This window comes from Haliea sp. E17, assembly GCF_048323675.1.
In the GTDB taxonomy this organism is placed as follows: domain Bacteria; phylum Pseudomonadota; class Gammaproteobacteria; order Pseudomonadales; family Halieaceae; genus Mangrovimicrobium.
Map to the genome: position 1 here is coordinate 1 of NZ_JBLWFK010000008.1, position 56,543 is coordinate 56,543.

The 56,543-nt window shown below is 64.1% G+C and carries 50 protein-coding genes and 1 riboswitch (1 of these 51 running past the window's edge); of the genes, 19 read left to right on the forward strand and 31 right to left on the reverse strand.

The annotated features are described in order from the left end of the window. Nucleotides 1-139: 139 nt before the first annotated feature. The 5 genes from ACNKU3_RS18655 to ACNKU3_RS18675 form a co-directional block, all read right to left on the reverse strand. Complete coding sequence (locus ACNKU3_RS18655) at nt 140-943, reverse strand: sulfite exporter TauE/SafE family protein (protein ID WP_418261075.1); 804 nt, start codon at nt 941-943, stop codon at nt 140-142. 61 nt (nt 944-1,004) lie between these two features. Further along, entirely contained in the window at nt 1,005-1,469 is a 465-nt protein-coding gene (locus ACNKU3_RS18660; RefSeq protein WP_418261076.1) for a Rid family hydrolase, read from the reverse strand. Nucleotides 1,470-1,485: 16 nt separating this feature from the next. Beyond that, on the reverse strand, nt 1,486-2,145 hold the full coding sequence (locus ACNKU3_RS18665) for a c-type cytochrome (protein WP_418261077.1): 660 nt from the start codon (nt 2,143-2,145) through the stop codon (nt 1,486-1,488). Then, complete coding sequence (locus ACNKU3_RS18670; protein ID WP_418261078.1) at nt 2,142-3,719, reverse strand: flavin monoamine oxidase family protein; 1,578 nt, start codon at nt 3,717-3,719, stop codon at nt 2,142-2,144. The genes ACNKU3_RS18665 and ACNKU3_RS18670 overlap by 4 nt, the downstream gene beginning before the upstream one ends. Before the next feature lie 106 nt (nt 3,720-3,825). Next, nucleotides 3,826-6,453 (reverse strand): TonB-dependent receptor plug domain-containing protein, encoded by a 2,628-nt coding sequence (locus ACNKU3_RS18675; RefSeq protein ID WP_418261079.1) that lies wholly within the window; start codon nt 6,451-6,453, stop codon nt 3,826-3,828. 407 nt (nt 6,454-6,860) lie between these two features. On the opposite strand from ACNKU3_RS18675, the gene ACNKU3_RS18680 reads away from it, so the two are divergent. Then, entirely contained in the window at nt 6,861-8,906 is a 2,046-nt protein-coding gene (locus tag ACNKU3_RS18680; protein WP_418261080.1) for a winged helix-turn-helix domain-containing protein, read from the forward strand. Here the strand turns inward: ACNKU3_RS18680 and ACNKU3_RS18685 are convergent. Next, entirely contained in the window at nt 8,903-10,510 is a 1,608-nt protein-coding gene (locus ACNKU3_RS18685) for an AMP-binding protein (protein WP_418261081.1), read from the reverse strand. The genes ACNKU3_RS18680 and ACNKU3_RS18685 overlap by 4 nt on opposite strands. Before the next feature lie 118 nt (nt 10,511-10,628). Here ACNKU3_RS18685 and ACNKU3_RS18690 point away from each other — a divergent pair, with 118 nt between their 5' ends. From ACNKU3_RS18690 to ACNKU3_RS18710, 5 genes are all read left to right on the forward strand, one after another. After that, complete coding sequence (locus ACNKU3_RS18690) at nt 10,629-11,387, forward strand: SDR family NAD(P)-dependent oxidoreductase (RefSeq protein WP_418261082.1); 759 nt, start codon at nt 10,629-10,631, stop codon at nt 11,385-11,387. Between the two features lie 46 nt (nt 11,388-11,433). Continuing rightward, nucleotides 11,434-12,645 (forward strand): cytochrome P450, encoded by a 1,212-nt coding sequence (locus ACNKU3_RS18695; protein WP_418261083.1) that lies wholly within the window; start codon nt 11,434-11,436, stop codon nt 12,643-12,645. Between the two features lie 69 nt (nt 12,646-12,714). Continuing rightward, on the forward strand, nt 12,715-13,557 hold the full coding sequence (locus ACNKU3_RS18700; protein WP_418261084.1) for an SDR family NAD(P)-dependent oxidoreductase: 843 nt from the start codon (nt 12,715-12,717) through the stop codon (nt 13,555-13,557). Nucleotides 13,558-13,607: 50 nt separating this feature from the next. Next, the gene (locus ACNKU3_RS18705; protein ID WP_418261085.1) at nt 13,608-14,774 is read left to right on the forward strand and encodes an FAS1-like dehydratase domain-containing protein; all 1,167 of its coding nucleotides are present in this window, start codon (nt 13,608-13,610) and stop codon (nt 14,772-14,774) included. Nucleotides 14,775-14,789: 15 nt separating this feature from the next. Beyond that, a complete protein-coding gene (locus tag ACNKU3_RS18710) occupies nt 14,790-15,704 on the forward strand; it encodes an SDR family NAD(P)-dependent oxidoreductase (RefSeq protein ID WP_418261086.1) in 915 nt (304 codons plus the stop codon). 91 nt (nt 15,705-15,795) lie between these two features. On the opposite strand, the gene atzF is transcribed toward ACNKU3_RS18710, so the two are convergent. The 8 genes from atzF to ACNKU3_RS18750 all read right to left on the reverse strand — a co-directional run bounded on the left by atzF (nt 15,796) and on the right by ACNKU3_RS18750 (nt 27,610). Then, nucleotides 15,796-17,592, reverse strand: coding sequence for an allophanate hydrolase (gene atzF / locus ACNKU3_RS18715; protein WP_418261087.1), 1,797 nt, complete (start codon nt 17,590-17,592; stop codon nt 15,796-15,798). Then, nucleotides 17,592-21,212, reverse strand: coding sequence for an urea carboxylase (gene uca, locus ACNKU3_RS18720; protein WP_418261088.1), 3,621 nt, complete (start codon nt 21,210-21,212; stop codon nt 17,592-17,594). Before uca ends, atzF begins: the two co-directional genes overlap by 1 nt. An 86-nt stretch (nt 21,213-21,298) precedes the next feature. After that, complete coding sequence (locus ACNKU3_RS18725; protein ID WP_418261089.1) at nt 21,299-21,940, reverse strand: urea amidolyase associated protein UAAP2; 642 nt, start codon at nt 21,938-21,940, stop codon at nt 21,299-21,301. After that, nucleotides 21,937-22,680: an urea amidolyase associated protein UAAP1 gene (locus ACNKU3_RS18730; RefSeq protein WP_418261090.1), complete on the reverse strand. Its 744-nt coding sequence runs from the start codon at nt 22,678-22,680 to the stop codon at nt 21,937-21,939. The genes ACNKU3_RS18725 and ACNKU3_RS18730 overlap by 4 nt, the downstream gene beginning before the upstream one ends. Further along, on the reverse strand, nt 22,677-23,528 hold the full coding sequence (locus ACNKU3_RS18735; protein WP_418261091.1) for an ABC transporter ATP-binding protein: 852 nt from the start codon (nt 23,526-23,528) through the stop codon (nt 22,677-22,679). The genes ACNKU3_RS18730 and ACNKU3_RS18735 overlap by 4 nt, the downstream gene beginning before the upstream one ends. Next, nucleotides 23,525-24,346 carry an ABC transporter permease gene (locus ACNKU3_RS18740; protein ID WP_418261092.1) on the reverse strand — a complete coding sequence of 274 codons (822 nt, stop codon included), beginning with the start codon at nt 24,344-24,346 and terminating at the stop codon, nt 23,525-23,527. Before ACNKU3_RS18740 ends, ACNKU3_RS18735 begins: the two co-directional genes overlap by 4 nt. Next, nucleotides 24,346-25,401 (reverse strand): putative urea ABC transporter substrate-binding protein, encoded by a 1,056-nt coding sequence (locus ACNKU3_RS18745; protein ID WP_418261093.1) that lies wholly within the window; start codon nt 25,399-25,401, stop codon nt 24,346-24,348. Before ACNKU3_RS18745 ends, ACNKU3_RS18740 begins: the two co-directional genes overlap by 1 nt. A 114-nt stretch (nt 25,402-25,515) precedes the next feature. Next, a riboswitch (guanidine-I (ykkC/yxkD leader) is annotated at nt 25,516-25,660 on the reverse strand. A 267-nt stretch (nt 25,661-25,927) separates the two neighbouring features. After that, entirely contained in the window at nt 25,928-27,610 is a 1,683-nt protein-coding gene (locus ACNKU3_RS18750) for an IPTL-CTERM sorting domain-containing protein (protein ID WP_418261094.1), read from the reverse strand. A gap of 211 nt (nt 27,611-27,821) precedes the next feature. On the opposite strand from ACNKU3_RS18750, the gene ACNKU3_RS18755 reads away from it, so the two are divergent. Continuing rightward, on the forward strand, nt 27,822-28,880 hold the full coding sequence (locus tag ACNKU3_RS18755) for a helix-turn-helix transcriptional regulator (protein WP_418261095.1): 1,059 nt from the start codon (nt 27,822-27,824) through the stop codon (nt 28,878-28,880). A 110-nt stretch (nt 28,881-28,990) separates the two neighbouring features. On the opposite strand, the gene ACNKU3_RS18760 is transcribed toward ACNKU3_RS18755, so the two are convergent. Next, nucleotides 28,991-29,431 (reverse strand): VOC family protein, encoded by a 441-nt coding sequence (locus tag ACNKU3_RS18760; protein ID WP_418261096.1) that lies wholly within the window; start codon nt 29,429-29,431, stop codon nt 28,991-28,993. A gap of 174 nt (nt 29,432-29,605) precedes the next feature. On the opposite strand from ACNKU3_RS18760, the gene ACNKU3_RS18765 reads away from it, so the two are divergent. The 5 genes from ACNKU3_RS18765 (at nt 29,606) to rsgA (ending at nt 35,826) form a co-directional block, all read left to right on the forward strand. Beyond that, entirely contained in the window at nt 29,606-30,013 is a 408-nt protein-coding gene (locus tag ACNKU3_RS18765; RefSeq protein ID WP_418261097.1) for a MerR family transcriptional regulator, read from the forward strand. A gap of 61 nt (nt 30,014-30,074) precedes the next feature. After that, nucleotides 30,075-31,682 carry a carboxyl transferase domain-containing protein gene (locus ACNKU3_RS18770; protein ID WP_418261098.1) on the forward strand — a complete coding sequence of 536 codons (1,608 nt, stop codon included), beginning with the start codon at nt 30,075-30,077 and terminating at the stop codon, nt 31,680-31,682. A gap of 16 nt (nt 31,683-31,698) precedes the next feature. Continuing rightward, nucleotides 31,699-32,496, forward strand: coding sequence for an enoyl-CoA hydratase/isomerase family protein (locus tag ACNKU3_RS18775; protein WP_418261099.1), 798 nt, complete (start codon nt 31,699-31,701; stop codon nt 32,494-32,496). A 12-nt stretch (nt 32,497-32,508) separates the two neighbouring features. After that, complete coding sequence (locus tag ACNKU3_RS18780; RefSeq protein ID WP_418261100.1) at nt 32,509-34,512, forward strand: acetyl/propionyl/methylcrotonyl-CoA carboxylase subunit alpha; 2,004 nt, start codon at nt 32,509-32,511, stop codon at nt 34,510-34,512. A gap of 282 nt (nt 34,513-34,794) precedes the next feature. Beyond that, complete coding sequence (rsgA, locus tag ACNKU3_RS18785) at nt 34,795-35,826, forward strand: ribosome small subunit-dependent GTPase A (protein WP_418261101.1); 1,032 nt, start codon at nt 34,795-34,797, stop codon at nt 35,824-35,826. Between the two features lie 76 nt (nt 35,827-35,902). Here the strand turns inward: rsgA and ACNKU3_RS18790 are convergent, their stop codons facing one another. Then, on the reverse strand, nt 35,903-36,421 hold the full coding sequence (locus tag ACNKU3_RS18790) for a nuclear transport factor 2 family protein (RefSeq protein ID WP_418261102.1): 519 nt from the start codon (nt 36,419-36,421) through the stop codon (nt 35,903-35,905). A gap of 367 nt (nt 36,422-36,788) precedes the next feature. Here ACNKU3_RS18790 and ACNKU3_RS18795 point away from each other — a divergent pair, with 367 nt between their 5' ends. Beyond that, nucleotides 36,789-37,847 carry an LLM class flavin-dependent oxidoreductase gene (locus ACNKU3_RS18795; protein WP_418261103.1) on the forward strand — a complete coding sequence of 353 codons (1,059 nt, stop codon included), beginning with the start codon at nt 36,789-36,791 and terminating at the stop codon, nt 37,845-37,847. A 42-nt stretch (nt 37,848-37,889) separates the two neighbouring features. Here ACNKU3_RS18795 and ACNKU3_RS18800 read toward each other — a convergent pair whose 3' ends face one another. The 6 genes from ACNKU3_RS18800 to ACNKU3_RS18825 form a co-directional block, all read right to left on the reverse strand. Next, a complete protein-coding gene (locus ACNKU3_RS18800; RefSeq protein WP_418261104.1) occupies nt 37,890-39,134 on the reverse strand; it encodes a hypothetical protein in 1,245 nt (414 codons plus the stop codon). A gap of 157 nt (nt 39,135-39,291) precedes the next feature. Then, nucleotides 39,292-39,753 carry an MOSC domain-containing protein gene (locus ACNKU3_RS18805; protein WP_418261105.1) on the reverse strand — a complete coding sequence of 154 codons (462 nt, stop codon included), beginning with the start codon at nt 39,751-39,753 and terminating at the stop codon, nt 39,292-39,294. A 1-nt stretch (nt 39,754) separates the two neighbouring features. Beyond that, a complete protein-coding gene (locus tag ACNKU3_RS18810; RefSeq protein WP_418261106.1) occupies nt 39,755-40,138 on the reverse strand; it encodes a GFA family protein in 384 nt (127 codons plus the stop codon). Nucleotides 40,139-40,158: 20 nt separating this feature from the next. Beyond that, nucleotides 40,159-41,064, reverse strand: coding sequence for a sulfotransferase domain-containing protein (locus ACNKU3_RS18815; protein WP_418261107.1), 906 nt, complete (start codon nt 41,062-41,064; stop codon nt 40,159-40,161). A 148-nt stretch (nt 41,065-41,212) separates the two neighbouring features. Beyond that, nucleotides 41,213-41,581: a cupin domain-containing protein gene (locus tag ACNKU3_RS18820; RefSeq protein WP_418261108.1), complete on the reverse strand. Its 369-nt coding sequence runs from the start codon at nt 41,579-41,581 to the stop codon at nt 41,213-41,215. 266 nt (nt 41,582-41,847) lie between these two features. Then, entirely contained in the window at nt 41,848-42,279 is a 432-nt protein-coding gene (locus tag ACNKU3_RS18825; RefSeq protein WP_418261109.1) for a pyridoxamine 5'-phosphate oxidase family protein, read from the reverse strand. 227 nt (nt 42,280-42,506) lie between these two features. Between ACNKU3_RS18825 and ACNKU3_RS18830 the strand changes: the two genes are divergently transcribed. Then, the gene (locus ACNKU3_RS18830; RefSeq protein WP_418261110.1) at nt 42,507-43,316 is read left to right on the forward strand and encodes an SDR family NAD(P)-dependent oxidoreductase; all 810 of its coding nucleotides are present in this window, start codon (nt 42,507-42,509) and stop codon (nt 43,314-43,316) included. Between the two features lie 128 nt (nt 43,317-43,444). Here ACNKU3_RS18830 and ACNKU3_RS18835 read toward each other — a convergent pair whose 3' ends face one another. After that, entirely contained in the window at nt 43,445-43,834 is a 390-nt protein-coding gene (locus tag ACNKU3_RS18835) for a hypothetical protein (protein ID WP_418261111.1), read from the reverse strand. A gap of 1,329 nt (nt 43,835-45,163) precedes the next feature. Here ACNKU3_RS18835 and ACNKU3_RS18840 point away from each other — a divergent pair. Beyond that, nucleotides 45,164-45,991, forward strand: coding sequence for an MBL fold metallo-hydrolase (locus ACNKU3_RS18840; RefSeq protein ID WP_418261112.1), 828 nt, complete (start codon nt 45,164-45,166; stop codon nt 45,989-45,991). A gap of 14 nt (nt 45,992-46,005) precedes the next feature. On the opposite strand, the gene ACNKU3_RS18845 is transcribed toward ACNKU3_RS18840, so the two are convergent. Continuing rightward, on the reverse strand, nt 46,006-46,797 hold the full coding sequence (locus tag ACNKU3_RS18845; protein ID WP_418261113.1) for an IclR family transcriptional regulator: 792 nt from the start codon (nt 46,795-46,797) through the stop codon (nt 46,006-46,008). Between the two features lie 246 nt (nt 46,798-47,043). Between ACNKU3_RS18845 and ACNKU3_RS18850 the strand changes: the two genes are divergently transcribed. The 3 genes from ACNKU3_RS18850 (at nt 47,044) to ACNKU3_RS18860 (ending at nt 51,160) form a co-directional block, all read left to right on the forward strand. Then, a complete protein-coding gene (locus tag ACNKU3_RS18850) occupies nt 47,044-48,612 on the forward strand; it encodes an acyl-CoA synthetase (protein WP_418261114.1) in 1,569 nt (522 codons plus the stop codon). Between the two features lie 24 nt (nt 48,613-48,636). Continuing rightward, nucleotides 48,637-49,767: an FAS1-like dehydratase domain-containing protein gene (locus ACNKU3_RS18855; protein WP_418261115.1), complete on the forward strand. Its 1,131-nt coding sequence runs from the start codon at nt 48,637-48,639 to the stop codon at nt 49,765-49,767. A gap of 184 nt (nt 49,768-49,951) precedes the next feature. Next, entirely contained in the window at nt 49,952-51,160 is a 1,209-nt protein-coding gene (locus tag ACNKU3_RS18860; protein ID WP_418261116.1) for a CaiB/BaiF CoA transferase family protein, read from the forward strand. 24 nt (nt 51,161-51,184) lie between these two features. Here the strand turns inward: ACNKU3_RS18860 and ACNKU3_RS18865 are convergent, their stop codons facing one another. From ACNKU3_RS18865 to ACNKU3_RS18880, 4 genes are read right to left on the reverse strand one after another with little or no spacing between them, the layout of a single operon-like run. Next, nucleotides 51,185-51,349: a hypothetical protein gene (locus tag ACNKU3_RS18865; protein ID WP_418261117.1), complete on the reverse strand. Its 165-nt coding sequence runs from the start codon at nt 51,347-51,349 to the stop codon at nt 51,185-51,187. 3 nt (nt 51,350-51,352) lie between these two features. Next, a complete protein-coding gene (arsB, locus tag ACNKU3_RS18870) occupies nt 51,353-52,378 on the reverse strand; it encodes an ACR3 family arsenite efflux transporter (protein ID WP_418261118.1) in 1,026 nt (341 codons plus the stop codon). 4 nt (nt 52,379-52,382) lie between these two features. Next, nucleotides 52,383-52,856, reverse strand: coding sequence for an arsenate reductase ArsC (locus tag ACNKU3_RS18875; RefSeq protein WP_418261119.1), 474 nt, complete (start codon nt 52,854-52,856; stop codon nt 52,383-52,385). A gap of 22 nt (nt 52,857-52,878) precedes the next feature. Then, nucleotides 52,879-53,214, reverse strand: a complete 336-nt coding sequence (locus ACNKU3_RS18880; RefSeq protein ID WP_418261120.1) for a metalloregulator ArsR/SmtB family transcription factor — start codon at nt 53,212-53,214, stop codon at nt 52,879-52,881. Nucleotides 53,215-53,474: 260 nt separating this feature from the next. Here ACNKU3_RS18880 and ACNKU3_RS18885 point away from each other — a divergent pair, with 260 nt between their 5' ends. Then, on the forward strand, nt 53,475-55,022 hold the full coding sequence (locus ACNKU3_RS18885; protein ID WP_418261121.1) for an arylsulfatase: 1,548 nt from the start codon (nt 53,475-53,477) through the stop codon (nt 55,020-55,022). A 122-nt stretch (nt 55,023-55,144) separates the two neighbouring features. Here the strand turns inward: ACNKU3_RS18885 and ACNKU3_RS18890 are convergent, their stop codons facing one another. The 3 genes from ACNKU3_RS18890 to ACNKU3_RS18900 all read right to left on the reverse strand — a co-directional run. Continuing rightward, the gene (locus ACNKU3_RS18890; RefSeq protein ID WP_418261122.1) at nt 55,145-55,516 is read right to left on the reverse strand and encodes a hypothetical protein; all 372 of its coding nucleotides are present in this window, start codon (nt 55,514-55,516) and stop codon (nt 55,145-55,147) included. A gap of 199 nt (nt 55,517-55,715) precedes the next feature. After that, a complete protein-coding gene (locus ACNKU3_RS18895) occupies nt 55,716-56,387 on the reverse strand; it encodes a glutathione S-transferase family protein (protein WP_418261123.1) in 672 nt (223 codons plus the stop codon). Further along, nucleotides 56,387-56,543 carry the 3' end of a cupin domain-containing protein gene (locus ACNKU3_RS18900; RefSeq protein ID WP_418261124.1) on the reverse strand. The gene runs 293 nt beyond the window's last position, so only the last 157 of its 450 coding nucleotides appear in the window; the start codon falls outside the window, past its right edge — the gene reads right to left on this strand; it ends in the stop codon at nt 56,387-56,389. The genes ACNKU3_RS18895 and ACNKU3_RS18900 overlap by 1 nt, the downstream gene beginning before the upstream one ends.

A 56,543-nucleotide genomic window follows, 5' to 3' on the forward strand; every position in this document is an offset into this window, starting at 1 on the left:
ACCAGGGTGGAGGCGCCCGCGGCGTGCGCCAGGCGGCCGCTGCTGGCCGCCAGGCCGGCGGCGCCGGCGACGGCGCCAAGGAACAATCTGCGATTCATCGAAAGTGACATGGAATTCTCCTCTTGTCGTAGTGTCAGTGTCAGGCCTTGGCGTACATGGCCAGCGATACCAGAATCAGGTAGACCCCGAAGGCACGCTTGAGCTGGGTTTCATCGAGACTGTGCGCGAGGCGCGCACCCAGCGGCGCCGTCATTACCGAGAACACGGCAACGGCGAGCAGCGCGGGGATGTTGATATAGCCGATGGAGCCCTGGGGCAGGTTTTCCGCCCCCAGGCCCAGCAGCATGAAGCCGATGGCGCCGGGAATGGCGATCAGCACGCCGACGCCGGAAGCGGTGGCGACTGCCTGGTGCACCGGCCGGTCGCAGAGGACCATGGTCAGCACGGTGATGGTGCCGCCGCCGATACCGAGCAGCGAGGAAAAGCCACCCAGTACGCTGGCGAGGACCGCCCGCTTGGGACCGACCGGCATGCTGAAGCGGCCCTTGAAGCGCGCGAACCACTCCGGGAACAGGAAGAACACGGAGTACAGCAGGACGCCGATGGCGAACACCATGATCAGGCGGTTGCCATCGACGAAGGAGGCCACCAGCAGGCCGCCGCCGACCCCGATCAGCAACCACACCGACCAGTCCTTGAGCAGTTCAAAGTCCACTGCCCCGCGCTTGGCGTGGGCGAACAGCGAGCGTGCCGAGGACACAATGATGGTGGCCAGCGAAGTACCCACGGCCACCAGCATCAGGTTGTCGGTGTTATCGGTCAGGAAGGGAAACACCGCAAGCAGCGCGGGGACGACCACAAAGCCGCCGCCGACGCCGAACAGGCCCGCGGTCAGGCCGGCCACCAGTCCGGCGATGGCCAACAGGGCAATAAAAGTCAGCATATCAGGCTCCATACCTCACTCCTGAAGCAAGATGGTTTACCGCCGGGGGCGGTCATCGGTTTCATTTCGGCATTCTCGCCGCGCGAATTTCGATCTCCACCAGCCAGCCATCGACCACGAGGTCGGCTACCTGGACGAAGGAGCGCACCGGCTTCTGCGGGTTTTCCTCGGTGCCGAAGAACTGCATGTAACCCTTGTTGAAACCGGCGAAATCGAGGCTGCCGTCCGGGCTGGCGGTGGCGAAGACCCGCACCTGGACGATGTCCGACATCGACCAGCCCAGGCCCTCCAGCTTTTCCTTGAAAGCGTTGAAGGTGTCGATGGTCTGGGCTTCCATATCGCCCCAGGTACCGTCCTCGGCGGGCTTGGCGCCGGCGCCGCTGAGGTACAGGGTTTCTGCACCGGCGGGAATGCTGATCGCGGTGTAGAACAGCTTGCCTTCGCTGTGGCGTTCAATTTCCTGGGCTACAGCGGCACCACTTCCCAGCAGCGCGGTTACCAGGCAGGCATTGAGCAGTTTTTTCATGGTTCAGTCCTTGTCTTCAGTCGTTGAGTTGGGCCGTGCTGTTCGCCGGTCCCTTCAGTTGTGCGATATAGGCGACGACATCACGCATCGCCTGTTCGTCCGGCAACGCGCTTACCGCGGCGCGCATGGTGGCGCCCTCGCTGTCGTCCGGGTGTTGCCCGCGGTAGCCGCGGGAGAAGTTTTTCAGCTGGGTCAGCAGGTACCAGTCGCTCTGGCCGGCCAGGGCCGGGGCGCCGAGCATGCGGTTGCCTTCGCCGGCGGCGCCGTGACAGGCGGCGCAGCTGGCATACAGGCCAGAGCCGGCTTTTACATTGCCGGCGACGGAGGCAGGCGCCTCGGTCGCGGGCCAGCCGGCAATCCAATCCAGCAACTGCTGGATACTGCTGTCGCTCAGCTTCACCGCCATCGCCCGCATCTCCACCCCGGTCTCGTCACCTGCGTGCACGCCGCGCTGGCCGGCGCGAAACTTTTCCAGCTGGCGCTGCAGGTACCAGGGTTCCATGCCGGCGAGTTTCGGCGCCTGGACGCCGAAGCTGCCAATCCCCTGCGCCCCGTGACAGGTTTCGCAGTAGAAGTCGTTGTAGGCCTCGCGTTCGGCGCCACTGGCGGTAATCGCACTCAAGCCCAGGGCGAGGGCCAGCAGCGGACGCACAGCACGGCGTATCAGGCGCTTCATGCGGCTTCCTCCTGCAGGCGGTTGGCAAAGTCATCCAGCGCGCGGTGAGTGGCGAGAATCGCGCTCTCCTGCCAGGCCACGTGGCGCGCCACCTGGTCGCCGATGAGGTAGTGGCGGCCATTGGCGGGACGGATCAGGGTCTCCATCAGCTGGCTTTCTTCGCTGGTCATTTCGCGGTAGCTGTCGGTCCAGCGCGCGGCGCAGCCGAGCATGTGGTTCATCCGGTGCCAGGCGATGGTGACGCCCTTTTCTACCTGCTGGCGGTAGTTCGGGTGCACTTTTTCACCCTGGGCGAGCATGGCCTCGACCCGCTGGGCCTGGTCCATGTGGGTGAAGTCGATGCCGTGGGCGAAATCGTAGGCGCCCAGGATCACGCCCTTTTCCTTGTGGATGCCGTGGGCGGGGTACCAGATCTGGCGGATGGGTGCGTTGACCCAGGTAATGCCGCCGTAGATATCCTCTTTTTCCCAGAAGCGGGATTTCGCCTGGAAGGCGCCCTTGAAGGCCTCGCCGCGCCGGATGTGGCGCAGGGCGCGGGTGTATTCCGCCGGGAAGTTGTTCGCCAGCCCGGTGACCAGGTGGCTGGGTATGCAGTTGAAGACGTAGTCGGCGGACAGCTGTTGCGGCTTGCCACCCAGGGTGTAGGCGATGTCGACGCCTTCGTCCCGGAGCTGGATCGACTGCACCTGGGCGTTGTACAGCACCCGCTTGCCCACCTTGTTGAGGAAGCCGTGGATAATGCGGTCCATACCGCCCACCGGCTGCATCAGCATGGGTCCGGTCTCGCCCTCGTTGGCTTCCAGCGCGGAACCCGCGAAGCGGGCCTGCAGCAGGTCGCGCAGGGCGATGGCCTCGCGCTGCTCACCGTGCTTGAGGAAGCCGCCGCTGGCATAGCCGGCGCGCAGGCTGCCGCGGTACAGCAGGTCCTCGTTGAGGTCGCCGAAGTTGCGGATGACCGCGCGCAGGGTTTCCAGTTCCTCGGCGGAAAAGCCGGCGTCCAGTTCCGCCGGGTTCAGCGACTTGGCGAACAGCTCTGCCATGAAGCCGCGCAGGTTGGTGGTGTATTCGCCATTGCGCACCGGGCGGCCGCCGAGCATGGCGTCGTCCTGCACCCAGGCCATCTTGTTCTCGTTGATGAACATTTCCAGCTCGACACCGAGTTCCGCACAGTAGTTAAGGACGGTGCGGTGGGTGCTGGGGATACGCGCCGCACCGGCGTTGAAGTACATGTGCGGTGCGTCGTCGAACTCGCAGTACTGGCGGTTGCCGATCTCGTCGATCAGGTCGCCATGGCGGATGGTGAACACCCGGCCGCCGGCCCGGTGTGAAGCTTCGAGTACGGTGACCTCGTGGCCGGCGCGCTGCAATTCGTAGGCCGCGGTCAGTCCGGAGATGCCGCCACCCAGGATGGCGATGCGGCGCTTGTGCTTGCCCAGTCGCGCGGTATCGATAGTGCTGGCCTGCGCGGAGGCGGGCAGCATGCCCAGCGCGCCGCCGGCGGCGAGCAGGGCCCCGGTGCCCAGGGTCGCTCCGAGCGCCTGCAACAGGTCTCTTCGGGAAACGGAACGGTTCATTGAATCCTCGCGTGTAGCTTGTCTTGCGTGTTTTTTTGTGTTTTTAGGAACCCCATTCCGGGCGCTCACCATGGAGGAATGCGCGCCCGGAACGGGGGTTGAGCACTTAGAAGTCCATGTTCAGGCGAGCGTAGTAGTAGCTGCCCTGCCAGCTGACGGTGGCGTTGGACTGGTACAGCGCGCCACAGCACATATCGCCGATTTCATCCTTGTCGGGATACTCGTCGAACACGTTGCGGCCACCGATGGCCAGGGAGAACATATCGTTGAAACGATAGGCACCTTCCAGGTCGAACAGCACCAGCGGGTCATATTTCTGGGTTACCTGGGATTCGCCATTGCCGTTGGCGTTCTCGTAGGAACCGTAGAGGTTGGCCCGCGCCATCAGCGAGAACTGGCCGACTTCGTGACGGGCGGTCAGGACACCGCGCCAGCTCGGGTCGATGTTCTCGAAATCGAACTGGTCTTCGTCGTTGAGGTACTCGCTCGGGTCGCTGTCGAACTCGGAGGTGTTGAGGTTCACCGAACCGGTCAGTGTGGTCATGCCGGCGTTACCCCAGTCCAGCGGGTAGGTGGCAACGATATCCACACCTTCGGTCACGGTGTCGAAGGCATTGGCGAAGTAGAAAACACCGCCAATGGTCTCGGCGCCAGCTACCCCCGCGCCGACCAGCGCCAGGTAGTTGTCGTAGGCCGCTCCGCTGTTCGGGTCGGTGGAAACATCCTTGGTGGACACCGCGTAGGTGCGGTCCTGGACGTAGATGCGGTAGTAATCCATCGTCAGGTCCAGTTCACCAATGGAGTAGGTCAGGCCAAAGGTGTAGTTGGTGGAGGTTTCCGGTTTCAGCGGCTCGGCGCCCAGGGCGCCGGCTACAGTACCGCCAGCGGGGAACAGGCCGGTGGCGACCGGGAAGCCGTTGGGCAGGCGGGTGGACACGTTGGTGGTGCCCTGCTGGCCCGGGGTCGGCGCACGGAAGCCGGTGCCTATGGAGGCACGCAGGTTGAGGTTGTCGGTCACGCGGTACATACCGGCGATTTTGCCCACGACCTCGGAGTCGAAGTCGGAGTAGTCCTCGTAGCGCACCGCGCCCTGCAGGAACAGTCTGTCGGTCACGTCGGCGCTGACATCCACGTAGGCGGCATAGGAGTCGCGGTCGTAGACGCCGGAGAACTCGGGCGAGTAGCCGGGGAAGCCGTTGGAGCCCACACCCACCACCTGGAAGACCGGGTCGCTGGGGTTGGCGCAGTCGAGGCTGGAGCCACCGGCGATGGCGCTGAGGCCGGCGCTGCTGGCGGTGCCGTCGGAATTACACAGGCCCCAGGGGTCCTGCACGGCGTAGGGGCCGGCAATATAGGATTCCTCATTGCCGCCTTTCAGCTCGTAGGACTCATCCATATAGCTCAGGCCGAAGGCCACCAGCACCGGACCTACCGCGTCGGTGTCGATCTCGTAGGAGAAGTCAGCCTGGATCTGGGTTTCCTCGTTGGTCAGGTCGCCTGGACGGAATGAGGTCGGGGAATCCGGCCCCATGGAGGGGTTGATGGTGTTGTTGAGGGTGTACTCGATGGTGCTGTTGCCATAGCGGGCGCTGAAGTCGTAAGTGAGGCCGTTGCTCCACTCACCGCGCCAGCCACCCAGGGCGGAGTAGTCGAAGACCTCGCCGACGAAGCGCGGGGTGAAGCCACCGGGGAATTTCTCCAGCGGGCTATAGATGGAGCCATCCGCTTCGCGCAGGTCCATGATGGTGCCGTTCTGGGGATAGCGGTAATAGAAGCTGCCGTCTGCCTCGCTCTGGGAGTAGTTACCAAAGGCGTAGAGCTCGGAAGTATCGCTGAGATCGAAGCCGGCGTTGAAGAAAAGCCGGGTGGCCTCGGAATTCGGCTGGCCCCAGGGCTGTACATTGTTACCCTGGCCGATATTGGCCTTCTTCACGCCCTCCATAAAGGCCGGGTCATTGGTGTAGGCGGTGTACCAGGCGGTGGGATCGTAGACCGGGTTATTCGGGTTGAGGCAGAACCAGGATTGACAGTACTGCTCGCTGCGGTCGGTGGCGTCCGCTTCGGTCCACTCGGCGGACAGGCTGAGGAAGCCGGTCTCGCCCAGCGGCAGGCCGATGTTGCCCTGCACGGTGGTCTGGGAGCCGTCGCCCTCGGAGAACTCGCCGGTCTCGATATTCAGGCTGGCGCCCTCGGCATCGTCCTTGAGGATGAAGTTGATCACCCCGGCGATGGCGTCGGAACCGTACTGGGCGGCAGCGCCGTCACGCAGCACCTCGACACTCTTCAGTGCGGAGGTGGGGATGGTGGCAATATCCGGCCCCTGGGTGCCCGATCCGCCAATGCTCACCAGTGCCGCGCGGTGGCGGCGCTTGGAGTTGACCAGGACCAGGGTCTTGTCGGTGGGCATGCCGCGCAGCTGGGCGGGGCGCACGAAGGTGCCGCCGTCGCTGATCGGTTGTCGCGAGACGTTATAGGAAGGCACCAGTGTCTTCAGAACGTCGTTGGTGTCGGTGTAGGCGACCTCGCGAATGGTGTCGCTGGTGAACACGTCCACCGGTACCGGTGAATCGGCGATGGTGCGCGGCTTGCCCCGCGCACCGGTGATGATGACTTCTTCCAGCGCCGTCGCCTCCTCACCCTGGGCAAAGCCCTGGATGGGAAGAGCGAGGGCGGAACCTACCGCAGCCGCGAGCAGGCTGAGTTTGAACCCGTTGCTTGCTGAACAATTTTTCACAGTGGCTTCCCCCTGTTGTGAGACAAAATGCTGATGCTGATGCGGGAGCCCCAAAATTGGGCCAGGGTCTCCCCGTACCGCTCTGGCGGATGTGCAGCTGTCCGTACAGGCCCGACTGCGACAGGCGGCGGTCTTCAGGTTCAGTTTTAGGGGTTAAGGGACGTGAAAGTCCTCCTGAGGGCGTGTTTTCTTGATTCTTTTTCCTCCCGCAAACCTCCCGGACCTACTTTTGGCACCACTTTTGCACACAACTTATGTTACATATCCCTTACAATCGCTACATTCCCACCCCATTGCGGGGTCTTGGGTACACACCAGGGATGCCAAGCACTACGACACGCGTCTTAATAGTGCGCAGCAAGAGAGTGTGCACCCGGTTGGTGCGAAAGAGGTGGAAGTAAAAGACAATGAGCAGTTTTTACCTGGGTCCCTACGAGGTTTGCCCGGAGCAGTGCCTGCTGAACAGCGACGGCCTGCAAACCAAGCTGACCCCGCGCAACATGGATGTGCTCGCCTACCTGGCCGAGCACGCCAACCGCGTGGTCACCAGCGATGAGTTACTGGAGAAATTCTGGAGCCCCGTGGCCTCGGACCACGCGGTGCACAAGGCCATTTCCGAGCTGCGCGGCGCGCTCGGCGACAGCGTGCGCAACCAGCACTTCATCAAGACCCTGCCGCGGCGCGGCTACATGCTGCTGGTGGCACCCTCCGCGACCCAGCGCAAACCCGGCAAACTGGACGCTTTTCGCGAGCTGGTGTGGGGCCTGTTCGCCGGCATCAACTACCGCCACCTGGCCACCGGACTCGGGGCTGTCGCCCTGCTGGGTGTAATGCTGGTACTGGCAACCGTGCGCCAGCCAACGGTTGCAACGGGCTTCTCCGGCCGGGTGACCGTGGGTCTCGAACCCTTTACCTACCGGGGCGACCAGACTGAATCGTCGGAATTTCTCCGCGAGGGACTGCAAACCAGCCTGCTCAACCAGTTATCCCGGCTGAAGGAAGTGCGGGTCGTGTCCCTGGATGCGACCAGCACGGATGGCGGCAACCCGGAACAGGTCGACCATATTCTGCAGGGCACCTTCTTCGAGGCGGATGGCGAGCAGCGGGTCATGGTCCACCTGATTCGCAGCAGCGATGGGGTCCACGAGTACTCCGAGCGTTTTGACCTCGACGAGAGCGGGCTGTTCAGCGTGCAGGATTTCATTGTCTCCAACATCGTCACCGCCCTCAGCATCCACCTGGATGACCAGCAGCGGGGGATGATGTACGACTGGGGCACCACCGACGCGATCGCCTACGAGCGCTTCAAGCGCGGCGACTTCTATTACAACCAGTTCAACCCGGCGGACTTCGAGCGCGCTATCAAGCTGTACCAGGAAGCCACCCGCCTCGACCCGAATTTCGTCAATGCGTATGTCGGTCTCGCCAATGCCGCGAATAACCTGTCGGTATTCTCAGGGGTAAGCCGGCAGCGCGAACTGCTGGACCTGGTGTCCGGGGTACACCGGGAAGTGGCCTCGCGCGCCCTCGGCGAGGCCGCACTGGAATCCATCCGGGCCGTGGAAATGCGCATGGCCGGCAACGAATACCGCCGCCAGGAGCAACAGCTTCGAGAGCAGATACTCTCCGGCAATCCCCCGAGCTACGCCCTCTCCCACTACGCGTTACTGCTGATCGGCGCGCGACTCTACGACGAGGCCAGCCGCTTCCTCGACCTGGCCGAAGACCAGCGGCCCTTCGAACTGACACCTGACGAGTCCTGGGATTACCGGGTAACCATTGCGAAGCCGGCCGAAGCCATCCGCCGGCGCAAGGACCAGCTGATGCTGCGGCCCAAGCACATCGGCGCCCTCGGCCCGCTGGCCCGCGCCCTCTACCAGGAGGGCCGCGAGGCCGAGGCCCAGTGGTACCTGGACCGGCAACGGGATGAGGATATCGATGGCATCACCTCGGACTACACCCGCCTGGTGATCGCAGTACTCTCCGGTAAGCTGCAGCCGGGAAGCGCGGAACTGGACGCCCTGTACGCCCGCGGTGAGGATTTCAACTACAACAATGGCGCGCTGGCCTTCATGCTCGGGGACCTGGACCGGGGTATCAATTTCTGGTCCCAGCTCAACCCGCTACAGATGCGCCGGCTGCTCAACGTCAACCATGACAGCGAGCGCTATTTCCCCGCCAGCGTGCTGGAAAACCCGCGTTACGCCGAACTGCTGGAATCCCTGGACGTGGGCAAGTCCTGGCAGCGCACCCTGATGGAAGGCGTGATCGCCATGCGCGAGGTGACCGGCGTCGACCTCAGCGTCGCCGCGCGCAAGGCCTACACCAACGAAACCCTGGTACTCAACAACACCCTGTGGGCGGCGCAGCCCGGCCACTCCATCGCCGTCGGCGAAGGCCTCAGCGCGCGCTACCGCCGCGGCCCGGCCCGGGAATACACCGCGGCCCGCTAACCGGCGGACAGCTCGGCCTGCAGCTTGTGCTTCAGTACCTTGCCCGCGTCGTTCTTGGGCAGGCTGTCGCGCAGGGCCACCTGCTCCGGAATCTTGAACTTGGCAACCCCGGCGTCGATCAGGAAAGCCGCCAGCGCCGCGACATCCGGCTGCGCAGCGCCGCGCGGTACGATCACCGCGCAGGCCCGCTCGCCGGTTTTCGGGTCCGGCAGCCCGACAATGGCCACCTCGGCAATGGCGGGATGGCCGACCAGCAGGTCCTCCACCTCTTTCGGTGCGATGTTCTCGCCATTGCGGATGATGATGTCCTTGATCCGCCCGGCGATCACCAGGTAGTCCTCGTCCACCCAGCGACCGATGTCCCCGGTGCGGTAGAAACCCCGCGCATCGAAGACCTTCGCCTCGTCGCCGGCATGCACATAGCCCACCAGCATCTGCGGCCCGCGGGCCAGCACTTCGCCGGCCTCTGACAACTCGACCTCGGCAATTCCGGGGCGGCCGTCGGTCTCGGCGGCGTGGTCGATGTCGGCGGCATCGGTGACACCCACGGTGGTAACCGGCACTTCCGTGGAGCCATAGACCCGGGTGACCACCGCCTTCTCGAAATAGTCCGCGGCCTCGCGAATCAGCGAGGGCGGCACCGAGGCGCCGCCGCAGATAAACACCTTGAGGTCCGGCAGGCGGGTGCCCGCTTCCCGCGCGGCGGCGAGCAGCGCCACCAGGAAGGGGGTGGCGCCGGCAAAGTGGGTGCAGCGTTCCTGCACCAGGTGCTGCACGCCCTCCACCGGGTCCCAGCGCTCCATCAGTACCGCGGTGGCGCCCAGCAGCAGCGGGATTTCAAACGCGTAGATGGAGCCGCCGATGTGGCTGATCGGCGAAGCCACCAGGAAGGCGTCGCCCGGCGCTACCAGCCAGTGCTCGCCGAGCTGGCGGATCAGGGCGTGGATCGAGTTGTGGCTGTGCATCACCCCCTTGGGACTGCCGGTGGTGCCGGAGGTATACATGATCATGCGCACCGCGTCCGGCTCGGGGGGCTGCAGTGCGCAGGCGATATCGCTATCCAGCAGGGCGGCATAGGACTCGTGGGGGCCCGCGTTGCCGCGCAGGGCCACCACGTCCGGCGGCTCGGGCAACTCGCCCACCACCGTGTGCAGCATGTCCACGTAACTGTAGCCGCGGAATTCGGCGGGGATGAAGATCATCCGGCAACCGACGTCCTGCAGCATGAAGCGCAGGTCGTGCTCGCGCAGGGAGGGCAGCACCGGGTGGGCGATCATCCCGGCGAGGGTGGCGGCCATATAGATGACGGCCGCCTCGCTCCAGTTGGGCAGCATGAAGGACACCACACTGCCGGTCGGGTGGCGGCTGGCCATCACCCGGGCCAGCACGTCAGCCTGGCGATACAGTTCGCCGGCGGTAAGGCGGGTCTCGCCCTCCACCACCAGCACCCGCGCGGGGTTGTCGCGGGCTTCCCGCACCAGTACCTCGGCAAGCGTTTCGCGTACCCACAGGCCCCTGTCGTAGGCGGCCTGTGCACGGGCTTCGTCCCAGCGCACGGAACGTCCGGCGATCTCGCGGCGCGCCGGGTTTACTGCTGTCTGCATAGCGGAGTCTTCATCGTAGCCAATAGTCAACACAGGTGATTATAATGTGCTTCATTTTAATGGGCCGGCGCGCTAAAGTACACGCGGCTCGCAAGTATACAAATAGAAAGGCTAATCCATGGAAGTTGCAATCATCACCGGTGCCGGCAGTGGCATCGGCCTCGCTACCGCCAAAGAAATGCACAGCCGCGGCATGGCCGTGGTCGGTGTCGGTCGCGACCAGGGCAAGCTGGACAAGCTGGCTGAGGAAATCGGCGAGACCGACCGCCTGCTGACCCTGTCCGTCGACATCACCGCCGACGACGCCCCGCAGACCATCGTCAACGCCACCCTCGAGCGCTTCGGCGAGATCACCTACCTGGTCAACAACGCCGGTATCGGCAGCCCCAAGCCGCTGCACGAGACCGACGACGCCACCCTCGACCACTTTCTCGGCATCATGCTGCGCGCGCCCTTCCGGCTGGCCCGGGACGTCATCGTCCACATGAAACCGGGCTCGGCGATCATCAACGTCACCTCCACCTTCGCGGTGGTCGGCGGCCGCCGCGGCGGCGCGTACTCGGCAGCCAAGGGCGGCCTGACCTCGCTGACCCAGCACATGGCCTGCGAGTACGGCGCCCAGGGCATCCGTTCCAACTGTGTCGCCCCGGGCGTGACCATGACCGACATGGTGCGCGAGCGCCTCAACGACCCTGCCTTCCGCCGCATGCAGGTGGACATGACGCCCTACCCGCGGCTCGGCGAGGCGGAAGACATCGCCAGCACTATCGCCTTCCTCTGCTCCAAGGGCGGCGAGTTCATCAACGGCCAGACCATCGTGGTCGATGGCGGCTGGTCATCCACCAAATACGTCGCCCCCGAGGCGCTGGAAGGCTAGCCGGTATCGCCCTCCCCGATGCATCCACAGATGCAGGAGCATGGCCATGCAGAGCATTGACGAACTGGACCTCGCGGAACTGCCGGTACTGGAACCGGACTTCCCCCTGGACCCCCTGCCGGCCTTCAGGTCGGCGCGGGAGCAACACCCGTGGCTGGCGAAGAGCGCGGTCGGCTACCTGGTGCATGAATACGAGGCCATCAAGGATCTCTACTTCATGGACGACAAGCTGCACTTCGCCACCGAGAACATCGTCGAGTTCATGGGCGCCCGCGGCACTCCATGGGGAAATTTCACCGAGGGCCTGATGATCGTCAAGCAGGGCGCGGAACACGCCCGGGTGCGCAGCAACGTCGCGCCGGTTTTCACCCCGCGCAACGTCAACCGCTTCCGCGGCCTGATGCGGGAAACCGTATCCCGCCTGCTCGACGAATGGGCGCCGAAGGGCGAGTTCGATTTCGCCGAGTTCGCCGCCAATTTCCCGGTGCGGGTGATGTGCAGCATCATCGGCGCGTCCCCGGACGTAGTGCCCACCCTGCGCGAGTCGCTGGAAACCCAGGGCATGAGCTTCAGCATGGACCCCACGATGATGCCCGCCGCCAACAAGGCCATAACTGCCCTGATGGACTTCGCGGCGCAACTGATCGCCGAGCGCCAGCAGAATGGCAACCCCGGCGAGCCGGACCTGCTGGACGAATTGCTGGCGGCCAACGAAGGCGGCAACCTGAGCGACTACGAGATGCAGAACCTGCTGGTGTTCGTGTTCGCCGCGGGCTACGACACCTCGAAGAACATGCTCACCTTCACCATGTACGAAATGCTGGAACGACCGGAGGCCTGGCAGCGCTGCGCCGAGGATCTGGCCTACTGCACGAAGGTGATGGAGGAGACCCTGCGCTACCACAGCGTGTCCAACGTGCCGCGCACCGTGGTGGAAGAGTTCAGCTACCGGGATGTGGTTTTCCCGGTGGGCACCAACCTGCAGTTCATCCTCACCCTCGCCGGCCGCGACCCAGGGGCCTTCGATCACCCCGATGATTTCGAGCCGGAGCGCCCGCAGCGCAACCGGCACCTCGCCTTCGGCCGCGGGGAACATATCTGCCTCGGCCAGTTCCTGGCGCGGGCGCAGATCGAGGAGGGACTGCACCTGATGGCCCAGCGCCTGCGCAACCCGCAACTGAACGGCGCCGTCAGCTGGCGGCCCTTTGTCGGCGTGTGGGGCCTGCGCTCCCTGCCCATCCGCTTCGAGCCGGCCTGAGGCCAGCGAGCGAAAACATGAATTTCAGCGGCGACCAGTACAGGCGCCGCACACAGTCTGGAGAAGCACATGCTTGAAAACAGCCTGAAAATGGACGGCCGCGTGGTCGTTGTCGCCGGCGCCACCGGCGGCGGGCTCGGCACCACGGTGTCCAGGCTGGCCGCCGAACAGGGCGCCACCGTGATTGCCGCCGGCCGTTCGCAGGAGAAGATCGACGCGGATCTCGCGCCGCTGGTTGCCGAGGGCCTGGCGATAATCCCCGTGGTGGCCGATGTGGAGACCGCCGAGGGTATCGAGCGCATCATGGCGGCCGCCCGCGCCGCGGACGGGGAACTCTACGGCCTGGTCTGCATGGTCGGCGGCGGCCCGCCGCACACCTGGGCGCCGGCGACCAGAATGCCGCGCAGCGCCTGGAGCGAGATGTTCTCCAGGAACCTGGAGTCCATGTTCTTCATGGCCCAGGCCTTCGCCGCGGAACTGCAGGCCCAGGGCCGGCGGGGCTCCATCGTCGCCGTGTCCTCGATCAGCGGCCTCGGGGCCGGCCCCTACCACATCGCCTACGCCACCGCGAAAGCGGCAATTCCGCCGGTGGTGCGCACCATGGCGCTGGAACTGGCGAAGGACGATATCCGGGTCAATGCCGTGGCCCCGGCGGCGATGATCGGCCCCAAGTCCCTGCTGCCGCCCAACCCGGAACTGGAGGGACGCGCCATTCCCATGGGCCGCCAGGGCCAGCATGCCGAGGTGGCCAACAGCATCATGTTCCTGCTCACCGACATGGGCAGCTACGTTACCGGCCAGACCCTCACCGTGGACGGGGGCATCACCCTCAAGCACGCGCACATCGATGAGGACAACACACCGGTGATGATCACCAACGAGGCCTTCCTCAGGGCCATGAAAGGCGAATAGCGCAATACACCGGCGCCGCCGACGAATTTAATGACCGCAAGGAGAAAACCATGACCGACAAGACACTGGATTGTTCCGATCTGGATAAATACATGGGCAAGCCGATTGATCCGGCGCGCATGAAGGAGCCGCTGCACAACAACGACTTCCGCCGCTGGGTGCAGGCCATGCACTACCCCAACCTGCTGCACTACGACACAGACTTTGCTGCCGAAGGCCGCTACGGCAAGCTGGTCGCCCCGCAATCCTTTGCGGTTTCCTGCGACGACGGCCACGGTGCCGGCCCCGCCTGTGTCGGCTTCATCAAGGATTCGCACCTGCTGTTCGGCGGCGACGAGTGGTGGTTCTACGGGCCGAAAATCTATGCCGGCGACGAGATCACCAACGAAAAAATTCCCTTTGATTACGTGGTCAAGGAAACCGGTTTTGCCGGGCCGACCTGCTTCCAGCGCGGCGACAATTTCTACCGCAACCAGAACGGCGAACTGATCGCCAAGCAGCGTTCGACCGCCATTCGCTACCGCCAGGACCTGGCGGCGGAAAAAGCTGACAACAGCGACCAGTATGACGACCCGGAGTGGACCGACGCGCAAATCGAAGAGCTGGAAACGAAAAAATACGATTACATCAAGATGATGCACGAGCTCGGCCACGGCAAGCGCTACTGGGACGATGTCAGCGTCGGCGACAAACTGGTCACCCGCATTTTTGGCCCGCACACCATCGCCAGCTTCACCACCGAGTGGCGCGCTTACCTGTTCACCATCTGGGGCGGCACCCACCGTCCAGGCATCGACCTGGAGGCGATGGGCTACACCAAGGACATGGTCGGCCACGAGAACGACCCGGTGATGGAACGCGACAACCCCGAGTGGACCGACGGCGCCTATTTCGGCCCCTCCCGCGGCCACCTGTTCCCGCGCTGGGCGCGCTATATCGGCATGCCGCGCGCCTACGGCTACGGCGCCTCCATGGGCGCGTGGATCCTCGACTACCTGAACGGCTGGGCCGGTGAATGGGGCCAGGTCGTCCACTGCAACTCCTCCTACCGCGGCCCTGCGCTGACCGGCGACATCACCATCATGGATGCGGAAGTCGTCGACAAGATGGTCGACGAGGAGGGCCGCAACGTGGTGCAGGTGAAGGTCGCGATGACCACCCAGACCGGCACCGTCATGGCGACCGCGAAAGCGGAAATCGAGCTGCCCACAAAATAAGACGGAGACCGGCACATGTCTGAGGAACTGAATTTCGAGGGCCGCGTCGCGGTCATTACCGGCGCCGGCCGCGGCCTGGGCCGGGCCCACGCCCTGCTGCTCGCCGCCAACGGCGCCAAAGTCGTGGTCAACGATGTCGGCAGCAGCCTGCAGGGGGACGGCCCGGACGCCGGCCCCGCCCAGGAGGTTGTCGACGAGATCCGCGCCGCCGGCGGCGAGGCCGTGGCCAACACCGATTCGGTGTCCACCGCCGAGGGCGGCGAGGCGATCATCCAGGCCGCCTACGACGCCTTCGGCCGGCTGGACATCCTGATCCACAACGCCGGCAACGTACGCCGCGGCTCGCTCAAGGACATGAGCCACGAGGACTTCCACGCGGTCGTCGACGTGCACCTCATGGGTGCCTGGAACGTGGTGCGCCCCGCCTTCCCGCGCATGTGCGAGGCGGGCTACGGCCGCATCGTGCTGACCTCGTCCATCGGCGGCCTCTACGGCAACCGGGGCGTGGTCAACTATGCCGTCTCCAAGGCCGGCATGATCGGCCTGGCCAGCACCGCCGCGATCGAAGGCGAAGCCGAGGGTGTGAAGTGCAACCTCATCATTCCCGCGGCTGTCACCCGCATGGCCGAAGGCCTCGACATCTCCGCCTATCCGCCCATGGACCCGGAACTGGTCGCCCCCACTGTGGGCTGGCTGGCCCACGAGTCCTGCTCGGTGAACGGCGAGATGCTGGTGTCCATCGCCGGGCGCGTTGCCCGGGCCTATGTCGCGGAAACTCCCGGCGTGTACCAGCCGGCCTGGACCATGCGCGAAGTGGGCGAGCGGATGGAGGAGATCCGCGACACCTCCGAGCCCCTGATCTTCCCGGTGGTTACCGGGCATGCGGATCACATACGCTACAGCTTCGGGCGGGCGAACGCAGGGAAGTAGGGGCTACCCCCGAGCGGGGTCAGCAAAAAAGGGGCAGAGTCTTGACTCTCTACCGAACGGGGTCAGAGTCGCGACTCTGACCCCTTTTTCCCTACCGCGAAGCCAGCCAGTTTTTCCAGCCGCCAAACGCCGTAATCTCGGTGGCTCCTTCGATACCATAAGGTTCACAGATAAACCCGCTCGCTTCGGAGCCATCGGCAAGGCGCGTCCTGCCGATTCCCAGCGGCGCCGGAATACCCGCCACGAAGCTGCCAAACTCCGCCGCCGGCACCGACCAGACCTCCACCGCGATCGCCGCTCCGGCGCTCTCGTCCAGCACCAGCCCCGGGCGCAGCGGCGGCCCGCCGGCCAGCGCGTAGAGGCGGTAGACCGGCGCGGTCTGCGTCGCCTCTTTAAACGTCGCGCCGCGTTCGCGCAGCTGCCAGTTCAGGGGCTGTCCGTGGAGGTGGGCGCCGCAGACCACCACGTCGATCCGCGACCCGTCGGTCGCCACCGGCGTTGCCGGGCTGTGGTGGACAGACTGGCCGCGCCCGGCGGGCAGCGGAATGCTCTGCTGGATGCGATTGGCGATGGACAGCAGCGCGCGGTCGGAGAAGGCCTTGCCGACCAGGCTGATACCAAAGGGCATGCCGGCAGCGGTAAAGGCCGAGGGCACCGCGACCGCAGTCATGTCCAGCAGGTTCATGAAGTTGGTGTAGTAACCGAGCTGGCTGTTGTAGAACACCGGCTCCGCGTGCAGTTCCTCGACGGTGAACAGGCGCCCGGCGGTAGGTGTCAGCAGGCAGTCGAGGCCCTCCATCTGCGCCATGCACTGCCCGCGCAGTTCCTCGAGCCGGTACTGGGCGCGGAACAGGGCGGTCGCCTTCGGCGCCTCGCCCTGGGCGATGATCTGGCGCACCACCGGATTGACTACTTCCGGGCTCTCCTGCATCAGTGATTCGATCGCGAGATAGCGCTCGCTGACCCAGGGCCCCTCGTAGAGCAGCAGTGCCGCCTCGTCGAAGGGCGCGTAGTCGATCTCGACCAGCTCAAAGCCATCGGCGGAGAGGCGCTCCAGGGTCTGCTGCCAGGCCTGCTGGTAGGCCCCGTCACCGAAAAACCTGAGCTGGTGTTCGGGCACCACGCCGACCCGCAGCGGCCCGCTGCGCAGGCCGTAGTGGCGGGCGCGGTTGGCAAAGGTATTGGGGCGGCTGTAGCCGTCCGCCGCATCCTCGCCCTCGGCCACCGCGAGCACCGCGTTGGCGTCGTCGGCATTGAGGGTAAAGATGCTGATGCAGTCGAGGCTGCGGCAGGCGGGCAGCATGCCGCTGGCTGAAAGCAGGCCTTTGGTGGGTTTCAACCCCACCAGGTTGTTGAAGCAGGCCGGCACCCGGCCGGAGCCCGCGGTGTCGGTGCCCAGGCTGAAAGTGGCCAGGCCCAGCGCCACCGCCAGCGCGGAACCGGAACTGGAGCCGCCGCTGATGTAGTCGGGATCGAAGGCATTGCGGCCGGGACCGTGGGGTGAGCGGGTACCGTTGAGGCCGGTGGCGAACTGGTCGAGGTTGGTCTTGCCCAGCGGGATGGCGCCGGCGGCGATCAGCTGTTCCACCACCGCTGCGGAGCGCTCGGGAATGAAACTGAACTCGGGGCAGCCCGCGGTGGTGGGTATGCCGGCCAGGTCGATATTGTCCTTGATGGCGAAGGGCACACCCCACAGGGGCAGGTCGTCCATTGGCGTGCTTTCCAGCGCCTGCAGGTAGGGCTCGAACTCCGCCTCGCTCAACAGGTAGATCCAGGCATTGTGCCGGGCTGTCGCCGCGGCCTGTGCCAGCACCTGCTGCAACAGCGCCCGCGGGGTCAGTGTGCCCTCGCGATAGGCCCGCTGCAGCGCTTCGATATTCATGTCCATCAACTCAAATCTCCGTTGTCATTGGTTTCCAGCGCCAGCAGCGCCTGGCCCGCGCGAATGCGGCCGCCCTCCTCCAGCAGCACCTTGCTCACGGTGCCCGCGGTCGGCGCCAGCAGCGGAATCTCCATCTTCATGGACTCCAGTACCATCAGGACTTCGCCCTCGCGCACCTGCTGGCCCGCGCTCACCTGCACCTGCCAGACACTGCCCGACACCGGCGAATCCAGCACCGTGGTGCCCTCCTCCCATTCGTGTTCCTGTACCGCACCGGCGCTCTCCTCCACCGCGAAATTGAACTGGCCAGTGGCGTGCCAGTCCTTCAGTTCCTGCTCGAATGCGGCGATACGCTGCTGGCGGAAGCGCGCGATGTCGGCGGCTTCGCTGTCGAGCAGGGCGTTGTAGTCGCCGAGGCTGAACCAGGTCTCCTCGATGCGCAACGGGTAGTTACCCAGCGGGAAGTCCCGGCGAATCTGCTGCAACTCTTCAGCGCTCACCTCGTAGAAGCGGATCTGGTCGAAGAAGCGCAGCAGCCAGGGCTGGCTGAATTCCGCGGTCTGCCGGTAGCGGTTCCACATCTGCAGGGTGCGGCCGACGAACTGGTAACCCCCGGGCCCCTCCATACCGTAGACACAGAGATACGAGCCGCCGATGCCCACGGAGTTTTCCGCGGTCCAGGTGCGCGCCGGGTTGTACTTGGTGGTCACCAGGCGGTGGGCGGGGTTGACCGGGGTCGCCACCGGCGCGCCGAGGTAGACATCGCCCAGCCCCATCACCAGGTAGGAGGCGTCGAAGACGATCCGTTTGACCGCGTCGATGGACTCCAGCCCGTTGATACGGCGGATGAACTCCAGGTTACTGGGACACCAGGGCGCGTTGGCGCGCACCGTGCGGTCGTATTTCTCGATGGCCAGGCGGCAGGCCTCGTCGTCCCAGGACAGCGGGATGTGCACGATGCGCGAGGGCACCCGCATCTCGTCGAGCTGTTGCGACAGCGCGGTTTCCGCCTTTTCCAGGTGCACCAGCAGCGCCTGATGATCGAGCTGCAGGCCGTCGTAGTGAATCTGCAGCGAGCGGATGCCCGGGGTCAGTTCGCGCACCCCCGGCAGCGGGTTCTGCTGCAGCCACTGCATCAGCGCGTGGGCGCGAAAGCGCAGGCGGATATCCAGCGCCTTTTCCCCGTACTCGACCAGCAGGAAGTGATCGCCGGCGGCGCGGCAGACGATCTCTTCGCCAAAGACTTCCGCCGGAAACGTCTTCAGCACCGGGCTGTGCGGCGCCACCGGCGCCCAGTCCACCGCCACCGGCGCCAGCGCTTCCACCTGCGCCTGCTGCGCCCGCTCCAGCGCGCGCGCAGCCGCCAGCGAAACCGGAACGAAACGCAGCCGGTCACCGGCCTTCAGTTGCCCGAGCTTCCACAGGTCCGCCTGGATCACCGTGGCCGGGCAGACGAAACCGCCCAGCGAGGGGCCGTCGGGACCGAGGATCACCGGCATGTCGCCGGTGAAATCCACCGTGCCGAAGGCGTAGGCGTTGTCGTGGATGTTGGAGGGGTGCAGGCCCGCTTCGCCGCCGTCCGCGCGCGCCCATTGCGGTTTCGGCCCGACCAGGCGCACACCGGTGCGGCTGGAGTTGTAGTGCACCTCCCAGCTGTGGGCGAAAAAGGTCTCGATGTCAGCGTCGGTGAAGAAGTCCGGCGCGCCGTGGGGGCCATAGATCACCCGCAGCTGCCATTCACCGTCGATCTCCGGGCACAGCACAGCGGGTACGCGGGCACCCGCCACGGCCTCGCCCTGTGCTGCTGCGGCCAGGCGCAGGACGTCACCGGTGCGCAGGGCGCGGCCGTTGTGGCCACCGAACTGCCCCAGGGTAAAGGTAGAGCGCGAACCGAGGTATTCGGGGCAGTCGATGCCTCCCTCCACGCAGAGATAGGAGCGCGCACCGCCGCCGCGGATGCGGCCGCAGTCCAGTACCTGGCCGGCCTTGACCGGCAGCACTTCCCACAGGGCCACCGGCGCCTTATCCAGTGTCGGCGCACAATCCGCGCCGGTGATCACAACCCGGGTATCGCGGCTGAACTGCAGGGACGGGCCCTGCAGGGTGATCTCCAGGCCCGGCGCGTCCGCGGCGTTGCCGAGCAGGCGATTGCCCAGGCGGAAGGAATAGCTGTCGAAGGGCCCCGAGGGCGGCACCCCCACATGCCAGTAGCCGCTGCGGCCCGGGTAGTCCTGCACGGTGGTCTGGGTGCCCGGTTGCAGGACATCGATCCGCGCCGGGCGCCAGGCGAAGTCATTGAGGTAGCGGGTGGTCACCTGGCCGGCGAGCAGGGTCGGGTCCTGCAGCAGGTCGCGCAGGTACAGGAGGTTGGTTTCGGTACCGTAGAGCCGGGTCTGCGCCAGGGTCTCGCGCAGTTTCTGCAGGGCGCTGCTGCGCTCCGGCGCGTGCACGATCACCTTGGCCAGCATGGGATCGAAATAGGGCGACACCTCGGTGCCGGTCTCGATCCAGTGATCGATGCGGATACCCGCGCCTTCGGGAAAAGCCACGTCGCTCAGCAGGCCCGCGCAGGGCTGGAAGTCGCGGTAGGGGTCTTCCGCGTAGATGCGCACCTGGATCGCGTGACCCGCGGGCTTGAGCGCCTGCCGGCGCGCTTCGAGATCGGGCACCTCGCCCGCCGCCAGGCGCAGCATCCAGGCTACCAGGTCGATACCGTAGACCTCCTCGGTGACGCCGTGCTCCACCTGCAGGCGGGTGTTCACCTCGAGGAAATAGAACTGGTCGGTGTCGGCGTCGTAGATGAACTCCACCGTACCCGCGTTGCGGTAGGCGATACTCGACACCAGCTTTTCCGCGGTGGCATGGAGTTCGCGGCGCACGGCGTCGGCCAGTCCCGGTGCGGGACACTCCTCCACCACTTTCTGGTTGCGCCGCTGGGAGGAGCAGTCGCGCTCGCCGATGGCCAGCGCGTTGCCCGCGCCGTCGCCGAAGACCTGCACCTCGATATGGCGGGCGCGGGCGATGAATTTTTCCACGAACACGCCGTCGTCGGAGAAGTTGTTGGCGCCCAGGCGCTTGACCGAGGCGAAGGCGGCGACCAGCTCCGCCTCCTCCCGGCACACCTGCATGCCGATACCGCCGCCACCGGCGGTGGTCTTGAGCATCACCGGGTAGCCGGCAGCCAGGGCCGCCTGCCTCGCCGCGTCGAGGTCGGCCAGCAGGTCGCTGCCCTCCAGCAGCGGTACGCCGGCCTGTTTCGCCACGTCACGGGCCCGGTGTTTCAGGCCGAAGATTTCGATCTGCTCCGCGGTGGGGCCGACGAAGGCGATACCCTCCGCCTCGCAGCGGCGCACAAAAGCCGCGTTCTCGCTGAGGAAGCCGTAGCCCGGGTGGATGGCCCCGGCACCGGACTGGCGCACGATGGCGAATAGTTTGTCGACGTTCAGGTAGGTGTCGGCGGCGGTGCCCTCGCCCAGTGGCCAGGCTTCGTCGGCCAGGCGCACGTGCAGGCTCTGGGCATCGGATTCCGCGTACACCGCCACCGAGGCGATACCCAGCTGTTTCAAGGTGCGGATGATACGTACCGCGATGGCACCGCGATTGGCGATCAGGACCTTGTCGAACATGTCATTTCCAGTCCGGGCCGTCCCGGGAAAATTACGACAGTGGCCGTCCACTGAAGTGCTGTGATGGGTCGTTCAGCCGCTGCCTGTCACTGGTTCCAGACCAGGACTTCAATCGGCGTCGGGTTGTAGCCGTTACAGGGGTTGTTCAGTTGCGGGCAGTTGGAGATCAGCACCAGCACGTCCATGCATGCGCGCATCTCCACGTACTTGCCCGGCGCCGAGATACCATCGGCGAAGGTCAGTCCGCCCTCCTCGGTAATCGGCACGTTCATGAAGAAGTTGATGTTGTGGCCGATATCGCGCTTGTCCAGGCCGTACTCCGGATGCTCCGCCAGCGCCAGCATCCAGCTGTCGCGGCAGGCGTGCATGCAGCGTTTTTCCAGCGAGTAACGCACCGTGTTGCTCTCTGTCGCACAGGCGCCGCCGAGGGTGTCATGGCGGCCGCAGGTGTCGGCGATGATCTCCAGCATCGGCTGGTTGAGGTTGGAGCGCAGCACGCTGCCGCTGGTCAGGTAGACATTGCCCTGCTCGCGCACGGTGTCCATCGCCGAGTAGCGCTCCGCCGGCGTATCGGCACTGTAGAACAGGGTATCCGCGGCCTGGTTACCCTCGAGGTCCAGTATCCGCAGCACCTGGCCCCGGTTCACCCGGCCGAGCCAGTAGTCGCCCGCAGCCACTACCTGGCGGAAGCTGGCCTGCGCCGCATCGTATCGGGATTCAGTAATCATGGGAGGTTTCCACCTGCTGTCGCCTGGGCGCCGAGGTAGTAGAGCGCGTTATTCTGGAAGCCGCGCTGGTTTTCCTCGCACCAGTTGCGGCAGTAGTCGTCCTCGCTGACCGGCGCCGCCAGCCCCAGTTCCAGCCGCACCGGCAGCGCGGGATAAGACGCCGCGCGGCTCAGGGGATGGGGACAGGTATGCAGCACCACCAGGGTATCCATCTCGAAGCGCAGCACCACCTGAGCGCCGGCGGCAGTGGCCGACGTATCGAGGGAAATATTGCCCTGGGCATCGGTAACGACCTTGCTGAACCAGTTGATATTGGCGGCCAGGTCCTGCGCGTTCAGGCCGTACTTTTCCAGCTCCACCAGGAAGGCGTCGTTGCCGTTCTGCTGCCAGTCATTGCGGTCGTTCTGGTAATCCCTGCCGCCCCACGCCGCCGCGATATGGGCGGCATGGCTGTTGCCGCAAACGGTTTCATGCCAGCCGCAATCGTCGGCGATGATCGAGGCGAACACCCGTCCCATGTCCGAGTACAGGCAGTTGCCGCGGGTCAGCTTGAAGGTGTGCTGGCATTTCAGGGTATCCGGCGCGTTGTAGCGCTCCAGCAGGTTTTCCGGGTTGTAGAACAGCATGCCCACGTTGGCGCCGCCGAGCAGGTCGGTCAGGCGCAACTGGGTGCCCCGGCGCATGCGGAAAGACCAGTGCCCGCCGCCGGGTATATCGGTGCTGTAGGTGTAATCAGTCATTGCGCGTTACCTCCGGCAGGTTCTGACTGTGAGGGTTCCGCCCCCTCCGGATTCTCAGGCAGGTTGTCGAGGCCGTCCTGGCGGCGGGCGTCCTCGATCATGCCGCTGCGGATTTCCCGGTAGAGTTCGCGGTCGGTCCTGCCCACCGGCAGGTCGTAGGTAATGGTCGCGCCGTAGGCTCCCGGCGCCTGCGGGTCCTGGCGCAGCTTGTCGAACACCCAGAGGCGGGTGCCGAGGTAGAAGCCCTCCTTCAGGTCGTGGGTCACCATGAACACGGTCAGGTTGTTCTCGCGCCACAGTTGCAGCACCAGTTCGTGCATGTCGGCGCGGATACCCGGGTCGAGTGCCCCGAAGGGTTCGTCCAGCAGCAGGATGCGCGGCCGGTTGATCAGGGCCTGGGCAATGGCGAGGCGCTGCTTCATGCCCCCGGAGAGCATGTGCGGGTAACGGTCGCAGGCGTGCTGCAGGCCGACTCGCTCCAGCAGTTCCAGCGCTTTTGCCTTCGCCTCCCTTTTCGCCGCGCCAAACAGTCGGCCGGTGATGCCGGGGCGGCGGAAGGCACAGGCGGCTATCACGTTATCCAGGACTGTCATGTGCGGAAACACGGAGTACTGCTGGAACACGATGCCGCGGTCCGGCCCCGGCTCATCGGGGATCGGCTTCCCGTCAAGCAGCAGTTCGCCCTGGGTGGGCACCTCCGTGCCCAGCAGCATTTTCAGGAAGGTGCTCTTGCCGCAGCCGGAGGCACCGACCATGGTGACGAACTCGCCTTCCTTCACCGTGTTGTTCAGGCCTTCCAGCACCTGCACGTCGTCATAGCTCTTCCAGATATTGCGCAACTCGATCATGCCGCACCCCCTTGCTCGTACCAGGGGAAGAGCTTGCGGTTGGCGTGGCGCAGCAGGAAGTCGAAGAGGAAGGCCAGCAGGGTAATCCAGACCACGTAGGGCAGGATGATGTCCATGGACATGTAGCGGCGGACCAGGAAGATGCGGTAGCCGAGGCCATCGGTGGAGGCGATTGCTTCCGCCGAGATCAGAAACAGCCAGGCGGTGCCCAGGGACAGGCGCACCGACTCGGTCAGCCGCGGCATCAGCTGGGGCAGGATCACCCGGGTGATGATCTGCGCGCTGTTGGCGCCGAGGGTCTGCGCCTTGACCAGCTGCTCCGCGGGAATCTCACGGGTGCGCTGCAACATGTCCCGGGCGATGAAGGGCGCGATACCGATGGCGATCAGTGCCACCTTGGAGACTTCGCCGAGGCCGAAGACGATAAACAGGATCGGCAGCAGCGCCAGCGGTGGTACCAGGGAAATCACCGTCAGCAGGGGCGAGATAGTCGCCCCCACCATCGGGATCGCCCCGGTAAACACACCCAGCGTCAGCCCGACCAGCGCGGCGATCGCCACACCCAGGCCCAGGCGCCGCAGGCTGCTGCCGGTATCCTGCCAGAAATCGATCTTGCCGGTGCGCTTGCTCGGTTCCACCGCGATGCGCTGCATCGCTTCACCCATCTGGGAAAAGGAAGGCAACAGCTTGTCCTTCTCGTTTTCCGCCAGGCGGGCCTGTGAACCGGTGATATACACCAGCAGGATCAACAGGAACGGCGCCATGCCGAGAAACAGCGCGCCGGCCCTACCGGGCCTGAGATTGACCAGGCGTTGCATTACTCGGTGCCGCCGTCGAGTTCACCGTCCGCCGCCATCTGCATGTAGGACGGGTCGAAGCGCAGGGCCACGTTGCCGGTGTCGCCGTAGATGCCCGCGGGCATCTCGATACCGACAAACTCGGCACTGGGAACACCGACGCCGAGCAGGCCGTGGTCGAAGGAGAACTCCGCCACCTTCTTCATGGTGTCGACCAGCTCGCCGCTGTTCACCAGTTCCAGTGCCGCTTCAGGGGTATAGAACATTTCGGTGCTGGCCAGTTGCGCGTCGTATCCGGCGAGGTCGGTGCCGGATGCAGTAGCCATCATGGTCTTGGCATCGGTCGCGGCGACATCCGTTCCGGACATGGTGCCCATGATCTCGTACCAGGCGCCGACCAGCGCCTTGCCCAGGTCGGGATTGGCCTGCAGGGTTTCGGTGTTGATCACCAGCAGGTCGAGGATTTCACCGGGAATTTGCGAGGAATCGAAAACCTTGTGGCTGTCGGGCATGGCCTCGACTTCGCCCAGCAGCGGGTTCCAGGTCACCACCGCGGTCACGTCCGGGGTGCCGTAGGCGGCGACGATATCCGCATCCGAAGTATTCACCACCGTGACATCGGCTTCCTTCAGGCCGACCGTCTCGAGGCCGCGGGCGAGGAGGTAGTGGGAGACGCTCAGCTCGACCAGGTTGACGTTCTGGCCCTTGATCTGCGCCAGCTCGTCCTTGCCCTTGAGCACCACACCGTCGTTGCCGTTGGAGTAGTCGCCGACGATCAGCGCGGTGCTGTCGACACCGCCCACCGCGGGGATGGTCAGTGCGTCCATATTGGTCATGGTGCAGGCGTCGAATTCGCCCATGGTGTACTGGTTGACCGACTCGATGTAGTCGTTGATCTGCACGACTTCGATATCGATGCCGTATTTATCGCCCCATTTCTTGACGATGCCTTGTTCTGCACCGTAGGCCCAGGGCATCCAGCCGACGTAGATGGACCAGCAGATTTTAAAGCTGTCCCTGGCACTCGCGGCAGATGACAGAGTCAGGACAAACAGCAGAAGGGTGAGACGCTTCATTGCGGACCTCCGGGGTTCCGTTGGTTTCCAGTATCACGGTGCCATCGCAAACGATTGCACCGTATCCACCGTATGGGTTACGCAGAGAACTCTTGGCCATACAGTGCCAAACAGATCTCCCGGGCTTTTATCCCGCCGTGTAACCCCTTCGGAACCCGCGCTGGAAAAACCAGCCGCAATGAGCCAAACAGGTCGGATGCTCTCGGACCAGACATCAGCCACCGCGCGGTGATTGACCGGAACCCTAGCGTCCTATTGGTCGAGCAGTTTACTTAAAACTTTGTGCATTGGCCATGGAGCCAAGAGCCTTGCAGGTTTTGTTAGACAGGATTCGTGCCAACTTGCCGAAACGCCCTGATCCGGTGAGTATTCCGGACCCGGATACCGAAAGGCGCCGTGATCGCGCACCATATCGGGGCGAAGATTGCTCCGTTTTCGTGCTCGGGCAGCGAGGGGTCAGAGCCATGACCCTGACCCCGCTGGGCATCAACCTGGCCCTCCCCCTCCCCCCGGGTAAGGGTCGAAGTCATGACTCTGACCCCGTCGGGCGGTTCGGCGTGAACCTGACCCCGGTTCGCGAGAAGGTGCCGGCCGTGCCCGTCAGGATAAGTGACAGCAACACCAGCCCCCAGGCCGGCAGGGTCGGAATGGAATCGATATCACCCGCCGGGGAAGCGACGCCACCGCTGGTCACTGCGCCACTGGTGACTCGGTAGCAGGCGGAGAACTCCGAGGTCTCATCCGTATCCAGAAGGGTAGCGGTGGCGCTTATGTATTCCCCGGGGGTGGTCGCCGGCAGCGAGTTTCCTGTCCCGTCCACGTCGCCATCGCCGCTCAGCCAGTTGCTTGCGCCAAGGTATACCGCGCCTTCACCGTAACCACTGGTATCGCAGGACGGGCTGGAAAAGAACTCCAGCCGGTAGTTGCTGCCGGTCGGGGGGCCATCGAGGGAGAAGCTCACGGCAGTGTTCACGCCATTGGTCGTCGCCGCGGTAATAAGCGGAAAATTCTGGTAGCCGTTGGGGCCGTCGTCGGTGTCATCGATGTCATTGGGGTTCGCACCGGCACCCGTGCCCCCGGCGCTGTCGACCAGGTTGATGCCGAGCCCGCCGTTCGCCGCGATACGGTTGCCGAGTATCTGGTTGCCATAGGGGAACGCCGTGGCGGCGTCGTCTCTTTCGATGTTTACGCCATCGCTACCCCAATTGGCGATCAGGTTGCCGTCCGCGGGATTGGTGCCGCCGATGACGTTGTGGTGCGGTGTCCCGCCGAGGAACGTCCTGATGTATATACCATTGTCGGCACCACCGATATCCGTGCTGCCGTCCACACCGACGCCGATCGAGTTGGCGGTAATCGCGACGCTGTCACTACCGCCCCAGATGCGAATACCCTCCTCGCCCCCGATGACATTGCCGGTGATGGCGATGTCACTGCCCGCGGCTCCCAGGTAAATCCCCGATGCGCCAAACAGGGGAGTGTTGCCATCGGCGGTGGTACCGATGAGGTTGTTCTGGATGGTGACGTTGCCCGTCGTGGGATTCTGCAGCAACACGCCGTGGGCGTTGTTTCCCGAGATAAGATTACGTTGGGCCTCGGCCGGGCCGCCGATGGTGATATTGCTGGCCCCGTTCAGGGCATAGACACCGATTGCGTTGCCGAGGTCGTTCACGCCGTCGGTGCCGATGAAGTTCCCCGAGACAGTGACATCTGACACGGCGGTGACAAGAACGCCTGGGCCACTGAAACCGGTGATGCGCAGGCCGGCCAGGCTGCTGCCGGCGGCGCCAATACCGAAGGTGAAACCGTTGGCCACCCCTGCGCCATTGGCGATGCCAACCTGGAGCACCGCATTGGTGCCCGAGGCGGTATTGTTCATGCTGGATCCCGCCTGGCTGTAGCCATAGATCTGCACCGGTGTCGTGATGTCCGGCAGCGCGGTAGCCAGGCTGATGATATGCGGCCCGGCCCCGGGGATGGCGAAGACAATGACATCGGTTCCGTAGGCGGCCGCGCCGACACAGCCGTTGTAGTCGGCGTCAGTGTTCGCTGCGATGATCGCCTCGCGCAGCGAGCAGCTGCCGTTGGCTGCGTCCTCGTCGCTGCCGACGTTGACCGTGATGGTGGCGGCATATGCCGGCAATGACAGCAGCAGGGCGGCCATCAAGGCCGGGATCGGCGCGCGACCGGCCCCTGGTTTGCAATCCATGGATATTCCCCGTCTATAGTAGTTATCGCCCTGTGCGGGCAATGCAATAGTGCGCAATCTGCCCGCCGGCGTATGCCACGGCTGCAAGTGGCAAACGGGCCGTTTGCGGCATCTTGCGGGTATCTTGAAGACCGGACAGAGACGGAAGACAATCGACTTTCGACCATGCCCGCAGCGGGATATCCGGTCCAACCAGGGGGACAATCACTATATGCGTCGCCGGATGAGCGAATACGAGCAGTTGTGCTCACTGGGGCTCCCCACCAGTGAAGTCGTACCGCTCGCCCTTGGCCTGCTTGAGAGCATGCTCGGCGGCGGCATGACCTGCTTCGTCTGGAGCAACCCGCGCGGCGAGGCGGAAAACTCCTACATCCTCGAAGACCTCCCCGCGGATTGCCCGAACCTGTACGCACAGGAGTTCTACAACCGGCGCGAAGCCGAACTGGGGCCGACCTTCACCACAATGCTGCGGGCCGGAATTCCCCTGGTGAATTTTTCCAGGCATGGAAGCCGGCCGACACAATCCGCCATGTACAGCGAGCTGCTGGCCCCCTTCGGCCTGCGCCATCTCACCCGCGTCTCGGTCATCGACGGCGACCGCCGCCACGGCATGCTGGCGCTGTCGCGTCGGCGGGGCGACCGCCCCCATTCCGAAAAGGAAGAAGAACTCTTACTGAACGCCGCCCGGCACCTCGGCCACGCCTTCGAACTGGAGCGCGTCGCGCGGTTGATCAACGGCGGTTTGTCGGACAACACCGAAACGGGCTTCATACTTCTCGACCGCGCCGGGCGGCTACAGCACGGCTGCAACCTGGGCCTGCACCTGTTCCACGAGGCGACGCGCGCCGACGGCCTGGATCACCGGCCGGCGGAACTTCGCCTGTCCCTGCCCGCAGCGCTGGCCGCCCGCGCCCGTGAGCGATCCCCGGGGGGAGAAATCACGGTGACCAACCAGCGCGGTGAGTTCGTGTTTCGGCCCCTCGCGATGCGCGCAGTCGCCAGCGGCAGCGACACCCAGGTGGCGGTCACGGTGCACCGGCGCGGCTCGATGGCCGCAAGGCTCTGGCGGGCATCGGGCCACTTCCGGCTGTCCGGTCGCGAGCGGCAGGTGGCTGTGCTGCTGGGGGTCGGGAAACCCTATGAGGCCATCGCCGACCACCTCGGCATCAGCCGCAATACCGCCGAGAGTTACGTGCGCCGGACCTATGAAAAACTCGGCACCAGCCAGCGCGAGCAGTTGATCCGTACGCTGTTGACTGGCCCGCAGTGAGGGGGGAGTGCGGAAGCGGGGTACTTCGTGAGGGAGTGAGGGGCACTTTGCCAGGGGTCAGAGTCTTGACTCTGACCCCGTTCGGCGTGAATCTGACCCCGTTCCGGGCCTTAGCCGGGCGCCTGCATCAGTTCGATACGTGTGCCGTCCGGGTCTGTGCAGAACACGATCTTGCCGAAGGCGGAATCGATCCAGGTCTCCATGTGTACCTGCCCGCCATTGGCCTTCACCCGTTCCATAACCTCCTCGATACCGGTGACCTGGAACGTCAGGTGAGTGAGCCCGCGCTGATTCATCGGCCGCCGCCCGCTGGAGCCGGTGGCGCCGCCACTGGTTTTCACCAGTTCGATGCGCATGCCGCCCAGTTGCAGCTGGCAGACATCCACCGTCTGCCCCGGCAATTCCAGCAAATGGTCCAGGGGCTCGCCGAGGCCGTCCATTTTGACATCGGCGGTGAAACCGAGGGCCTGGCTGTAAAACTGCTCGGATTGCTGCAGGTCGCTCACGCAGATGCCGGTGTGCATGGGGCTGACAGTCGCGGTGTCACTCATCGATTGTTCTCCTTATTGCTGGGTAGCCTGGCGAATTGGCAGGCAGACTAGCACGCCCCGCAACAATTCGGGACCCTTGTGACCTGATGGTAATACTCACCAGCGTTGATTGACGTTAACGTTAACGTTACTTACACTTCCGCAACCTGAGAATAAACAGACGCCAGACAGCCCATGGCCGCCAGCTACACCATTTCCGACCTCGCCGCGGAATTCGACATCACTACCCGCACGATTCGTTTCTACGAAGAAAAGGGCCTGCTGCAACCGCGGCGACAGGGTAGTGTGCGGGTCTACACCCCCGCGGACCGCACCAAGCTCAAACTGATCCTGCGCGGCAAGCGCCTGGGCTTCTCGCTCGACGAGAGCCGCTCGATCATCGAGATGTACGACCCGGCCCACGGCAATACCGACCAGTACAACTCGCTGCTGGCGAAAATCCGGGAAAAGCGCCACCAGCTCGAACAGCAGCTGCACGACATCGAAGTCATGATGCTGGAACTGCGCGAGGCCGAGGACAAGGCGTTGGAAGCCATGGCGGCCTCCAGCGGGAAAAAGACCGGCAAGGGCGCCGGAAGATAACGATCAGCAGTAGCACACGACGAATCATCACCGACCGAACTGCCCATCAAGGGAAAGTACTATGGCCACCATCAAATCATCGATAAACACCCGCAGCGAGGAGTTCGCCGAGAACGCCGCGCACATGCAGGCGCAGGTGAACGACCTGCGAGAGAAGCTCGAGGCGATCAAGCTCGGGGGCGGCAGCGAATACCAGGAGCGCCACACCTCCCGCGGCAAGCTGCTGCCCCGCGAGCGCATCAACGCCCTTCTCGACCCGGGTTCGCCCTTCCTCGAACTGTCCCAGCTGGCGGCCTACGAGGTCTACGACGAGGAGGTCCCGGCGGCGGGCATCATCACCGGCATCGGCCGGGTGTCCGGGCAGGAGTGCCTGATCGTCGCCAACGACGCCACGGTGAAGGGCGGCTCCTACTACCCGCTGACGGTAAAGAAACACATCCGCGCCCAGACCATCGCCGAGCAGAACCACCTGCCCTGCATCTACCTGGTGGATTCCGGCGGCGCCAACCTGCCGCGCCAGGACGACGTGTTCCCGGACCGCGAGCACTTCGGCCGCATCTTCTTCAACCAGGCCAACATGTCGGCGCAGAACATCCCGCAGATCGCCTGCGTCATGGGTTCCTGCACCGCCGGCGGCGCCTACGTGCCGGCGATGGCCGACGAGTCGGTGATCGTGCGCGAGCAGGGCACCATCTTCCTCGGCGGCCCGCCGCTGGTGAAGGCCGCCACCGGTGAGGTGGTCAGCGCCGAGGACCTCGGCGGTGCCGACGTCCACTGCCGCACCTCCGGCGTCGCCGACCACTATGCCCAGAACGACCACCACGCCCTGCAGCTGGTGCGCCAGAGCGTCTCTCGCCTGAACCGCGTCAAGCCGGTCTCCCTCGACCTCGCCGAGGTGGTGGAACCGCTGTACCCGGCGGAGGACATCTACGGCATCGTGCCGAAAGACCCGCGCAAGCCCTACGACGTGCGCGAGATCATCGCCCGCATCGTCGACGGCTCCGAGTTCGACGAGTTCAAGGCGCTGTACGGCACCACCCTCATCACCGGCTTCGCCCGCATCTATGGCTACCCGGTGGGCATCATCGGCAACAACGGCATTCTCTTTGGCGAGTCCGCCATGAAGGGCGCCCACTTCATCGAACTGTGCGCACAGCGCGGCATCCCGCTGGTGTTCCTGCAGAACATCACCGGCTTCATGGTCGGCCGCCAGTACGAGGCCGGCGGTATCGCCAAGCACGGCGCCAAGATGGTCACCGCGGTGGCCTCCGCCAAGGTGCCCAAGCTGACCGTGCTGATCGGCGGCTCCTTCGGCGCGGGCAACTACGGCATGTGCGGCCGCGCCTACGACCCACGCTTCCTGTTCATGTGGCCCAATGCGCGCATCTCGGTGATGGGCGGCGAGCAGGCGGCAGGGGTGATGGCCCAGCTGCGCCGCGACCAGATCGAGAAAAAAGGCGGCGAGTGGCAGGCCGAGGAAGAGGCGGCGTACAAGAAGCCCATCCTCGACACCTACGAGAAACAGGGCCATCCCTACTACGCCTCCGCGCGGCTGTGGGACGACGGCGTGATCGACCCCGCCGAGACCCGCATGACCCTGGGCCTGGCGCTATCGGCCGCCCTCAACAAGCCCGCCGAGGCAACACGCTTCGGCGTGTTCCGCATGTGACCGGGAGCCTGTAGCAATGACTGAACCGACAATCGACATCACCATCGACGGGCGCGGCGTGGCCACAGTGACCATGAACCGCCCGGACAAACACAACGCCTTCGACGACGGCGTGATCGCCGAACTCACTGCGGCCTTCGAAGCCCTCGCCGCCAACCCAGAGGTGCGCCTGATGGTGCTGGCCGCCGGGGGCAAGAGTTTCTCCGCCGGCGCCGACCTCGGCTGGATGCAGCGCATGGCCGGCTACAGCTACGAGGACAATCTTCGTGATGCCAATGGCCTTGCCCGCATGCTCAAGACCCTCGACAGCCTGCCCCTGCCGACCATCGCCCGGGTCCAGGGCGCGGCCTTCGGCGGCGCGGTGGGCCTGGTGAGCTGCTGCGATATCGCCATCGCCTCGCCGCGGGCCAGCTTCTGCCTCAGCGAGGTGAAGATCGGCCTGATCCCCGCCACCATCAGCCCCTACGTGGTCGCGGCCATGGGCCAGCGGGCGGCGCGGCGCTACTCGATCAGCGCCGAGCGCTTCTCCGCGGAAACCGCCGCGCAGCTCGGGCTGGTATCCGAGGTCGTGGCAGAAGAGGATCTCGACGCCGCAGTGGAGACCATGATCGACACCCTGCTCGGCAACAGTCCGGCGGCCATGCGCGCGGCCAAGCAGCTGATCGCCGAGGTCAGCAACCGGCCAATAGACGAGGCGCTGATCGCCGATACCAGCGAGCGCATCGCCCGCATTCGCGTGTCCGAGGAAGGCCAGGAAGGCCTCGGCGCATTCCTGGAAAAACGTACGCCCGCGTGGCGCAAGCAAGAAGCATAGGAGCGGCCCCGCATGTTCGACAAAATACTGATTGCCAACCGCGGCGAGATCGCCTGCCGCGTCATTCGCACCGCGCGCAAACTCGGCATTCGCACCGTCGCCGTCTACTCCGACGCCGACGCCGACGCCCTGCACGTGAGCATGGCCGACGAGGCCGTGCACATCGGCGCCGCGCCCTCGCGGGAATCCTACCTGCAATTCGACCGCGTCATCGAGGCCTGCAAGCGCACCGGCGCCCAGGCGGTGCACCCGGGCTACGGTTTCCTCAGCGAGAACTCCCAGTTCTGCCAGGCCTGCGACGCCGCCGGCGTCGTCTTCATCGGCCCGCCGGTGGGCGCCATCGAGGCGATGGGCTCCAAGTCCGCCGCCAAGCGCATTATGGAAGAGGCCGGCGTGCCGCTGGTGCCCGGCTACCACGGCGAGGACCAGAGCCCCGAACTGCTGAAAAAAGCCGCCGATGACATGGGCTACCCGGTACTGCTCAAGGCCACCGCCGGCGGCGGCGGCAAGGGCATGCGCCAGGTCTGGTCGGCGAAGGACTTCGACGAAGCCCTGGCAGCGGCCAGGCGCGAGGCCAGCAACAGCTTCGGCGACGACCGCATGCTGGTGGAAAAATACCTCACCCGCCCGCGCCACGTGGAAATCCAGGTGTTCTGCGACAGTCGCGGCAACGCCGTATACCTGGCCGAGCGCGACTGCTCGGTGCAGCGCCGCCACCAGAAAGTCATCGAGGAAGCCCCGGCCCCGGGCATGAGCGAGGCCCTGCGCCAGCAGATGGGCGAGGCCGCCGTACAGGCAGCCAAGGCCATCGACTATGTCGGCGCCGGCACCGTGGAGTTCCTGCTCGACGAGGACGGCTCCTTCTACTTCATGGAGATGAACACCCGCCTGCAGGTGGAACACCCGGTCACCGAGATGATCACCGGCCAGGACCTGGTGGAGTGGCAGCTGCGGGTCGCCGCCGGCGAGGCACTGCCGCTGGCCCAGGAAGACGTGCAGATCAACGGCCACGCCTTCGAGGCGCGCATCTACGCCGAGGACCCGGACAACGACTTCCTGCCGGTCACCGGCACCCTCGCCTTCCTGCAACCGCCCGAGGAAAGCGCCCATGTGCGCGTCGATACCGGCGTGCTGCAGGGTGACGAGGTCAGCGTCTACTACGACCCGATGATCGCCAAGCTGATCGTCCACGACGAGGACCGCGACAAGGCCCTGCGCCGCCTGGCACGGGCGCTCAGCGAATACCGCATCAGCGGCATGCGCACCAACGTCGACTTCCTCTACAACCTCGCCACCGCCGAGCCTTTCCGCAAGGCCGACCTCGACACCGGCTTTATCGAGAAGCACCGCGAGCTGATCTTCCACGACAGCGAGCAGGACCTGCAGCGCGGCGCCATCCTCGGCGCCCTCTACCTGGTCCTGCGCCAGGCCCGCCGCGCCACCGTGGCGGAAACCGACCCCTACTCCCCCTGGAACTCCACCAGTGCCTGGCGCCTGAACGAACCCCACGCGCAGCACTTCGCGCTGGAACTCGGCGGCCGGGAAATTGCCGTCAGTGTCGAGCAACTGCAGCGCGGCGGCAGTCGCCGCTACCGCATCTGCAGTGGGAACCAGACGGTCACCGCGCGCGGAGAACTGAAGGACGGCGAACTCTACGCCGACATCGACGGCTACCGCAGCCGGGTGCCGGTAGCGGAGCACGACGGCGTGATCAGCCTCTACACCGAGGACAGCGCCCTGCAGATCCGCGAGGTCCAGCCCGACCTCGGCGAGGCCGACGACACCGGCGGTGAAGGCGCCCTCACCGCGCCCATGAACGGCACCATCGTCACCCTGCTGGCGCAGGCCGGCGTCGCGGTTGCCAGGGGCGACGCCCTGCTGGTGATGGAGGCGATGAAGATGGAGCACACTATCCGCGCTCCCGCAGATGGCACGGTGGAGGAGTTCTTCTACGCGCCCGGTGACCTCGTCGAGGGCGGCGCGGAACTGGTGAACTTCAGCCCCGCGGAGGCCTGAGCCATTGGGAGCGTGCGGCCAGCAGGCCGGCGCTCCCCGATTTACCCCATCCCGCTCGCCTGCTATGCTTTGCCCGAACCCATCCCGAGAGGAGGAACAGCTGATGATAGTCGTTTACCCCAAAACCGGGATCGGCACGGTCATCCTGTAATCGTCCCGGCGGAACACCCGCCACACGATCACCCCCAACCTGCCCGCATCCCGGTCGATCAACCTGACCGGGGCGTCACTTCGCCCCTGAACCCGTACCAGCACGAGCGCCCGATGGCGCGAGGGGCCAACATGAATTACCAGCATCTGCCGCCACTGGGATGGCAGCCCTTTTTCCAGCAACAGCTGAGCCTCGATGAATGGGAGCGGGAGCAGCCCGCGCGCGTCGTCGATTACCAGCGTAGCGTGTTCAGCGTGCACGATGGCGAGCGTATCACCACCCTCGCGATCACCCCGAATACGCCCGAGATGACCGTGGGCGACTGGGTCCTGCTCGATGCGGAGGGCCATTTCTCCCGCCTGCTGGAACGGTCATCGCTGTTTGCGCGGAAAGCGGCGGGGTCGCGCGTAGCCACCCAGTTGATCGCCGCCAATATCGACAGCGTGTTCATCGTCTGTTCGCTGAACCAGGACTTCAGCCTCAACCGCATCGAGCGCTACCTCGCGCTGGCGCATGAGGCGGGCGTGGAGCCCGTGGTGGTCCTGTCCAAGGCCGACCTGTGCGCCACGCCCGACACCTTCCTGCAGCAGGTGACCGCCCTCGATCCCCTGCTCCAGGCCGTGCTGGTCAACGGGCTCGATGCGGACAGCTGCGCGGCTCTCGCGCCCTGGTGCGGCAGCGGCAGGACCGTGGCCCTGATGGGCTCGTCGGGCGTGGGCAAGTCCACCCTGGTCAACACCCTGCTCGGGCGTAGCGTGCAGCACACCAGCGCCATCCGCGGCGACGACGACGAGGGCCGGCACACCACCACCAGCCGCTCCCTGCACCCGCTCACCGGCGGCGGCCTGCTCATCGACACCCCCGGCATGCGCGAGCTGCAACTGGCCGATTGCGCGCAGGGCGTGGAGGCGACCTTCGCCGATATCAGTGAACTCGCACAGCACTGCCGCTTTCCGGACTGCCAGCACCAGAGCGAGCCGGGCTGCGCCATCACGGCGGCCATTGAGACCGGGGAACTGGACGCACGGCGCCTGGCGAGTTTCCACAAGCTGATGCGCGAGCAGGCCATGAACGCGGCCACGCTCGCGGAAAAACGCGCCCACAGCAGGAAGCTCGGCAAGCTCTACCGCAGCGTCCAGTCCCACAAGCCGGGGCGCAAGTAGGGAAGTTCAGGGACGGTTTGGCCGATACCCGGCCAGCGCGGCGCGGCAGCGGCGAAACCGTCCCCACCTGGCGGATTCAAGCGGGCTGGTCCCACAGCATCGCGGCATAGGAGGGGTCACTGCGGTCGCGGGTCGCGGCGCCGACCTTGTCGCCCTCGCAGTATTCAGGCACCGCGTCGGTACGGCCCCAGTCCAGCACGCAATGGCGCCGCGCGATGCGCCAGTCGCTGTCCCGGCATTCCATCTGGTCGATATAGCGGACCGCGGTGACATAATCGCGCTCCGGCCCTTTCTCGTCCGCGGCGATGCGGTGGGTCGCCAGGGTGTAGAACTCACACCTGGCGAGGTCGCCCCGCACCTCGATCAGGGCGTTGCCGGTAAAGTGGGTGGTAATCACAAAGCCGCGCAGCATCTGTTCCGCCATCGCGATGAACTGGTCAACGCTGCCGGTGAAAAAGCTGAACTGCAGCACCGCGTCGCCGTGGAAGCAACTGCGGAACAGGTCGAAATCAACCCGGTCCGCCGCCCGGCAGTAGCGCATCTGCACGTCCCTGATCGCGGCTTCGGCCAGCACTTCATGGATGGTTTTCTGCATGTTTCTCACTCCGTGTCCTGCTGTTTTATTGTGCCCGGAACCCCGGCGCCACATCGCTGTGCGCACCGGGTTTTTATGAAACGCATAAGGTGTTATTATACCCCGGCACAGGCCCGGGGAAAGCAATTAGCGCCCCCCTCACTGTGGGTATCTGCTGCAAAAAACAATAAGTAACTGGAAGGCAGGCAATGGTTAAACGCGCAGTCGAAGCAAGCTTCTTGTCGGGTCCGAATCGCTACCCGGCACGTGCTTCCCGGCAGGACCGGCGAATCCCCGGCATCCTGTACCGCGCGAACTTCCCCTGCCAGGAGCTGCATCTCATGACTTCCAGCCTTCACCAATTCTCCCTGAATCAGGAGCAAAAACTATGCGTGTAGGACTACACCTGGGCTACCAGAACATGCACGGCGAACCGGACGTCAAAACCTTTATGCAGGAGACCCAGTTCGCGGTTGAAGCCGAGGCGATGGGATTCGATTTCGTGGGTCCTGTGGAACACCATTTCACCGACTACGCCGCCTGCCCCGACCCCTTCCAGATGCTCGCCTGGGTCGCCGCGAAAACCGAGAAGATCGAACTGATCACCGCCGCGGTCATCCTGCCCTGGAACAACCCGCTGCGCGTGGTGGAGCAGTTCATCGAACTGGACATCCTCAGCGGCGGCCGGGTGATAGCCGGCATGGGCCGCGGCGCCGCGCGGCGTGAATTCCGCTCCTTCAATGTCGAACTCGGCGACTCCCGCGAGGTCTTCGACGAGGCCGCCATGATCGTGATCAACGGCATCGAGACCGGGATTGTCGAGGCCGACGGCAAGTGGTTCCAGATTCCCCGCACCGAGGTTCGCCCCCGTCCCTTCAAGAGCTTCAAGGACCGCACCGTCATGGTGTCGATGTCCCCATCCTCGGTGGAAGTGGCCGCCGACTACGGGCTGAAAACCCTGCGTTTTTCCCAGGGCGACTGGCGCAAGGCGATCCCGGAAATCAACCAGTACCGCGCATCCTTCGAGGAAAAGCACCACAAGACGGCCCCGCCGTTCATCATCTCCGACTTCATGCTCTGCTTCGAGGACAAGAAGCGCGTCACCGAATACTGCGACAAGTATTTCGCCCGCATGTTCGAGACCGTGGCCAACCACTACGAATTCATGAGCGACCACTTCAAGAGCCTGCCCTCCTATGCCACCTACGCCTACATGGGCGAGCGGGCGGAAGCCGCGGGCGGCGCGGACAAGGCCTACCGCGACTACATTGGCGGCAACATGATCGGCACCCCCGAGGAACTGGTGGAGCACCACCTGGAACGGGCCTCGATGGTGGGCGACTACGAGATGCTGTGCAATTTCAGCTTTGGCGGCCTGCCCTATGAACTGGTCTACGAACAGGCCAAGCTGTTCGCCGACAAGGTGATGCCGAAACTCAAGGGCTGATCGACGGGCAGGCCCCCGTCCACCATCGCGCAATTCAGATAATCACTGGATAGGCGCCGCCAGCACGATCTGGCTGCCGGCCTTCTGCTCCCAGAACACATCCCGGAGCGGACTGCCGTTGGCCAGCTTGCCGCTCAGCCAGCCCACCGTGGCCGGCAACTTGCCGTAGTCCAGCGGCTGGTCGACGATGCTGCCGGAGGCGTTGGACCAGGTGAACTTGGTGCCGATGATGACGATCTCCGCCGAGCCGAAGGTCAGAATCAGGTTGCCGTTGGTGCGGTCGCCCACTTCGCCCGGCACGGTGCGCCCGCCGGACCAGGTGATCTGGCCCAGGCCCTGGGCCTCCAGGTAGCCCGCGTAGGGGCTCTGGTTGCCGTCGATGATGCGCAGGTCCCCGCCCTCGACCAGGATCTTGCCCTGGTCGAAGGCCGTGATTTCATTCACCCGGCCGCCGGTTACCCGCAGTTCGGCGCTGTCGATCGCCTCGAGGTCGCGCACCACGCCGCCCTGGATCGTCACCTCGCTCGTCTCCAGCGCGTGGATCGGCCCGATCTCCCCCGCCTTGACGACAAGATGGGAGTGCCCCCAGGTTTCCACCTCGTTCACTTCCCCGGCGGAGACCAGCACCTCGGCACCGTTATAAAGTCGCATCATATCCAGCACCACCGCGCGGTCCAGTTCGACCTCCGAGGTATCGTTCACCACCAGTTCGTGCAGCACGCTACAGGCCCAGATGCGCGCCCCGGTGGAGGAGCCGGGTGAGTTACAGGCCCCGTAGGCATCGCCGCCGCCACCGCAGTTGGCATTGCGCACCGCGACCTGGTTGAGGGGCTGGTCGGGATTGTTGAAAACGTTGCTGGAGAGACCGTTGTTGCGCATGACATTGGTATTGGAGTTGGTGTTGACGCCGCTGAGGTCGCAGGGCGCCGGCACGAACACCGGCTGCAGGTTATAGCTGGCGTTACCCTCGATCTGCTTCTTAAGGAAGGCGTTATTGGCGCTGGGGGCCGAGCGCAGCTTGCAGGTCCCGGTGGTGGTGCCGCAGAAAAAGCCGCCCTCCTGGGCGTCGGCCCAGTGGGAGAACACGTAATCCTGCGCCGGTTGCGCGGTAAATATCTCGTCGAAAAGGAAGTCGTTGACCTCGATCGTACAGGTATTACCTGCGCTGCAGGTGTAGGTCCCGGAGGCGGAAACCACCTGCCCGCCCTCCGGCACGACCACCTTTATTTTACAGGCGGACAGCGCCAGCGCGGTGAGGGCAACGATCGGGAGCATCTTGAAGTTCATAAAATCAATTTCCTGCCTTGGACATGAATTTAAACCGGACCGACGGGCGCGACCACGGCAACGTGCGCACAAACAGTTAATAGCCTTATAGCGTCCTGGCCGACGCAGGCACGACATCGAATGTTGAAAATCTCCAGATTCCGGCAGAGGCGGCGCCTCAGGCCAACTCGATGGCCTGCCCGGCGCTCAGGGTGCCGGAGGCGAGAATGGCCGCGCGCAAGCCGGTGTGCACCAGGTGGGGCAACACCCTGGCATTGACCGTGCTCGCCAGGTGCGCACAGGGCTCGCAGCGCTCCATGCCCAGGAAGCGGGCGGAGCCGATGGCGAACTCCCGGCCGATCAGGCTCTGGAGGTCGACACCCCGGGTCACCACGTTGCGGCGCGGCTCCCCGTAGCCCAGGGATTCGCCGGTCGCCGCATTGAAGGCGTCCACTTCCTCGGCGGCGATAAACGTGATCTCGCTCTTGCGGTTGTCCTGGAGTTTTTCCGAGAACGTGCCGGAGCCATCGTAATAGCGGTCGCCGACCACGCCCCGGTTGGCCTCGACCTCGACGGCATCCTGGCGCACCGGCTGCTCGCCGGTCCTGGCGGTATAGATTGCGAGGATTTCCCCTGGCATGTCAGCTCTCCAGGCTCTTGTGGGCCAGGGAAAGGGCGTTCTGCTCCCAGTTCTGGCCATCGAATTCCGTGATATGCACCGCCTCTGGCCGGGTATCCAGGCAGTGTACGTTGATATCCACCCCGTCGGGATTGGAGCGCGGCGTATAAAACGGCTTGATGCCGCATACCCTGCAGAAGGTGTGCTGCGCCACCCCGGTGTTGAAGGTGTAGGTGGCCAGCGAATCCGCCCCGGCCAGCAGTGTGAACTGGCTGCGCGGAACGATCAGGTGCAGGAAGCCCGACTTCGCGCAGATCGAACAATTGCAGTAGTCCGCCTCGATTTCCGCTGGCGCCTCCACCTCGAACCGGACTGCGCCGCAGTGGCAGCTGCCTTTATAGATCACAACTCTTCCCCTTGTTCATGTCATTCGTCGACCTGGCCGGTAGCCAGCCAGCGGGCGCAGTCGCTCCCCAGTTCCCCGAGGGCGCGCTGCTCGTACTCGCGGACCTCCTCGGGCGACAGCACCTCGCGCCAGCGCCCGTTGGTACCCTTGTTGATGAAGGTTTCCGCGCCACCGTCCCAGAAGGCGCCGCCCAGCGGCACGCTTTTCGTGGCGTTGGCCTTCATGTAGTCGAAACTGCAGTGCTCAAGGATAACAGGCCAGCGCGCTTCGTCGACCGGCACGCCGATGAACTCCGCTATACGCCGGATCTCGCCCGGCATGTCGGCCTTGAGGCTGGCGAAGTGCACCAGGAGCACATTGGGCAGGCCGCGGATGGCCCACCAGCTGCGCACGTTCTCCCAGAAAGGCCAGAAGGGAAAGCCGTCCCGGTCCAGCCAGTCGTGGTAGTACTGTACAATGGAATCCGGCGGCGCCTCGATGGGCGGCCCGACCCTGCCGGGGGTATCGTTGAGGGCTGCGTACCACTCCGCATTCGCGTTGGCGTGGTGGTTGTACATGCTCCACAGCACATCCCGGCCATCGCGGCCGATATAGATGTATTTCGCCTGTTCGGAGAACACCAGCGCATCGACCGGCAGGTGGGTTTTCAGGAAGCGGCGGTGGGTCTGGGCCTCCACCTGCGGCAGTTTCACTGCCTTCGGCGGCACCCGGAGGTCCAGCCAGGGCGACATCTCCGCCACCTCCAGGCCCTCGGCGCCGTTGAACAGCAACTGGGCGATGATCTGCTGCATCCAGGTGGTGCCGGACTTGGCGTAGGTGGCGATGACGATGTCGTCGTCGCGAAAGGCAAAATCGTTCCAGATGGTGGAATCGAAGTGGTGGTTGTGCAGTTCGCGGGTCTTTTCGGGAAGGCGGGTGCCACTCATAAGGGGTTCTGTCCATAGGGTTGCGGCCGGCGCCCGGCCCCTGGGCGTCGCAATGGCCCGGTATTCCTTGCCGGAAGACTGGCGCCCGCCACGAGGGCTTGGCGCGATTCGCTACCGGCCGGGAGGCCGTCTGGAAATGTACATCAGTTCAGGCCGATGGCTCCAGACCCGGTGCAACCGGGCGGTAAAAAACCGCGAGCCAGATGGTCGGCCCGCTTGTCGCTGTCCAGTCGACGCGGTGTTGCGTATGTGCGGGAATATTCAGGTAATCGCCTTCTTTCAGCTCCACACTGGCGCCATCCGGGTAGCCGATCCGGGCCTCGCCTTTAAGCACGATCACCCACTCGCTTTCCTCCTGGTCATACCACTCGCCCGGCGGGGTGCAATGCCCCCTGGAGATTATCTTCTCCAGTCGCACGTCCGCCCCGCGGATAAGGTCAATGAAGGTCTCGCCGACTTCAACGACGTCCGGCTCATCGAATATATTGCCGGTCTCGAAGTGTTCCAGGCGGGTCATCCGCTTAGCGTCCCCGTCTCCTGTGCGCCGCAGCCTTCGACAATCTGACCGCAGAGATTATCCGGCGAGTAATCGTCTCGAACGCCGGCTGTATCGTTGTTCATTTGCCTGAAAATCTCGCCGAGGGTTTGCGTTGTTCACTGACAGCGTCAATTGCCACTAAAGCGTAGATCAAAACTGGGCAAAAAACAGCGCGGCGAACTTCACAGACAAACTACCGTCGAACGTCTGCGTCCGGCACCTCGAGGAAATTGACGCTGAAATTGTCAGGTGTGGTACAGGCGCACCGGGCGGAGATAAATAACGACGCGCCGCGCTTCCAGTTCAGCATTTTCAGGTTCGACCACACCGTACCACTTGTCGACATTCATATTTCTCCGGGTGAGCATATCGAGGTGGTCGATGGCTGAATCCCTTGTAATCCTGTCCAGCTCACACCGCAGGGTAATATAAACATCGCTGTCTTGCGGGTCGTAGAGCAGGATTGTCGCCCTGCCCTCCCGCCTTATATTTTTCTCCTTCGGCGATCCTGCCAGGGTATTGATCCGGATAAATTCCCCGTCATAGTCAGGCCATACCAGCGTCGACTGGATGGATCCGTCGCTCGACAACATGCTCAACGTTGCGACCCCGGGCGACCTCAGTAATTCAGCGAAAAACGGTGGTATTTCCACGCAGCGTACCTCGTTAGTTGCCACACGACGACAGGGATACTGTTGCCGACGAGCATGCCGCCCCCGGATTAGTCACTTGGCTGCCCGCCCTCTGGTTTTCGCCATATTCAATCCTTGACGCAGGTTCAGCCGCATTTACAAGTGCACAACCAACGGCGATAGTGATGGCGAGAAAAAGTGTGCAGTATCGCTCTTTAGTCACTATGTATTTTACTGACCTGCAAACATAGCAATAAACCAACGGGGATAGTATGGATCTGCAACTGAAGGGAAAGCGAGCAATAATCACCGGAAGCAGCTCGGGACTCGGCGCAGCCATCGCCGAGGCACTGGCCGGTGAAGGCGTCGCCGTCGTTATTCATGGTCGTGACCGTTCCAAGACTGAGGCCATTGCCAATCGGATCAGGGAGACAGGCGCGGCAGTCGCCGTTGCCTGTGGCGATTTGACCGACGACACGCAAGCCGATGCAGTCGCGGATAGTGCCCTGGAAGCCTTCGGAGGCATCGATATCCTGGTGAATTCCGCAGGCGGCGTCGTACGCAGCGATAATCCGCAATGGGAGGATGTCACCCCCGGTGAATGGCTGAAGAGCTTCAACCTGAATGTTGTTTCAATAATGCGGATGGCCCAAAAACTGGCGCCGGGAATGAGGGAACGGCACTGGGGGCGCATTATCAATATATCGTCAATCAGCGGCAGCCTGTACAGGGGACTCCTCCACGACTACGGCGCAGCCAAGGCCGCTGTCGATCACTACACCGGCAACCTCTCAAAGTCGCTGGCGCCTTACGGCATTACCGTCAACGGTGTTGCCCCGGGCACCATCCTGACGCCCCAATCGTTACGCTGGATTGAAACCCTCCGCAAGCAGCATGGCTGGACCAACGAGCTGGCCGAGAACGAGCGGATTTATACCTCCGAGTTTTCTCCCCAACCGGTTCCGCGCCTTGGGCGTCCAGCGGAGATCGCCGCGGCAGTCGCATTCCTGGCGAGCCCGCTATCGGCCTATACGACGGGCACGACTTTGCGTATTGATGGTGGGGTGACTTCTGGTCGATAGGCACGGGCAACAGTGCCCGGATCAATCTGGAGGGTGGCAGGTTGCCACTTTGCTTGCTGGCCTCTTCTAACCATAACCAGTAGCGCGGAAGTGCTCATCAAATATAGCCAAAAAGGGCTCTGACCCCTTTAATCCGAGGAGTGGAACGACAAGGTAATGATTGTTGGAAATATGAAGCCCTTCAGATAGGAGAGCGGGTGCCTGCCTTCAGTGAAATCGACGGGCAAATTGCCGAAATGCGCCCAATAATGAGTTGCGACAAGCGCGCTGATACTGAACCACATCCCCCACAATGCCCAGCGCACTCCCAAGACAACGAGCAGCAAATTAATGGTGATGAACACACGGAAGACTGACTGCACATGGTCGAAGAGAGTATGTGCACTGTTGCCATTGCCTAGATACATCTCGTAGAGCGTGAGGCTGTGGTAGAAGATCAACAGCCCGGCGAGCACAATGATAATTGCATGCCGGAACAACAAGAAACCCTTCGCCTGAGATGCAGGTGGCGTAGTCATCGTGGCTCCTTACTGCATGATTGCGATGATGTTCTTCATGAGGCCTAACGCCGGAAGCAGCGGCGGCGAAACCGCGCAGCGGTTTTGACGTCCGGCCCCGAAGGGGCGCACTGCCTGCCCTTGTTAAGTGCCCGACACTTACACATTGAACTGCCTTACCCCTACACGCCTAAGCTTCAAAAAGTATACGCCTGAGATGGTGCCGCACCATACCGCAACAATGAGTATTACAACTGGCAGAGGGCTACCAGCGCCGACGCTGAGAAATATTGCTACGAGTAATAATGAACCGCCGACGGCAGGGGCGCGCGCTGTTTGCACGTCCCTGCTGCCCTCCCTTGTTATGTGCTTTACTTGGCACCTTTACCATGCAGGCGCTGCCTTGCTTTGCATGCATTGAGATCGAGGCACTCATACCCTACCTCAGGGCGCCTCTGCATTTCAGCGACATTGGCAATGGTTTTACATTTCTTACAACGGGTGTGGCTAATAATCTGAGTCATTTGACGTTCCTGTATGAGCCTGGAGACTTCACATTACTGGCCTTGAAAATATATTTCATAGATTTTTCGAGCCGGAGCGTTCAGGCACATAACAGTTAAGTAAAGAGCATGTGCACATGTACACACTGTGTCTACAGTTATCCAAAAGCATCCACATCTGGCTATTTGTCTCCATACCTACAACCCCCAAAGACAATATTAGTATCTACATCTACACACGTATCCACCAACCCCTCCACGACCCTGTGACCCAGGCCCAGGCTCACTGCCGTCTCCCGCCTCATCACCCACGCTTTTCCCCGGCCACTCCAACGCGCCCCCTCGCGTTTGACCAGGCTACGCAGTTCGGTTTCTTCATAGGCAATTCTCAGCGCTACCACTTCGACGCGCTGATACGCATGGAGGGCGTTGTGATTTACGCCGGGCGGCACGCGATCGCGTTCGTCGAAAATGATCTCATGGTAGTGAGGGTTTTGGCGCCACAGGACGACTGCCTGTAGCGAACTGCGCAGAGTCGCTCGCCATAGCGGCGCTGGTAGCGGCGGGCGCCGCGGTCGTTCGAGCGCATGGTTTTGATGACGCGCATAGCCCCCTCCCTGGGACAGTTCGGCCACTAATTTCTCATTTTCAATGGCTTGCGTCCATGCGTGGGAAAGGTCCTTTTCGCCACCGACCAATACGCGCGGGTGTTCAAAAGGTGTCGTTTCCTGTCGATCACTCTGGAAGGCCCCGGAGTATTATTTCCGGTAACCGCGCCCCTGCCTGCAACTGAACGCGCCACAGGCATGGCTCGGCTTTACCCAAAGCCACACCCGGAGCACCGCGCATGAGTCTGTATACGCCAGTCGAACCAGGCGCCTCCCCGCTGAGCCAGCCGCCCCTCGAAATCGCCGCGGATACCTTCGTCCTGCGCGGCATTTACAACACCCCGACCATGTCCACCAACCTCAATGCCATGCTGATACGCGGCAGCGAGCCAATTCTGGTCGATACCGGGATGGTCCTCCACCGCGAAAGCTGGTGGCGGGACGTCTGTTCGCTGGTGGACTCGGCGGACATCCGCTGGATTTTTGTCACCCACGACGACTGCGACCATACCGGCAATCTGCTGGAGGCGCTGGACCACTGCCCCAACGCCCGGGTGATCGTCAACAAGGCGTCCTCCTGGCGCAGTGTGACGGCCTTCGGCCTGCCGATGGAGCGGGTGCAGACGGTCAACGATGGAGAGTCGTTTACCCTCGGTGAGCGCCGTTTCCTCGCGGCCAGGCCGCCGGTGTACGACAGCCCCTACACGCTCGGACTGCTCGACGAGTCCACGCGGGTTTACTACGCCTCCGACGCGTTCTGCACACCCATGCCCCCGCAGCCGGTGGATTATGTGGATGAGATGACGGACGAGTTCTGGGCCAGGGGCATGGCGGTCTACCACCAGAATTCCCTGTGCCCGTGGATTTCGCTGGTGGACTCGCTGCGCTTTGCCGCCGAGGTAGGCCGCCTTGGCGCACTGGACATCGACGTGATCGCGGGCGCGCACACGCCGGTCATTCGCAGCGCATCCGTCCCAGCTGCGCTGGAATTGCTGGCCGACCTGCCTGGCGCAGTGCGGCAGCACCTCGATATTGCCGGGGTGGGGGCGCCGCTGTCGCCGGGTTAGGCGGCCGCGTCACCTCAACCGGCAAAGCGCTGGGACAGGCCTTCCCCGGCACTGACCAGCGCCTCCGACAAGCCCTCCAGGCCGCGCCGCTGCACCGCGCTGCCCAGGCCCAGGGCGACCAGCGCGTGGGTGAACTTGCCGGGCGACAGCCAGACCGGAGCGGCCACCACGGTCACGCCGGAAATATAGTTGCCGGCATCCACGGCGTAGCCCTGGGCGCGGGTTTCCCGGACCTCGCGGTACCAGTCATCGAAGTCCGGCGGGTTTTCCCAGCGCAATTCGCCGAAGCGCCGCAGCAGGTCTTCCCCGGAATAATTGCGGTAGGCCGCCACGCAACGGCCGGTGGCGCTGATCAGCGCCGGGAAGCGGCCACCCACCTGGGCGCTCACCTGCAGGCTGTTGCCGGCGCGGGAAACCCCCACCACCACGATGTGTTCCGTGCCCACGCATTTCACCGCCAGCATGGTCACCTCGTGCTCGCGGCTCAGGCGGTCGAGCACCGGCTGGGCGAGGTCGGTGAACTGGTCGCGCTGCAGCCACTGGCGCGCCAGGGTCAGCACCCCGGCGTCCAGCGAGTAGCGCTTGGTGTCCGGGTCGAAGGCCACCAGCTCTTCCGCCACCAGGGCGCGCAGGGCATAGAGGCAGGTGCTGGGCACCAGCCCGAGTTCCTTCGCAATGGGCTGCAGGCCCAGTGGGGATTCGTGCTTGCCCAGCAGGCGCAGGATGGCGGCGGCGCGGGAAATGGCCGGCGCCTTGCTCTGCTTGATGTTCTCGGCCAGGCTGCCCGCTTCGGTTTTTTCGCTCATTGGTTGCCCGCTTCCCAGTGGAGTTTATCCGCCGGAAACGCTCGCCACGACCGGTTCCGGAGGCCCGCCGGGTAAGGGTTCGCGCATACGGCGCGCCCTCCCGGCGGCGATACGCGATCCTAACATATTCAATATATTGAATACAATTCTATATTTACAACAACCTCTGCATGTGGCATTGTTCCGTTCCACCTCTGGCGACAGCCGGCTGTCGCGCTCAACACACCAGGGAATACGCTTACCCAGATGGCCAAACTGACTGACTACACCTCGTTCGCCGACGCCCAGGCACACGCCAATTCAACGGCCCTGTGGGAACTCTTCGACGGCGACCGCGAGCACCTGAACATCGCCCACGAGTGCATCACCCGCCACGCCGACGGCTCTGGCCGCACCGCGGTGCGCATCGCCCACGACGACGGCAGCGACGAAATCCTCAGCTTCGACGAGATCGCCGCGCGCTCCGCCCAGTTCGCCCACTGGCTGGTGGAACAGGGCATCGAGCCCGGCGACCGCATCGCCTTCATGCTGGAGCCCTCGCTGCCCTTCTACACCAGCCTGTTCGGCGCCATGATGACCGGCGCGATCTCGGTGCCGCTGTTCACCCTGTTCGGCCTCGACGGCCTGCGCCTGCGGGTGGACGACTGCAAGCCCAGCCTGCTGGTCACCAACGACGAGAAAGCGGAGATCGCCCACCAGGTGGAAGGGCTGAACGTGGTCATCGCCAACGACGAGCTGCTCGAGACCATCAGCAAGTACCCCACCAGCTTCGAGACCAACACCAAAGCCGGCGACCTCGCGGTGTTCCAGTACACTTCCGGCACCACCCGGGAACTACCCGCCGCGGTCAAGCACACCCACAAGTCGCTGGTCACCCTGATGTTCGCCGCGCTCTACGGCACCGGCATCCGTCCCGGAGACGAGTACTTCTGCCCGTCCTCCCCGGCCTGGGGCCACGGCCTGTGGCACGGCACCCTGGCGCCGCTGGGCATGGGCGTCACCACCGGCACCTTCGCCGGCAAGTTCGATGCGGTGCGCCTGATGAAGGCGCTGCAGGACTACAAGATCACCAACATGTCCGCCGCCGCCACCCACTACCGGATGATGAAAAACTCCGGCAAGGGCGGTGACTTCATCTTCAGCATCAAGAAGCTGTCCTTCACCGGCGAACCCTGCGACCCGGCGACCCTGGAGTTCATCGACGAGACCTTCCACGTCCCCGCCTGCAGCATGTACGGCACCACCGAGATCGGCGTGGTGCTGGTGAACTTCCCCGGCGCCGAGGACTACGAAGTGAAGCCCGGCTCACTGGGCAAGCCGATTCCCGGCCTCAAGTTGCAGGTGCAGCGCGCCGACGGCACGGAAACCGACGCCGACGAAGTGGGCGAGCTGATGCTGTGGAAGCGCGATCACTGGGAGACCACCAAGGATCTCGCCCGCCGCGATGCGGACGGCTACCTCTACCACTGCGGCCGCGCCGACGACGTAATCATCTCCGCCGGCTGGACCATGAGCGCGGTGGAGATCGAGAACACCATGCTCAAGCACGACGCCGTGGACGAAGTCGCGGTGATCGGCGTGCCCGACGAGACCCGCGGGCAGGTAGTAAAAGCCTTCGTTGTCAGCAAGTCGCCCTGCAGTGACGAGCTGGTGAAAGAACTGCAGGAATTCACGCGCAGCCGCCTGGCCCAGCACGAGTTCCCGCGAATTGTCGAATTTGTGGATGAACTGCCGAAGACACCTGCCGGCAAGGTTCACCGCAAGGTCCTGCGCGACCGCGAAGCCGCGAAAGCGCTTGCAGCGGCCACCAACTGATTTCCCCCAAAGGAGAGTAAACCCATGACTGCAGTCAATAAATTCCCGAAAATTACCGAGGAAGGTCTCGACGACCTGCGCTCGCGCATCGGCGTCAAGATCGAGAACACCATCGAGCCCTGGAACTACGAGGCGACCCGCGACGCGATCCGCCACTACGCCCACGGCATCGGTGACGACAACCCGCTGTGGTGCGACCCCGAGTACGCCAAGGGCACCAAGTACGGCGACGTCGTGGCCCTGCCCAGCTTCATGTTCACCACCAGCCGCATCATCTCCGGCTACTGCGGCGGCCTGTCCGGCGTGCACGCCATGTGGGCCGGCGCCGACTGGACCTGGCACAAGCCGGTCCTGCGCAACGACGAGATCCGCACCGAGGCCTACCTGAAAGACCTGATCGAGCACCAGACCCGCTTCGCCGGCCGCTCCTTCCAGCAGATCTACCACGTCGACTTCTACAACCAGCACGGCGACAAGGTCACCGAAGCGGACAGCTGGGTATTCCGTACCGACCGCGACGAAGCCCGTGAGCGCGGCACCAAGTACGACAGCGTGAAGGGCAAGGTCGAGCAGCTCTCCGACGAGCAACTGGCCGAGTGGGGCAAGCTCTACGCCAACGAGGAAATCCGCGGTGCCAACACCCGCTACTGGGAAGACGTCACCGAGGGCGAGGAACTGCCGCGCATGATGAAAGGCCCGATGACCGTCACCGGCTTCATCTGCTACGCCCAGGGCTGGGGCGGCCTCTACATCCGCTCCAACAAGCTGGCGTGGAAAATGCAACAGGCGCACCCGGGCCTGGCGATCAAGAACCGCTTCAACATCCCCGACTGCCCCGAGCGCGTGCACTGGGATGACGACTTCGCAAAAGAAGTGGGCACCCCCGGCGCCTACGATTACGGCCCGGAGCGTACTTCCTGGCTGACCCACCACTGCACCAACTGGATGGGCGACGACGGCTTCCTGCACAAGCACAAGAGCCAGATCCGCCGCCACAACCCGGACGGCGACGTGATCTTCATCGACGGCCAGGTGAGCCGCAAGTTCGTCGAGGACGGCAAGCACTACGTGGAAATCAGCCAGCGCGCGGAAACCCACCGCGGCGAACTGTCCGCCACCGGCTCCGCTATCGTGCAACTGCCCTCCAAGGGCTGATAGCATGGGCTGGCTTCCAGCACGGAAGCCAGCCCCGGTTCCTGCAGGCGTGGCCATGCCGCCCTGCAGGTAACTCCGGTGAGTGTCGCAGCGGTATCGCGGCACTCACCCGAGTTGCCTGGCACCAGGTAACAGACAAGCGCCGCACGAGCGCCAAATAACAATTTTCCGACCGGCAGGTTGTATGACTGAACAGGCAAACTGGGCGGGGCCGCTGGCCGGTGTCCGCGTTCTCGACCTCACCCGCGTGCTGGCGGGTCCTTCCGCGTCACTGGCGCTGGCCGATCTCGGCGCGGAAGTGATCAAGGTCGAACCCCCCGGCAGCGGCGACGAGACCCGCACCTTCCCGCCCTTTCGCGAGGGCGAAAGCCACTATTACCTGGCCATCAACCGCGGCAAGAAGAGTATCGTCGTCGACCTGAAGACTGACGAGGGCGTGCAACTGGTCAAGGACCTCGCCGCGAAGTGCGACATCCTGGTTGAAAACTACCGGCCCGGCGTGATGGACCGGCTCGGCCTGGGTTACGAGACCCTGTCGGCCATCCACCCGGGGCTGATCTACTGTTCCATCTCCGGCTTCGGTGCCACCGGCCCGATGCGTGAAAAGCCCTCCTTCGACATCGTGCTGCAGGCGCTGTCCGGCGCGCTCAGCGTCAACGGCGAGCCGGGCGCCGCGCCCACCAAGCTCGGCATTCCCCTGGGCGACCTGATCGGCGGCATCAACGGCCCCATCGGCATCCTCGCCGCCCTGCACGAGCGCCACGCCACCGGCCGCGGGCGGCATATCGATGTCAGCCTGCTCGACGGCATGCTCGGCATGCTCGGCTACCTGGCGCAACTGGCCTTCTTTACCGGCGAGGACCCGCAGCCCCAGGGCACCCAGCACCCCAACCTGGTGCCCTACGGCGCCTTCCCCGCCAGCGATGGCTCGATCATCGTCGCCTGCCTGACCAACAGCTTTTGGGCGCGCATCTGCAACGCCATCCAGCGCCCGGAACTGATCGACGACCCGCGCTACGACATGATCGAGAAGCGCCGCGACGCGCGCGAGGAAGTCAACGCCATCATCGCCGCATTCACGCAACAGCACAGCGTAGACGAGCTGGTGGAACTGTTCAGCGAATACCAGGTACCCAACGCACCGATCCTCGGTATCACCGATGCCCTGCGGCAACCACAGGCAGTCGAGCGGCAGATGGTGGTGGAAACCGAGCACCAGACCCTGGGCACCATTCCCATCGTCAACCGCGCCATCAAGTACACCGACGCAGCACAGCCGGTGCCGGCGGCGCCGCCGGTGCTGGGCCAGCACACGGATGACGTACTCCGGGAACTGCTGGAGCTGGAACCGGCACAGATCGCAGCGCTGCGCGACAGCGGCACGGTTGCCTGAGGCAACCCTGGTTCAGGGTCCCGGCTAAAGCGCCCGCTCGTCGATCCGCTTGCGGAAGGCCCCGACGCTCTCCTTGCGCTCGGAATGGCGGTCGACCAGGTAGTTATTGCAACCGCGGGTCAGCAGGCGCTCGGGGTCGATACCCTGCAGGCACTCCCGATCGATGTTGGGCATGGATTCCAGCGACATGAATTACTCCCGGGGTTCGAACCAGTGCCGCGTGCGGTTGGCGAAGGCGACCAGCGACAGCATCACCGGCACCTCGACCAGCACGCCCACCACCGTCGCCAGCGCGGCCCCGGATTGCAGGCCGAACAGGGAAATGGCCACGGCGACCGCCAGTTCAAAAAAGTTGGACGTGCCGATCATGCAGGCGGGCGCGGCAATGTTGTGCGGCAGCTTCATCGCCTTCGCCGCGGCGTAGGCGATGGCGAAAATACCGTAGGTCTGGATCAGCAGGGGAACGGCGATCAGGCCGATGGCCGCCGGGTGGGCGAGGATGGTCTGGGCCTGGAAGCCGAACAGCAGCACCACTGTCGCCAGCAGCCCGCTGATCGAGATCGGCTTCAGCACTTTCAGGAAATGCTCGAGCCGGGAATGGTCCTGCTGCGAATCGAGTTGCCGCCGGGTCAGCACCCCGGCGACCAGCGGAATCACCACGTACAGCACCACCGATAACAGCAGGGTATCCCAGGGCACAGTGACATCGCTGACGCCGAGCAGGAAGGCGGCTAGCGGCGCGAAGGCGAAGATCATGATCAGGTCGTTCACCGACACCTGCACCAGGGTGTAATTGGCGTCGCCGCGGGTGAGGTGGCTCCAGACAAAGACCATCGCGGTGCAGGGCGCCACCCCCAGCAGGATCATGCCGGCGATATACTCGGTGGCGGTCTGCGGGTCGACGAGGTCGGCGAAGATCACCCGGAAGAACAGCCAGCCCAGCGCCGCCATGGTAAAGGGCTTCACCAGCCAGTTGATCACCAGCGTCAGCAGCAACCCCCGGGGCTTTTTACCGATATCGCGGATGGAGGAAAAATCCACCTGCACCATCATCGGGTAGATCATCACCCAGATGAACAGCGCGACGGGGATGTTCACATGGGCGACTTCCAGTGCCGCGAACCAGTGAAACAGGCCCGGCATGAGGTTGCCCAGCAACACCCCGGCGAGGATACACAGGCCCACCCATACGCTCAGGTAGCGTTCGAAAATTCCCACCTGCTCACTCCTCCGTCAGTCGATCCAGTTGCCGTTGGCGCTCATCGCGCGACAGGCTTTCCCAATTCACTGCCAGCATGCTGCCGACCCGTTGTTCGATGGTGTCCATCACCGCATTGAAGGCCTGGCGGACAGTTGCCTCGTCTCCCTCGAGCTTCGACGGGTCGGGCAGTCCCCAGTGGGCGACCGCCGTAGTGCCGAACCACACCGGGCAGGTTTCGTTCGCCGCGCTGTCGCAGACCGTGACCACGATATCCGGTTGCTCCGCCTCGAAATCATCCCAGGACTGGCTGGCCAGCCCTGCGGTGGCTATTCCCCGCTCGGCGAGGAATTTGAGGGTCAGCGGGTGCACCTCACCCGCGGGCTGGCTCCCCGCGCTGAAGGCGCGCAGGCGGCCTCCTGCAAGGTGATTGGTCAACGCCTCGCTGAGAATACTGCGGCAGCGGTTGTGGGTGCAGATATAAAGAATACTGGTCATATCGGTTCCGTTCCTGCGTTTGCTAGCAACAGGCGGGGCGGCCCGCCATCCGGTCGAGGTTGTCGCGGTATACCGCGAGTTCCCCGACGCTCGCCTCGCCGGCAGTACGCAGAATTGCCAGCGCCCAGTCGGGCACGTCGCGGGCGATGCTGTAAAACACCCACTGCCCCCGCCGGGTATCGGCGAGCACGCCGCAGTTGCGCAGTTGCGCGAGGTGCCGGGAAATCTTCGACTGGCCCTCGCCCAGGGCCGCCACCAGTTCACACACGCACAACTCGCCCTGCTGGAAAATCAACAGGGTGGCGTGCAGGCGCGTTTCATCGGCGAGGCACTTGAGCAACTGTACCGGTGTGAGCACGTTGTGTTCTCCGGGTTCGGTGGTTTCACCGGGGCGTGAATGGCAAGCAGATATATTATGATATCCGTATATCCAGATATCATTCAATCACAGGCACATAACAGGACAATGTGCCTGCCGCACCGGAAATAAGCGCCCCAGCCAACGGCCCGGTTCCGGATTCTGAACTACACTGAGACCCAGCGAACCCCACCCCCCGCTCCCGCAAGCCGGTGGCCGCGGGGTTCGCTCTCTCCCCGTGATTAAAGAGGAACCGGGCAATGCGCTCACTACGACAACTCCAACTACTTTTAAGCTCAGTACTCCTGTCGCTTGCCACTGTGGCGGTACAGGCCCAGGACAAGCCCAACATCGTCGTGATCTTCGGCGACGACGTTGGCTACTGGAACCTGTCGGTCAACAGCGGCGGCATGATGGGCTTCCAGACCCCCAACATCGACCGCATCGCGAAAGAGGGCATGCGCTTCACTGACTACTACGCCGAGCAGTCCTGCACCGCCGGCCGCGCCGCGTTCATCACCGGCCAGATGCCGGTGCGCACCGGCCTGACCAAGGTGGGCCTGCCGGGCGCCGACCTCGGTATTCGCCCGGAAGACCCGACCCTGGCGGAACTGCTCAAGTCGCAGGGCTATATCAGCGGCCAGTTCGGCAAGAACCACCTCGGCGACCGCGACGAATTCCTGCCCACCGCCCACGGCTTCGACGAGTTCTTCGGCAACCTCTACCACCTCAACGCGGAAGAGGCACCGGAGAACCCGAACTATCCGAAGGACCCGGAATTCCGCAAGAAATTCGGCCCCCGCGGCGTCATTCACAGCTACGAGGATGGCCGTATCCAGGACACCGGCCCGCTCAACATCAAGCGCATGGAAACCGTCGACGAAGAGTTCCTGACCGCCGCCATCGACTGGATGGACCGCCAGGTGAAGGCCGACAAGCCCTTCTTCCTCTGGTTCAACAGCACCCGCATGCACTATGTCACCCACGTACCGCCGGAGTGGGCGGGCAAGTCCGGCCTGAACTTCTACGCGGACGGCATGCTGCAGCACGATGCGGACGTCGGCAAACTGCTCGACAAGATCGACAACCTGGGTATCGCCGATAACACCATCGTGATCTACTCCACCGACAACGGCCCCCACTTCAACATGTGGCCCGACGGCGGCATCACCCCCTTCCGCGGCGAGAAGAACACCAACTGGGAAGGCGGTTACCGGGTGCCTTTCTTTATCCGCTGGCCCGGCAAGATCAAGGCCGACTCCATCTCCAACGACATCGCCGCGCACAACGACTGGGTACCCACCCTGATGGCCGCTGTCGGCGAACCCGAGGTGAAGGAAAAGCTGCTGAAAGGCTTCAAGTCCGGCGGCAAGACCTACAAGGTCCACCTCGATGGCTACAACCTGCTGCCCAACCTGACCGGCAGCACCGACCAGCCCTGGCCGCGCAAGGAGTTCTACTACTGGAGCGACGACGCCGACCTGGTCGCCATGCGCTACGACCGCTGGAAGCTGGTCTTCAAGGAACAGACCGCCGAGGGCTTCCGGGTGTGGATGGAACCCTTCGTCAACCTGCGCGTACCGCTGATCTTCGACCTGCGCATGGACCCCTTCGAGCGCGCGGAACACAATTCCAACAGCTACTACGAGTGGATGGAGCACCAGGTGCAGTGGGCAGGCGTGCCGGCCCAGGTTTACGCTGGCCAGATGATCAAGACCTTCGAGAAGTTCCCGCCACGGCAGAAACCCTCCTCGTTCAATCTTGACCAGGTCATGCAGTCCATGAGCAACGCCACCGGCAGCCGCTGAGCGGGTACCGCGTTACAGCCGCCGGGTGACCGGCGGCACACAATCGTGACGGCGGGCAAGTGTCCTACTTGCCCGCCGTTTTTATTGCCTGCAGGAAAGTAAAAAGGAGCGCTGTAACAACGTCAGCCCCGGGACAGCCGGGAACCGGCAAGGTAGGCCACCGCGATGGCAACCGCGTAGGCGAGGGACTGGCCCGCCAGGGTAAGTGCCGGGGCGCTCAGGCTGGCGCCGGAGAAGTACTGGAAGGGAAAGTAGGCCAGGCAGCCGAGCAGGAATACCAACACAAGGTGCAGGCGGTTACAGAGAAAGCCGACCACCAGGCCCGGCGAAAACACCACCAGCTTGGCCAGGGGTACGCCGATGAGGTAGGCGCTTACCGCCACCCAGTGCGCCGCCGCGACATGCTGCAGGCCCTGCACCTCCCGGTACAGGAATCCCGCCAGGCCCGCGCACGCGACCAGGACAATACTGAACACGATACTTCTGTTTCCCATTGGCACCTCAAGCAGCCTGAACATCAGGCGGCTTTTATACCACGCGGTTTCCACCGCGGTTCCAGTGGAAAGACAAAAAGCAGGCTTTTTTCCCGGTTATGGCCACAATGCCGTGGCGGGTGCTTCGACCACTCCGCCGTCAACCCATGCCGCACGGATTGCCCGGAAACAGCTCAAGCAGGCATGGGCAGCCCCCCGGCTAGTTGAAGCTGACAGTCATGCCCTGCACTTCTTCGAGCCCCAGGGCCATGGCGCGCCGCACCGCCGGGCGCTCGGCGATGCGCTGGTGCCAGGCACGGATATTCGGGTAGTGCTGCAGCCCGTCGACGTAGTGACCGTACTGGTCGACCCAGGTCCAGCAGGCCATGTCGGCGATGCTGTAGTCGTCGCAGATGTAGTCGCGCCCGGCGAGCTGGTTTTCCAGCACGGCGTACAGGCGCTTCACTTCCTTGGTGAATCGGTAGATGGTCAGCGAGGTTTCCTGCGGGTCGCGGCCGGGCTTTTCCGCCGCGCGCCTGAACCAGGTGATCTGCCCCGCCATCGGTCCCAGGCCGGCCATCTGCCAGAACACCCAGCTGTCCACCGCCGCCTGCCTGGCAGCGGATTCCACGGGATAAAAGGCGCCGCTTTTGCGCCCGAGATACTGCAGGATGGCGCCGGACTCGAACACCATGACCGGCTCGGCACCGGGCTGTTCGTCCACGATGGCCGGGATGCGCCCGTTCGGGCAGATTGCCAGGTACTCCGGAGACTGCGCTTCCCGCTCGAAAATATTGAGCACCTGCAGCCGGTAATCCAGCCCCATCTCCTCCAGTGCGATGCTGACCTTGCGGCCATTGGGCGTGGGGAAATAGTAGAGCGTCAGCGCCACTAGTCTTCGATCTCGCGGAACTTTATTTCGACCCGCGGTTTGGCCTCGATGCCGATATCGGTAAAGGTCGACACGTCCCACAGGTCGCGCCCGCCGATGTCGAAAAACACGGCGACCTCGTCGCTGCGGTTCTGCAGGTGGTGGGGATTGGGGTCG

Excerpts from the sequence above, each read along its gene's own strand:
- ACNKU3_RS18655 (WP_418261075.1), bottom strand. The coding sequence starts at position 943 with ATGCTGACTTTTATTGCCCTGTTGGCCATCGCCGGACTGGTGGCCGGC.
- ACNKU3_RS18670 (WP_418261078.1), bottom strand. The coding sequence starts at position 3,719 with ATGAACCGTTCCGTTTCCCGAAGAGACCTGTTGCAGGCGCTCGGAGCG.
- ACNKU3_RS18755 (WP_418261095.1), top strand. The coding sequence starts at position 27,822 with ATGCGTCGCCGGATGAGCGAATACGAGCAGTTGTGCTCACTGGGGCTC.
- ACNKU3_RS18745 (WP_418261093.1), bottom strand. The coding sequence starts at position 25,401 with ATGAAGCGTCTCACCCTTCTGCTGTTTGTCCTGACTCTGTCATCTGCC.
- ACNKU3_RS18795 (WP_418261103.1), top strand. The coding sequence starts at position 36,789 with ATGCGTGTAGGACTACACCTGGGCTACCAGAACATGCACGGCGAACCG.
- ACNKU3_RS18665 (WP_418261077.1), bottom strand. The coding sequence starts at position 2,145 with ATGAAGCGCCTGATACGCCGTGCTGTGCGTCCGCTGCTGGCCCTCGCC.
- ACNKU3_RS18885 (WP_418261121.1), top strand. The coding sequence starts at position 53,475 with ATGCGCTCACTACGACAACTCCAACTACTTTTAAGCTCAGTACTCCTG.
- ACNKU3_RS18840 (WP_418261112.1), top strand. The coding sequence starts at position 45,164 with ATGAGTCTGTATACGCCAGTCGAACCAGGCGCCTCCCCGCTGAGCCAG.
- ACNKU3_RS18830 (WP_418261110.1), top strand. The coding sequence starts at position 42,507 with ATGGATCTGCAACTGAAGGGAAAGCGAGCAATAATCACCGGAAGCAGC.
- ACNKU3_RS18680 (WP_418261080.1), top strand. The coding sequence starts at position 6,861 with ATGAGCAGTTTTTACCTGGGTCCCTACGAGGTTTGCCCGGAGCAGTGC.
- ACNKU3_RS18800 (WP_418261104.1), bottom strand. The coding sequence starts at position 39,134 with ATGAACTTCAAGATGCTCCCGATCGTTGCCCTCACCGCGCTGGCGCTG.
- ACNKU3_RS18875 (WP_418261119.1), bottom strand. The coding sequence starts at position 52,856 with ATGACCAGTATTCTTTATATCTGCACCCACAACCGCTGCCGCAGTATT.
- ACNKU3_RS18790 (WP_418261102.1), bottom strand. The coding sequence starts at position 36,421 with ATGCAGAAAACCATCCATGAAGTGCTGGCCGAAGCCGCGATCAGGGAC.
- rsgA (WP_418261101.1), top strand. The coding sequence starts at position 34,795 with ATGAATTACCAGCATCTGCCGCCACTGGGATGGCAGCCCTTTTTCCAG.
- ACNKU3_RS18700 (WP_418261084.1), top strand. The coding sequence starts at position 12,715 with ATGCTTGAAAACAGCCTGAAAATGGACGGCCGCGTGGTCGTTGTCGCC.
- ACNKU3_RS18780 (WP_418261100.1), top strand. The coding sequence starts at position 32,509 with ATGTTCGACAAAATACTGATTGCCAACCGCGGCGAGATCGCCTGCCGC.
- ACNKU3_RS18690 (WP_418261082.1), top strand. The coding sequence starts at position 10,629 with ATGGAAGTTGCAATCATCACCGGTGCCGGCAGTGGCATCGGCCTCGCT.
- uca (WP_418261088.1), bottom strand. The coding sequence starts at position 21,212 with ATGTTCGACAAGGTCCTGATCGCCAATCGCGGTGCCATCGCGGTACGT.
- ACNKU3_RS18740 (WP_418261092.1), bottom strand. The coding sequence starts at position 24,346 with ATGCAACGCCTGGTCAATCTCAGGCCCGGTAGGGCCGGCGCGCTGTTT.
- ACNKU3_RS18860 (WP_418261116.1), top strand. The coding sequence starts at position 49,952 with ATGACTGAACAGGCAAACTGGGCGGGGCCGCTGGCCGGTGTCCGCGTT.
- ACNKU3_RS18730 (WP_418261090.1), bottom strand. The coding sequence starts at position 22,680 with ATGACTGATTACACCTACAGCACCGATATACCCGGCGGCGGGCACTGG.
- ACNKU3_RS18865 (WP_418261117.1), bottom strand. The coding sequence starts at position 51,349 with ATGTCGCTGGAATCCATGCCCAACATCGATCGGGAGTGCCTGCAGGGT.
- ACNKU3_RS18815 (WP_418261107.1), bottom strand. The coding sequence starts at position 41,064 with ATGAGTGGCACCCGCCTTCCCGAAAAGACCCGCGAACTGCACAACCAC.
- ACNKU3_RS18660 (WP_418261076.1), bottom strand. The coding sequence starts at position 1,469 with ATGAAAAAACTGCTCAATGCCTGCCTGGTAACCGCGCTGCTGGGAAGT.
- ACNKU3_RS18850 (WP_418261114.1), top strand. The coding sequence starts at position 47,044 with ATGGCCAAACTGACTGACTACACCTCGTTCGCCGACGCCCAGGCACAC.
- ACNKU3_RS18695 (WP_418261083.1), top strand. The coding sequence starts at position 11,434 with ATGCAGAGCATTGACGAACTGGACCTCGCGGAACTGCCGGTACTGGAA.
- ACNKU3_RS18725 (WP_418261089.1), bottom strand. The coding sequence starts at position 21,940 with ATGATTACTGAATCCCGATACGATGCGGCGCAGGCCAGCTTCCGCCAG.
- ACNKU3_RS18705 (WP_418261085.1), top strand. The coding sequence starts at position 13,608 with ATGACCGACAAGACACTGGATTGTTCCGATCTGGATAAATACATGGGC.
- ACNKU3_RS18845 (WP_418261113.1), bottom strand. The coding sequence starts at position 46,797 with ATGAGCGAAAAAACCGAAGCGGGCAGCCTGGCCGAGAACATCAAGCAG.
- ACNKU3_RS18735 (WP_418261091.1), bottom strand. The coding sequence starts at position 23,528 with ATGATCGAGTTGCGCAATATCTGGAAGAGCTATGACGACGTGCAGGTG.
- ACNKU3_RS18835 (WP_418261111.1), bottom strand. The coding sequence starts at position 43,834 with ATGACTACGCCACCTGCATCTCAGGCGAAGGGTTTCTTGTTGTTCCGG.
- ACNKU3_RS18710 (WP_418261086.1), top strand. The coding sequence starts at position 14,790 with ATGTCTGAGGAACTGAATTTCGAGGGCCGCGTCGCGGTCATTACCGGC.
- ACNKU3_RS18805 (WP_418261105.1), bottom strand. The coding sequence starts at position 39,753 with ATGCCAGGGGAAATCCTCGCAATCTATACCGCCAGGACCGGCGAGCAG.
- ACNKU3_RS18770 (WP_418261098.1), top strand. The coding sequence starts at position 30,075 with ATGGCCACCATCAAATCATCGATAAACACCCGCAGCGAGGAGTTCGCC.
- ACNKU3_RS18750 (WP_418261094.1), bottom strand. The coding sequence starts at position 27,610 with ATGGATTGCAAACCAGGGGCCGGTCGCGCGCCGATCCCGGCCTTGATG.
- ACNKU3_RS18685 (WP_418261081.1), bottom strand. The coding sequence starts at position 10,510 with ATGCAGACAGCAGTAAACCCGGCGCGCCGCGAGATCGCCGGACGTTCC.
- ACNKU3_RS18760 (WP_418261096.1), bottom strand. The coding sequence starts at position 29,431 with ATGAGTGACACCGCGACTGTCAGCCCCATGCACACCGGCATCTGCGTG.
- ACNKU3_RS18855 (WP_418261115.1), top strand. The coding sequence starts at position 48,637 with ATGACTGCAGTCAATAAATTCCCGAAAATTACCGAGGAAGGTCTCGAC.
- ACNKU3_RS18820 (WP_418261108.1), bottom strand. The coding sequence starts at position 41,581 with ATGACCCGCCTGGAACACTTCGAGACCGGCAATATATTCGATGAGCCG.
- ACNKU3_RS18775 (WP_418261099.1), top strand. The coding sequence starts at position 31,699 with ATGACTGAACCGACAATCGACATCACCATCGACGGGCGCGGCGTGGCC.
- atzF (WP_418261087.1), bottom strand. The coding sequence starts at position 17,592 with ATGGACATGAATATCGAAGCGCTGCAGCGGGCCTATCGCGAGGGCACA.
- ACNKU3_RS18765 (WP_418261097.1), top strand. The coding sequence starts at position 29,606 with ATGGCCGCCAGCTACACCATTTCCGACCTCGCCGCGGAATTCGACATC.
- ACNKU3_RS18890 (WP_418261122.1), bottom strand. The coding sequence starts at position 55,516 with ATGGGAAACAGAAGTATCGTGTTCAGTATTGTCCTGGTCGCGTGCGCG.